The 54,061-nt window shown below is 73.8% G+C and carries 48 protein-coding genes and 2 pseudogenes (1 of these 50 only partly in view); 30 read left to right on the forward strand and 20 right to left on the reverse strand.

The features are described 5' to 3' along the window. The 4 genes in view from ACFWUY_RS23030 to ACFWUY_RS23045 are tightly spaced (at most 54 nt apart) and all read left to right on the forward strand, a layout consistent with a single transcriptional unit that may run on beyond the window. Positions 1 to 311, forward strand: the final stretch of a protein-coding gene (locus ACFWUY_RS23030; protein WP_384111833.1) for an ABC transporter permease. Its footprint begins 736 nt before the window's first position; 311 of the gene's 1,047 nt are visible here — the last part of the coding sequence; its start codon lies off the left edge, out of view; it ends in the stop codon at positions 309 to 311. Next, positions 308 to 1,276, forward strand: coding sequence for a carbohydrate ABC transporter permease (locus tag ACFWUY_RS23035; RefSeq protein WP_384111836.1), 969 nt, complete (start codon positions 308 to 310; stop codon positions 1,274 to 1,276). The genes ACFWUY_RS23030 and ACFWUY_RS23035 overlap by 4 nt, the downstream gene beginning before the upstream one ends. A gap of 54 nt (positions 1,277 to 1,330) precedes the next feature. After that, complete coding sequence (locus ACFWUY_RS23040) at positions 1,331 to 3,415, forward strand: beta-galactosidase (RefSeq protein ID WP_384111839.1); 2,085 nt, start codon at positions 1,331 to 1,333, stop codon at positions 3,413 to 3,415. Then, on the forward strand, positions 3,412 to 5,613 hold the full coding sequence (locus ACFWUY_RS23045) for a glycoside hydrolase N-terminal domain-containing protein (protein ID WP_384111842.1): 2,202 nt from the start codon (positions 3,412 to 3,414) through the stop codon (positions 5,611 to 5,613). Before ACFWUY_RS23040 ends, ACFWUY_RS23045 begins: the two co-directional genes overlap by 4 nt. A gap of 88 nt (positions 5,614 to 5,701) precedes the next feature. Here the strand turns inward: ACFWUY_RS23045 and ACFWUY_RS23050 are convergent, their stop codons facing one another. From ACFWUY_RS23050 to ACFWUY_RS23060, 3 genes and pseudogenes are all read right to left on the reverse strand, one after another. Next, positions 5,702 to 6,751 carry a LacI family DNA-binding transcriptional regulator gene (locus ACFWUY_RS23050; protein WP_384111848.1) on the reverse strand — a complete coding sequence of 350 codons (1,050 nt, stop codon included), beginning with the start codon at positions 6,749 to 6,751 and terminating at the stop codon, positions 5,702 to 5,704. Positions 6,752 to 6,964: 213 nt separating this feature from the next. Continuing rightward, positions 6,965 to 7,996 carry a zinc-binding dehydrogenase gene (locus tag ACFWUY_RS23055; RefSeq protein WP_384111853.1) on the reverse strand — a complete coding sequence of 344 codons (1,032 nt, stop codon included), beginning with the start codon at positions 7,994 to 7,996 and terminating at the stop codon, positions 6,965 to 6,967. A gap of 38 nt (positions 7,997 to 8,034) precedes the next feature. After that, positions 8,035 to 8,157, reverse strand: a pseudogene (locus tag ACFWUY_RS23060) (mandelate racemase/muconate lactonizing enzyme family protein); the annotation flags it as partial. Between the two features lie 241 nt (positions 8,158 to 8,398). Here ACFWUY_RS23060 and ACFWUY_RS23065 point away from each other — a divergent pair. Continuing rightward, on the forward strand, positions 8,399 to 9,169 hold the full coding sequence (locus ACFWUY_RS23065) for an IclR family transcriptional regulator (protein WP_384111858.1): 771 nt from the start codon (positions 8,399 to 8,401) through the stop codon (positions 9,167 to 9,169). 343 nt (positions 9,170 to 9,512) lie between these two features. Here ACFWUY_RS23065 and ACFWUY_RS23070 read toward each other — a convergent pair whose 3' ends face one another. Further along, complete coding sequence (locus ACFWUY_RS23070; RefSeq protein ID WP_384111861.1) at positions 9,513 to 10,790, reverse strand: ROK family protein; 1,278 nt, start codon at positions 10,788 to 10,790, stop codon at positions 9,513 to 9,515. A 177-nt stretch (positions 10,791 to 10,967) separates the two neighbouring features. Between ACFWUY_RS23070 and ACFWUY_RS23075 the strand changes: the two genes are divergently transcribed. The 5 genes from ACFWUY_RS23075 to dgoD all read left to right on the forward strand — a co-directional run bounded on the left by ACFWUY_RS23075 (position 10,968) and on the right by dgoD (position 15,630). Next, the gene (locus ACFWUY_RS23075) at positions 10,968 to 11,873 is read left to right on the forward strand and encodes an SMP-30/gluconolactonase/LRE family protein (protein ID WP_384111865.1); all 906 of its coding nucleotides are present in this window, start codon (positions 10,968 to 10,970) and stop codon (positions 11,871 to 11,873) included. A gap of 70 nt (positions 11,874 to 11,943) precedes the next feature. Continuing rightward, positions 11,944 to 12,633, forward strand: a complete 690-nt coding sequence (locus ACFWUY_RS23080) for a bifunctional 4-hydroxy-2-oxoglutarate aldolase/2-dehydro-3-deoxy-phosphogluconate aldolase (protein WP_384111869.1) — start codon at positions 11,944 to 11,946, stop codon at positions 12,631 to 12,633. Beyond that, entirely contained in the window at positions 12,630 to 13,685 is a 1,056-nt protein-coding gene (locus ACFWUY_RS23085) for a sugar kinase (protein WP_384111872.1), read from the forward strand. The genes ACFWUY_RS23080 and ACFWUY_RS23085 overlap by 4 nt, the downstream gene beginning before the upstream one ends. 50 nt (positions 13,686 to 13,735) lie before the next feature. Continuing rightward, positions 13,736 to 14,488: an SDR family NAD(P)-dependent oxidoreductase gene (locus ACFWUY_RS23090; RefSeq protein WP_384111875.1), complete on the forward strand. Its 753-nt coding sequence runs from the start codon at positions 13,736 to 13,738 to the stop codon at positions 14,486 to 14,488. Continuing rightward, positions 14,485 to 15,630, forward strand: a complete 1,146-nt coding sequence (dgoD, locus tag ACFWUY_RS23095; protein ID WP_384111878.1) for a galactonate dehydratase — start codon at positions 14,485 to 14,487, stop codon at positions 15,628 to 15,630. The genes ACFWUY_RS23090 and dgoD overlap by 4 nt, the downstream gene beginning before the upstream one ends. A gap of 61 nt (positions 15,631 to 15,691) precedes the next feature. Here the strand turns inward: dgoD and ACFWUY_RS23100 are convergent, their stop codons facing one another. Next, a complete protein-coding gene (locus tag ACFWUY_RS23100; RefSeq protein ID WP_384111881.1) occupies positions 15,692 to 17,281 on the reverse strand; it encodes an arabinogalactan endo-beta-1,4-galactanase in 1,590 nt (529 codons plus the stop codon). Positions 17,282 to 17,499: 218 nt separating this feature from the next. Then, positions 17,500 to 19,527, reverse strand: a complete 2,028-nt coding sequence (locus ACFWUY_RS23105) for a beta-galactosidase (RefSeq protein ID WP_384111884.1) — start codon at positions 19,525 to 19,527, stop codon at positions 17,500 to 17,502. Between the two features lie 207 nt (positions 19,528 to 19,734). On the opposite strand from ACFWUY_RS23105, the gene ACFWUY_RS23110 reads away from it, so the two are divergent. Genes ACFWUY_RS23110 through ACFWUY_RS23125 form a run of 4 tightly spaced genes read left to right on the forward strand, consistent with a single transcriptional unit; the run spans position 19,735 to position 23,940 of the window. Beyond that, complete coding sequence (locus ACFWUY_RS23110; RefSeq protein WP_384111887.1) at positions 19,735 to 21,045, forward strand: ABC transporter substrate-binding protein; 1,311 nt, start codon at positions 19,735 to 19,737, stop codon at positions 21,043 to 21,045. Continuing rightward, positions 21,042 to 21,974 (forward strand): carbohydrate ABC transporter permease, encoded by a 933-nt coding sequence (locus ACFWUY_RS23115; protein ID WP_384111890.1) that lies wholly within the window; start codon positions 21,042 to 21,044, stop codon positions 21,972 to 21,974. Before ACFWUY_RS23110 ends, ACFWUY_RS23115 begins: the two co-directional genes overlap by 4 nt. Continuing rightward, positions 21,971 to 22,885: a carbohydrate ABC transporter permease gene (locus tag ACFWUY_RS23120; protein WP_384111897.1), complete on the forward strand. Its 915-nt coding sequence runs from the start codon at positions 21,971 to 21,973 to the stop codon at positions 22,883 to 22,885. Before ACFWUY_RS23115 ends, ACFWUY_RS23120 begins: the two co-directional genes overlap by 4 nt. Positions 22,886 to 22,914: 29 nt before the next feature. Next, a complete protein-coding gene (locus ACFWUY_RS23125; RefSeq protein ID WP_384111900.1) occupies positions 22,915 to 23,940 on the forward strand; it encodes a LacI family DNA-binding transcriptional regulator in 1,026 nt (341 codons plus the stop codon). Between the two features lie 562 nt (positions 23,941 to 24,502). Here the strand turns inward: ACFWUY_RS23125 and ACFWUY_RS23130 are convergent. The 3 genes from ACFWUY_RS23130 to rhaI form a co-directional block, all read right to left on the reverse strand. Beyond that, the gene (locus tag ACFWUY_RS23130; protein ID WP_384111975.1) at positions 24,503 to 25,933 is read right to left on the reverse strand and encodes a rhamnulokinase family protein; all 1,431 of its coding nucleotides are present in this window, start codon (positions 25,931 to 25,933) and stop codon (positions 24,503 to 24,505) included. Positions 25,934 to 26,055: 122 nt separating this feature from the next. Further along, on the reverse strand, positions 26,056 to 28,101 hold the full coding sequence (locus tag ACFWUY_RS23135; RefSeq protein WP_384111903.1) for a bifunctional aldolase/short-chain dehydrogenase: 2,046 nt from the start codon (positions 28,099 to 28,101) through the stop codon (positions 26,056 to 26,058). 70 nt (positions 28,102 to 28,171) lie between these two features. Beyond that, positions 28,172 to 29,338 carry an L-rhamnose isomerase gene (gene rhaI / locus ACFWUY_RS23140; RefSeq protein ID WP_384111907.1) on the reverse strand — a complete coding sequence of 389 codons (1,167 nt, stop codon included), beginning with the start codon at positions 29,336 to 29,338 and terminating at the stop codon, positions 28,172 to 28,174. 174 nt (positions 29,339 to 29,512) lie between these two features. On the opposite strand from rhaI, the gene ACFWUY_RS23145 reads away from it, so the two are divergent. Continuing rightward, a complete protein-coding gene (locus ACFWUY_RS23145) occupies positions 29,513 to 29,833 on the forward strand; it encodes an L-rhamnose mutarotase (protein WP_384111911.1) in 321 nt (106 codons plus the stop codon). Positions 29,834 to 29,939: 106 nt separating this feature from the next. Continuing rightward, complete coding sequence (locus ACFWUY_RS23150; protein WP_384111915.1) at positions 29,940 to 31,148, forward strand: LacI family DNA-binding transcriptional regulator; 1,209 nt, start codon at positions 29,940 to 29,942, stop codon at positions 31,146 to 31,148. A gap of 45 nt (positions 31,149 to 31,193) precedes the next feature. On the opposite strand, the gene xylA is transcribed toward ACFWUY_RS23150, so the two are convergent. Continuing rightward, the gene (gene xylA, locus ACFWUY_RS23155) at positions 31,194 to 32,363 is read right to left on the reverse strand and encodes a xylose isomerase (protein ID WP_384111919.1); all 1,170 of its coding nucleotides are present in this window, start codon (positions 32,361 to 32,363) and stop codon (positions 31,194 to 31,196) included. 164 nt (positions 32,364 to 32,527) lie between these two features. Between xylA and xylB the strand changes: the two genes are divergently transcribed. Together xylB and ACFWUY_RS23165 are read left to right on the forward strand one after the other, a co-directional pair. Next, positions 32,528 to 34,021, forward strand: coding sequence for a xylulokinase (xylB, locus tag ACFWUY_RS23160; RefSeq protein WP_384111922.1), 1,494 nt, complete (start codon positions 32,528 to 32,530; stop codon positions 34,019 to 34,021). A gap of 71 nt (positions 34,022 to 34,092) precedes the next feature. Continuing rightward, positions 34,093 to 34,323: a hypothetical protein gene (locus tag ACFWUY_RS23165; RefSeq protein ID WP_384111925.1), complete on the forward strand. Its 231-nt coding sequence runs from the start codon at positions 34,093 to 34,095 to the stop codon at positions 34,321 to 34,323. 54 nt (positions 34,324 to 34,377) lie between these two features. Here the strand turns inward: ACFWUY_RS23165 and ACFWUY_RS23170 are convergent, their stop codons facing one another. The 5 genes and pseudogenes from ACFWUY_RS23170 to ACFWUY_RS23190 form a co-directional block, all read right to left on the reverse strand. Next, positions 34,378 to 34,974 (reverse strand): DUF1349 domain-containing protein, encoded by a 597-nt coding sequence (locus ACFWUY_RS23170; RefSeq protein ID WP_384111928.1) that lies wholly within the window; start codon positions 34,972 to 34,974, stop codon positions 34,378 to 34,380. Between the two features lie 285 nt (positions 34,975 to 35,259). Continuing rightward, on the reverse strand, positions 35,260 to 35,679 hold the full coding sequence (locus tag ACFWUY_RS23175) for a ketopantoate reductase C-terminal domain-containing protein (protein WP_384111978.1): 420 nt from the start codon (positions 35,677 to 35,679) through the stop codon (positions 35,260 to 35,262). Continuing rightward, the gene (locus tag ACFWUY_RS23180) at positions 35,646 to 36,137 is read right to left on the reverse strand and encodes a ketopantoate reductase family protein (RefSeq protein WP_384111981.1); all 492 of its coding nucleotides are present in this window, start codon (positions 36,135 to 36,137) and stop codon (positions 35,646 to 35,648) included. Before ACFWUY_RS23180 ends, ACFWUY_RS23175 begins: the two co-directional genes overlap by 34 nt. Further along, positions 36,085 to 36,198: pseudogene (locus ACFWUY_RS23185) on the reverse strand (ketopantoate reductase family protein); the annotation flags it as partial. The pseudogene ACFWUY_RS23185 and the gene ACFWUY_RS23180, both read right to left, overlap by 53 nt. Positions 36,199 to 36,283: 85 nt before the next feature. After that, positions 36,284 to 36,763, reverse strand: a complete 480-nt coding sequence (locus ACFWUY_RS23190; protein ID WP_384111930.1) for a winged helix-turn-helix transcriptional regulator — start codon at positions 36,761 to 36,763, stop codon at positions 36,284 to 36,286. A gap of 240 nt (positions 36,764 to 37,003) precedes the next feature. Here ACFWUY_RS23190 and ACFWUY_RS23195 point away from each other — a divergent pair, with 240 nt between their 5' ends. Next, positions 37,004 to 38,209, forward strand: coding sequence for an ROK family protein (locus tag ACFWUY_RS23195; protein ID WP_384111932.1), 1,206 nt, complete (start codon positions 37,004 to 37,006; stop codon positions 38,207 to 38,209). Positions 38,210 to 38,453: 244 nt separating this feature from the next. Here ACFWUY_RS23195 and ACFWUY_RS23200 read toward each other — a convergent pair whose 3' ends face one another. After that, the gene (locus ACFWUY_RS23200; protein WP_384111985.1) at positions 38,454 to 39,284 is read right to left on the reverse strand and encodes an MBL fold metallo-hydrolase; all 831 of its coding nucleotides are present in this window, start codon (positions 39,282 to 39,284) and stop codon (positions 38,454 to 38,456) included. A gap of 221 nt (positions 39,285 to 39,505) precedes the next feature. Between ACFWUY_RS23200 and ACFWUY_RS23205 the strand changes: the two genes are divergently transcribed. The 4 genes from ACFWUY_RS23205 to ACFWUY_RS23220 all read left to right on the forward strand — a co-directional run bounded on the left by ACFWUY_RS23205 (position 39,506) and on the right by ACFWUY_RS23220 (position 43,825). Next, positions 39,506 to 40,990, forward strand: coding sequence for an ABC transporter permease (locus ACFWUY_RS23205; protein WP_384111934.1), 1,485 nt, complete (start codon positions 39,506 to 39,508; stop codon positions 40,988 to 40,990). Between the two features lie 37 nt (positions 40,991 to 41,027). Continuing rightward, the gene (locus ACFWUY_RS23210) at positions 41,028 to 41,735 is read left to right on the forward strand and encodes an ABC transporter ATP-binding protein (protein WP_384111937.1); all 708 of its coding nucleotides are present in this window, start codon (positions 41,028 to 41,030) and stop codon (positions 41,733 to 41,735) included. A 147-nt stretch (positions 41,736 to 41,882) separates the two neighbouring features. Then, entirely contained in the window at positions 41,883 to 43,319 is a 1,437-nt protein-coding gene (locus ACFWUY_RS23215; RefSeq protein ID WP_384111940.1) for a WGR domain-containing protein, read from the forward strand. Further along, positions 43,316 to 43,825, forward strand: coding sequence for a hypothetical protein (locus ACFWUY_RS23220; protein ID WP_384111942.1), 510 nt, complete (start codon positions 43,316 to 43,318; stop codon positions 43,823 to 43,825). Before ACFWUY_RS23215 ends, ACFWUY_RS23220 begins: the two co-directional genes overlap by 4 nt. Before the next feature lie 43 nt (positions 43,826 to 43,868). Here ACFWUY_RS23220 and ACFWUY_RS23225 read toward each other — a convergent pair whose 3' ends face one another. After that, positions 43,869 to 44,291 carry a DUF350 domain-containing protein gene (locus ACFWUY_RS23225; RefSeq protein ID WP_384111945.1) on the reverse strand — a complete coding sequence of 141 codons (423 nt, stop codon included), beginning with the start codon at positions 44,289 to 44,291 and terminating at the stop codon, positions 43,869 to 43,871. A 145-nt stretch (positions 44,292 to 44,436) separates the two neighbouring features. Beyond that, complete coding sequence (locus tag ACFWUY_RS23230) at positions 44,437 to 45,039, reverse strand: HdeD family acid-resistance protein (protein WP_384111947.1); 603 nt, start codon at positions 45,037 to 45,039, stop codon at positions 44,437 to 44,439. A 255-nt stretch (positions 45,040 to 45,294) separates the two neighbouring features. On the opposite strand from ACFWUY_RS23230, the gene ACFWUY_RS23235 reads away from it, so the two are divergent. Both ACFWUY_RS23235 and opcA read left to right on the forward strand, forming a co-directional pair. Then, positions 45,295 to 45,837, forward strand: coding sequence for a DoxX family protein (locus ACFWUY_RS23235; RefSeq protein WP_384111950.1), 543 nt, complete (start codon positions 45,295 to 45,297; stop codon positions 45,835 to 45,837). Between the two features lie 334 nt (positions 45,838 to 46,171). Then, a complete protein-coding gene (gene opcA / locus ACFWUY_RS23240; RefSeq protein ID WP_384111952.1) occupies positions 46,172 to 47,083 on the forward strand; it encodes a glucose-6-phosphate dehydrogenase assembly protein OpcA in 912 nt (303 codons plus the stop codon). 137 nt (positions 47,084 to 47,220) lie between these two features. Here the strand turns inward: opcA and ACFWUY_RS23245 are convergent, their stop codons facing one another. Further along, positions 47,221 to 48,192 (reverse strand): acetylxylan esterase, encoded by a 972-nt coding sequence (locus tag ACFWUY_RS23245; protein ID WP_384111955.1) that lies wholly within the window; start codon positions 48,190 to 48,192, stop codon positions 47,221 to 47,223. A gap of 342 nt (positions 48,193 to 48,534) precedes the next feature. On the opposite strand from ACFWUY_RS23245, the gene ACFWUY_RS23250 reads away from it, so the two are divergent. The 3 genes from ACFWUY_RS23250 to ACFWUY_RS23260 all read left to right on the forward strand — a co-directional run bounded on the left by ACFWUY_RS23250 (position 48,535) and on the right by ACFWUY_RS23260 (position 50,100). After that, positions 48,535 to 48,816: a hypothetical protein gene (locus ACFWUY_RS23250; RefSeq protein ID WP_384111958.1), complete on the forward strand. Its 282-nt coding sequence runs from the start codon at positions 48,535 to 48,537 to the stop codon at positions 48,814 to 48,816. A 158-nt stretch (positions 48,817 to 48,974) separates the two neighbouring features. Beyond that, positions 48,975 to 49,436, forward strand: coding sequence for a CBS domain-containing protein (locus ACFWUY_RS23255; protein WP_384111961.1), 462 nt, complete (start codon positions 48,975 to 48,977; stop codon positions 49,434 to 49,436). 214 nt (positions 49,437 to 49,650) lie between these two features. Continuing rightward, a complete protein-coding gene (locus tag ACFWUY_RS23260; RefSeq protein ID WP_384111964.1) occupies positions 49,651 to 50,100 on the forward strand; it encodes an STAS domain-containing protein in 450 nt (149 codons plus the stop codon). A gap of 65 nt (positions 50,101 to 50,165) precedes the next feature. Here the strand turns inward: ACFWUY_RS23260 and ACFWUY_RS23265 are convergent, their stop codons facing one another. Further along, the gene (locus tag ACFWUY_RS23265) at positions 50,166 to 50,627 is read right to left on the reverse strand and encodes a DUF3237 domain-containing protein (protein WP_384111967.1); all 462 of its coding nucleotides are present in this window, start codon (positions 50,625 to 50,627) and stop codon (positions 50,166 to 50,168) included. 225 nt (positions 50,628 to 50,852) lie between these two features. Here ACFWUY_RS23265 and ACFWUY_RS23270 point away from each other — a divergent pair, with 225 nt between their 5' ends. Together ACFWUY_RS23270 and ACFWUY_RS23275 are read left to right on the forward strand one after the other, a co-directional pair. Further along, on the forward strand, positions 50,853 to 52,499 hold the full coding sequence (locus ACFWUY_RS23270) for an ABC transporter substrate-binding protein (protein WP_384111970.1): 1,647 nt from the start codon (positions 50,853 to 50,855) through the stop codon (positions 52,497 to 52,499). 29 nt (positions 52,500 to 52,528) lie between these two features. Beyond that, positions 52,529 to 53,977, forward strand: coding sequence for an amidase (locus ACFWUY_RS23275; RefSeq protein WP_384111972.1), 1,449 nt, complete (start codon positions 52,529 to 52,531; stop codon positions 53,975 to 53,977). Positions 53,978 to 54,061: the final 84 nt, after the last annotated feature.

Here is a 54,061-nt window from a genome sequence, read left to right on the forward strand (position 1 = left end):
CGAACCGGTGGCGCCGCATGTGGCACGTCACCCTGCCCGCCCTGCGGCCCGTCATCGCGCTGCTGCTCGTCCTGCGCGTCGGCGACGCCCTGACCGTCGGCTTCGAACAACTGCTGCTCCAGCGCGACGCCGTCGGACCGGGGGCCGCCGAGGTCCTCGACACCTTCGTGTGGTGGACCGGTCTGCGCAGCCAGGACTTCAGCTACGCGGCCGCCGCGGGGCTCGTGAAGGGAGTCGTCGGCCTCGTGCTGGTGCTCTCGGCGAACAAGGCCGCCCATCTCATGGGCGAGCAGGGGGTGTACCGGAAATGACACGGCACCCGGAAGTGACACGGCACCCGGAAACGCGGCACCCGGAAGCGGCACGGCACCGCACCTCGTGGTGGGCGGCACCCGCCCGCCCCGTCTGGGAGGAACCGCCCGGCAGAGCCGGCCTCGCGGCCAAGGGCGCGGTCCTCGCCCTCGCCTGCCTCGCCGTCCTCTTCCCGCTGTGGATCGTGGTGGTGACCAGCCTCTCCTCCAAGAAGACGATCACCGAGACCGGCGGTCTCGTGGTCGTCCCCAGGGACATCACCTTCATCGCCTACCAGGAACTCCTCAGCGGCGGCCAGGTCACCCGCGCCGCCGTCGTCAGCGTCCTCGTCACCCTGACCGGCACCCTCTTCTCCATGGCCGTGTCGGTTCTCTGCGCGTACGGGCTGTCCCGGCCCGGCTCGTTCGGCCACCGCTTCATCCTGCTCACCCTGATGGCCACCATGTTCTTCGGCGCCGGCCTGATCCCCACGTACCTCCTCGTGCAGACCCTCGGCCTCACCGACACCTATCTCGCGCTGATCCTCCCCAGCGCCGTCAGCGTCTTCAACATCCTCGTCCTGCGCGGCTTCTTCATGGGCGTCTCACCCGAACTCATCGACAGCGCCCGCATCGACGGCGCCGGCGACCTGCGGATCCTCTGGCAGATCGTGATGCCGCTCTCCCGGGCGGTCATCGCCGTCATCACCCTCTTCTACGCGGTCGGCTACTGGAGCGCCTGGTTCAACGCCTCCATCTACCTCAGCGACCAGAACATGATGCCGCTGCAGAACGTCCTCATCCAGCTCGCCCAGAAGCAGGAGATCCCCGTCGGCCTCGGCCAGGCCGTCAAGGCGGGCAACCTCTCCGGGCTCGCCGTCCAGATGGCCGTCATGGTCCTCGCCCTGCTGCCCGTCGCCGTCCTCTCGCCCTTCGTCCAGAAGCACTTCAGGAAGGGCATGCTCACCGGCGCCGTCAAGGGCTGATCCCCGCCGTCAAGGGCTGACCCCCGCCCCCTCCCATCCTCTACGGAGAGTCCGATGCCGAGCCTCGACGACGTGACCCGGCCGCCCGGCCACCCGCCCCGCATCCTGTACGGCGGCGACTGGAACCCCGAGCAGTGGCCCGAGGAGACCTGGGCGGAGGACGTCCGGCTCATGCGGCGCTCCGGCGTCGGCTCCGTCACCCTCGGCGTCTTCTCCTGGTCACGCCTCGAACCGACGCCGGGAGCCCGCGAGTTCGGCTGGCTCGACCGGCTCATGGACCTCACTCACGAGAACGGCATCGGTGTCGTCCTCGCCACCCCCACCTCCTCGCCGCCGCCCTGGATGGGACGCCTCCACCCCGAGACGCTCCCCCGCGACGAGGACGGCAGGACCGAGTGGTGGGGTTCGCGCCAGCACTTCTCCCATTCCAGCGAGGTCTACCGGAGGTACGCGGCCGCGATCACCGAGGACCTCGCCGCCCGCTACGCCCACCACCCGGCCCTCACCATGTGGCACATCAACAACGAGTACTGCACCCACGACTGGGGCGACGAGGCCGCCCGCACCTTCCGCCGCTGGCTCCAGGACCGCCACGGCACCCTCGACGCCCTCAACACCGCCTGGGGCACCGACTTCTGGAGCCAGCGGTACGGCGACTGGGCCGAGGTCCTGCCACCCCGCCGCGCCCACTACCTGAGGAACCCGGCGCACGTCCTCGACTTCCGCCGCTACACCTCCGACCAGCTCCTGGAGTGTTACCGCGCCGAGCGCGACATCGTCCGCCGCCACACCCCGCACCTCCCGGTGACCACCAACTTCATGCCGTTCTGGTCCGGCCAGGACGGCTGGGCGTGGGCGGCGGAGGAGGACCTCGTCTCCGTCGACGTCTACCCCGACCCGCGGGACCCGGCCGCCGGCCAGTACAACGCGATGATCGGCGACCTGACCCGCTCCCAGGCGGGCGGCCGGCCGTGGATGGTCATGGAGCAGGCCGCCGGAGCGGTCAACTGGCGGGGCGTCAACCACCCCAAGCCGTACGGGCTCAACCGCCTCTGGGCCCTCCAGGCCGTCGCCCGCGGCGCCGACGCCGTCTGCTACTTCCAGTGGCGCCAGTCCCGGCAGGGAGCGGAGAAGTTCCACTCCGGGATGCTCGGCCACGCGGGGGAGCGGGGCCGCGTCTTCCAGGAGACCGTCCGCGTCGGCGAGGACCTCGCCCGGATCGGCCCCCGGGTCGCGGGCACCCGCGTCACCACCGACGTCGCCGTCCTGCACGACTGGAACTCCTGGTGGGCCGGCGCGCAGGAAGGGGCGCTCTCCACCCGGGTCGACCACGCCGAGATCGTCCGCGCCTGGCACCGCGCCCTCTGGGACGCCCACCTCCCCGTCTCCTTCGCCCACCCCCACCACGACCTCACCGCCCACCGGCTCGTGGTCGTCCCGCACCTCTACCTCCTCGACGACACCGCGATCGACAACCTCCTCGCGTACGTGCGCGGCGGCGGCACCCTCGTCTGCGGCTTCCTCACCGGCATCGCCGACCAGGACGACCGGGTCCGCCCCGGCGGCATGGACGCCCGGCTCAGGGAACTCCTCGGCATCGACCTCCTCCAGGAGTGGTGGCCCCTCGACGAGGGCGAACACGTGGAGTGCGGCCCCCTCGCGGACGGAGCCGGAGGCGAGCGCCACGGCGCCTTCCGGGGCACCCTCTGGTCCGAGGAGCTCACCCCCGCTCCCGGGGCCGAGACCGTCGCCGTCTACCGGGGCGGCGAACTCGACGGACTGCCCGCCGTCCTCCGCAACGGCCGTGCCTGGTACGTCTCCACCCTCCCCGAAGCCGAGGGCCTCCGCGCGCTCCTCGCCGCCGCGGCCCACGGCGCCGGCGCCCGCCCCGTCCTCGACGGTCTGCCCGGGGGCGTCGAGGCCGTCCGCCGCGGCGACCTCCTCTTCCTCCTCCACCACGGACACGACCCGGTCACGGTGCCGCTGCCCGGCCGCCACCACGAACTGCTCACCGGAACCACCGTGGAGGGGGCGGTGAAGCTGGAGCGGTACGGAGTGGCGGTCCTCGCGGAGCACGGTCCCGTGCCGGACCCGGTGCCGGACGCCGGGCCGGACTCCGTGGCGGGGGAGCTTCCGTGATCCACGGCACCTGGGAACCCGCGCCCGCGACCCGCTGGGAGGACGCCTTCCTCGTCGGCAACGGCCGGCACGGCGCCCTCGTCCACGGCGACCCCGTGGACGACCGGGTGATCGTCACCCACCACACCCTCGTACGGCCGAACAACCCGCCCGCCGACACCGAGCCGCCCCGGCTCGCCGCCGCGCTCCCCGCGCTCCAGGACGCCCTGCTCGCGGGGGACCCGACAGCCGCCGAACGGTTCACGGACGGGCGTCCGCTGCGCTGGGTGCGGCCCTTCCACCCCGGGTTCCTGACCCGCGTGCGGAGCGCGCCCGGCACCCCGGCCCTCCCCGTGCGGCGGTCCGTGGACTTCACCACCGGGGTGGCCGGCTCCGTGTGCGGGGAGCGGCGCGGCGAGGTCTTCGTCTCCCGTGCCGACGACGTCCTCGTCCAGTACGTCACCTCGCCGGGGCCCGTCGTCGAGATCGACCTCGACCACCGGCTGCCCGGCGTCCCCGCCGGCCTCGGCGCGGGACGCGGCGTCACCACCGCCCGCGGCGAGACCGTCCTCACCCTGCGGGCCCGCTATCCGGACAGCCCGCTCGGCTACACCGGCCTCACCCTGCTGCTCACCGACGGCGGACGCACCACGGTCACGGCCACCGGCGTGCGGGTCGAAGGGGCGGGACGGCTCCTGCTCCTCACCCGGGTGCGGAGCCACGCCGGAGACATCGACACGACCCGGGAGACGGCGGCCCTGCGGGCCCTCACCGGCGGCCCGGCCTCCGGCGACCTCGCCGCCCTCCACGCCCGGCTGCTCGCCCGCCACACCGCCCGGCACGCCGCCGCCTACCGGCGCGTCACCCTCGACCTCGGCGCCGACGAGGCGGAGCGGGCCCTCCCCGGCTCGGCCCTCCTGCGCCGGCCGGAAAGCCCCGCCCTCCTCGAACGCCTCTTCGCGGCGGGCCGCTACCACCTGCTGTCCGCCTCCGGGACGCATCCGCCCCGCCTCACCGGACTCTGGACGGGGGAGTGGGACACGGCCTGGTCGGGGGCGTTCACCACCAACGCCAACCTCAACCTCCAGACCGCGTCCGCCGTCGCCGCCGACCTCCCGGAGGTGACGGCGGCCCACGCCTCCCTCGTCCACGGACAGGTCGACGACTGGCGGGAGAACGCCGAGGCCGTCTTCGGCACCCGGGGCGTCGTCGCCCCCTCCCACACGGACGGCGTCTCGGGACACACGTACCACTTCAGCCGCGAGTACCCCCTCCACCTGTGGACCGCGGGCGCCGACTGGCTCCTCAAGCCGCTCCTCGACGACGAGGAGGCGAACGGACGGCGGGACCCGAGGACCTCGGCGGTCCTCGCCGAACTCGCCCTCTTCTACGAGGACTTCCTCACCCGCACCGGACCCGACGGGCGGATCGCCGTCGTCCCCTCCTACTCCCCGGAGAACCGGCCGCGCGGAGGGAGCTGGGGAGCCGTCAACGCCACCATGGACATCGCCGCCGCCCGGCACGCCCTGCGTGCCGCCGCCGACCGCGCGCCGGCCGGGGACGCCGACCGCCTGCGGGCGCTCGCCGACCGGCTCCCGGAGTACCGGGTCAACGACGAGGGGGCACTCGCCGAATGGGCCTGGCCCGGACTCGGCGACCGTTACGACCACCGGCACCTCAGCCACCTCTACCCGGTCTGGCCGCTGGACGAGATCAACCCGTACGACACCCCCGCCCTGGCCAGGGCCGCCCGGCGCGCCCTCGAACTCCGCGGCAGCGAGAACGACTCGGCCCACGGCCACCTCCACCACGGTCTCGTCGCCGCCCGGCTGCGGGACGCGGCCCGCACCGGCGCCGCCCTCGACCGGGTCCTCACCGGCGACTACTTCCACGACTCCCTGATGAGCGCGCACTACCCGGGGCGTGACGTCTACAACGCCGACGCCGCCCATGCCCTGCCCGCGCTCCTCGTCGAGGCCCTCGTCCAGTCCACCCCCGGACGGCTCGTGCTGCTGCCCGCGCCGCCCGCCCGCTGCCCGCGCGGCCGCCTCACGGGCGTACGGACCCGCTTCGGCGCCCGGCTCGACCTCAGCTGGTCACCGGGGGCGTACCGCGCCGTCCTCCGCCCCGGAAGGGACGCGGAGATCGACCTCAGGACCCCGGCGGGGGCGACCCGTCTCGCCCTGCGCGCGGGCGAGGCGCGAACCGTCAGCTCCTGAACGGGAGCGGCGCGAACCGTCAGCTCCTGAGCGGGGGGCGGCGCGGGCCGTCGGCTTCTCGGGGCGTGCGGGGCGTGCGGCGCGGCCGTCAGTCCCTCGGTGCGTGCGGCGCGGGCGGTGGGCCCGAGCTGTCGCGGACGGTCAGCTCGGGGGTGAGGAGTTCGGGCGTGAGGAGTTCGGTCCCCACGGCGTCCGCCCCCTCCGGCCCGGTCAGGCGCGCGACGAGCCGCTCCACCGCCCTCCGGCCCAGCTCCTGCGCCGGGATCGCCACCGAGGTCAGCGCCACCGAGGCCTGGGCGGCGATCTGATCGGCGCAGACCGCGACCACCGACACGTCCTCGGGCACGGCCCTGCCCGTCCGCCGCAGCAGCGCGAGCAGCGGCTCGACCGCCGTCTCGTTCTGTACGACGAAGGCACTGGTCCCCGGACGTTCGTCGAAGATCCGGGCGAGCACGCCCGCCACGGCGTCGTGGCCGCCCTCGCACGGCCGGTGCAGCAGCCGGACGCCCAGTTCGGCCGCCCGCTCACGGAGCCCGCGCAGGGTCCGCTCGGCGAAGCCCGTATGCCGCGCGTAGACCCCCGGGGACTCGCCGATCACCGCGATCTCGCGGTGCCCGAGGCGCGCCAGGTGCTCCACGCACAAGGCTCCGGCCGCCGCGAAGTCCAGGTCGACGCAGTTCAGGCCGGTGGGGTCGGCGGGCATGCCGACCAGGACGGCCGGCGGCCCCGCGGCGCGCAGCACCGGCAGCCGCTCGTCGTCGAGCTGGACGTCCATCAGGATGACCGCCTCGGCGAGACCGCTGCCGGTGACCCGGCGGAGCGCCGACGGCCCCTCCTCGCCGGTGAGGAGCAGCACGTCGTAGCCGTGGGCGCGGGCGGCGGTGGCGACGGCGACCGCGATCTCCAGCATCACCGGCACGTACATGTCGGTGCGCAGCGGCACCATCAGCGCGATGATCCGCGAGCGGCTGCTCGCGAGCGCGCGGGCGCCCGCGTGGGGCTGGTAGCCGAGCTGGTCGATGCTGGCCCGCACCCGCCGCCGGGTGGGATCCGAGATGGGCCGCTTGCCGCTGAGGACATAGCTCACCGTGCTGGCCGACACTCCGGCGTGCCGGGCGACCTCGGCAAGCGTGACCATCCGTTCTCCCCGCGGGCCGTGAACTGAGGTGAATCGCTTCGACGCCACCTGTCGAAAGCCGTCGAACAATTGCTTCGGCAGCTCAGCGAGACCGTAACGCGGCCGTGTTGACGTGTCCAGAGAGACGGCTCAAGAAGATCGAAGCGCTTCGACATCGGGGGCGTCCGCCGACAAGTCGACGGGGAAGCGGCGGAGTTCGCCCGGCCGCCCGGCTCAGGGGCGCAGGAGGACCTTGCCCGTGTCCGGGTCGCCGCCGCCCACCAGGGCGAGCGCCTCGCCGAACCGTTCGAGCGGGAACTCGTGGGTGATCAGCGGGGCCGGGTCGAGCAGTCCCAGGGAGAGGGCGCGCACGGCGTCGACCCAGGCGGCGGACGAGGCGCCGAAGACGCTGCGGATCTCCAGCTGGCTGACGGACAGGTGGACCGGGTCGATCCCGGTGGCCCCCGCCGGGAACATGCCGGTGAGCACCACCCGCCCGCCCCGGCGGGCGAGCAGACAGGAGGAGGCGGCCGTGGTGGGCGCCCCCGCGGTCTCCACGACGAGGTCGAAGCGCCCGCTCCCGCCCTCCGCCCCGCGCGGGGAGAGGGCCAGGCTCGCGCCGAAGTCCAGTGCCCTGCGCGCCCGTTCGGCGCGCGGGTCGACGACGGCGAGCTCGGCGGGGGAGGAGGCGGCGAGCCACTGGACGGCGAGCAGACCGAGCGTCCCCGCGCCGACCACGGCGATCCGCTCCCCGGGGCGGGGCCGCCCGGCCCGTACCGCCGCGGCCACGACGGCGGCTGGTTCGAGCAGGGCCGCGGCCCGGAGGTCCACCCCGTCCGGCAGCGGGTGGAGCAGCCGGGCGGGTACGAGAAGGTGGTCGGCGAACGCGCCGGGTTCGGTGAACCCGGTCTCGGCGTACCCGGCCGTGCACAGACTGGTCTCCCCGTACCGGCACCGCTCGCACCGGCCGCAGGTCCGGAAGCCCTCGGCGACGCACGGCCGGCCGAGGAGCGCGGGGTCGGTCCCGGGGCCGACCGCCTCCACGGTGCCGGACCACTCGTGGCCGGGGACCACCGGGTAGCGGACGTACCCCGGGGCCCGGTGGCCCTCGTACAGCTCGCGGTCGCTCATGCAGATCCCGGCGGCGGCGACCCGGACCCGGACCTCTCCGGGGCCGGGCCCGGGGATCTCGCGCCGCACCAGCCGGTGGGTGCCCGGCCGTTCGACGAGGATCGCGCGGCCCGGGGCGGCGGTTCCGGTACTCACTCCGGATGCCTCTTCTCCCGGCTCTTCTCCCGGCCGCCGGTGCGGCCGGGCATCCGGGCCCCGCCGGCCCCGGTCGGCCCCTCGTCGGTGTGGACCGGGACGTAGACGGGATCGCGCCAGGGCGTACCGACGGCATGAGTGGTGATTCCCGTGATGCGCACGGTGGTTGCTCTCCCGGGGCGGACGCGGATGGGTTGCTCGAGCTCCCGAATGGCGTTCGGTGGACCGGCGTGACCGTAGGCAGCGGCCCGCCGGGGTGTCAATGGGAGCGCGTCCACCCGGCCCACCCCGGGCGGAGCCCCGGCCAAGTCGTTGCCGGGTCAGGGGCGCGCCGCTAGTCTCTGTTCGCGATTTCGATCGTGGAACGATATTTCGAACACTCAGAAGCGAGGTGGGGGACTCATGGGACGACTCGTTCCGGCGGTGACCAGGGCATTCGACGTACTGGAACTCTTCCTCGAGGGCGACGGGACGCTCTCCGCCCCGGAGATCACCCGCAGGCTCCAGCTGCCGCGCACCACCACCCACGAGCTGGTCACCACCCTGACCGCACGCCACTACCTCGTGCCGGTCACGGAACAGCCCGGCCGCTACCGGCTCGGCGTCCGCACGTACCAGCTCGGCAGCCGGTACGCCGAGCAGCTCGACCTCGCGGCCGAGGGCCACCAGGTCGCCCGCGAGGTGGCCGACACCTGCGGCGAGACCGTCCACGTGGCCGTCCTCGAGGACACGGACGTCATCTACATAGCCAAGGTCGACTCCACCCACGCGGTACGGATGGTCTCCGCGACCGGCCGCCGGCTGCCCGCCCACTGCACCGCCGTCGGCAAGATGCTGCTCGCCACCCTCCCCGAGGCCGAGCTCGACGAGCGGTTCGAAGGGCGCGAGCTCACCGGTATGACACCCCGCAGCCTCACCGACCCGGACGCGCTGCGGGCCGCGCTCGCGGAGATCCGGATCCTCGGCGTCGCCGTCGAGCAGCAGGAGTCCAACCCCGACGTCAGCTGTGTCGCCGCGCCGGTCCGCGACCGCTCCGGCCGGGTGGTCGCCGCGCTCTCGGTCTCCGTACCGGTGCACCGCTGGACCGAGGACCGGGAGAACGAACTCACCGCCCTCACCGTGCAGGGCGCGAACCGGCTGTCGGAGCGCCTCGGCCACCGGGCTGTCCGCTGAGGCGGGGAGGGGGAGGGGGAGGGGCGGGGGTCGGTGACCGGTGTCCCGGTGGCCCGCCGACTGCCGGCCCGGTGACCGGCTGACCGGTGCCCCGGTGACCGGCCTTCCGGTGGGTGGCCTCCGACCCGATGGCCTGTGGCCCCGCGCGCGACCCGCCTGGGCGGCGGGTGGCGGGTGGCGAACGGCCGGGCGGTTCGGAGGTCCGCCCGGCTGCCGTGCGGGCCTGGCGGCCGCCGGAGCCGCGCCGCCTGTCACGCCGCCCGTCGCGCCACCGGAGCGGCGGCTGCCGGGGGGCGGCCCCTCGGGTCGGGTCCTCGGGCCGGCCCTCCGCCTCGGCCGGCCCTCACGGTCGGCCCTCCGCGCCCGCCGCGCGCCCGCCGTCCTTCCGCTCCCGTGGCTGGCGCATCCGGCTGACCGGCCCGAAGACCTCCCGGTCGTCGAGGAAGCCCTCCAGGGCGAAGGCGGCCGCGCCCCGGGTGACCGCGTTGTGCGGGACCGCGCTGCGCCGCAGGGTCGCCGCCCCGTGCGGCAGCGGCAGCGCGTGCCGGGTGACCGCCTCGTACGTGGCGCTCAGCAGGCGCTCGCCGAGCAGGTCGACGACCTGGTTGCCGAGGACGAGGACCCGGGGGTTGAGCAGATTGACCAGATTGGCCACGGCCGCGCCCAGGTGACGGCCGGTCCGCTCGACGACCTCGTCGGCCGTCGGGTCCCCGTCGGCCACCGCGCGCGCCAGGGCGGCGACCGTGGCCGCGTCGTCGGGACCGGCCGCCCGCTCGTCGTCGGGCGCCAGCTCGCGCCAGGTCCGAGCGATCCCCCGGGTGCTGACGTACGCCTCCACGCAGCCCCGGTTGCCGCAGGTGCAGAGCCGGCCGTCGATCGCGAGACAGGTGTGGCCCCATTCGCCCGCGCTGTTGGTGAACCCCCGGTAGAGCTGGCCGTCGATCGCGATCCCCGCGCCGACACCGGCCCGCAGGGTGAGCACCACCAGGTCGTCCGCCTCCCGCCCGGCGCCGAACCACAGCTCGGCGACGGTACTGGCCCGCAGCGGGTTGTCGAGCCGGAGCGGCAGCCCGAGGCGCTCGTCGAGCAGGGCGCGCAGCGGCACCTCGTGCCAGGACCAGTACGGCGAGAAGGAGGAGACCCCGCCCTCGTGCTCCACCATGCCCGGCACGCTGACGCCCACGCCGAGCACGCGCGCGCGGGGCACTCCGGAGACGCGCAGCAGTTCCTCGACGCACTCGGCGAGCCGCTCGACGACGTCGGCGGGCCGGACGTCGCCCGGGGGGAGCGGGCGTTCGACGGAGTGCCTGACCTCCAGGGCCAGGTCGAAGAGTTCGGCGTGGACGGCGGTCTCGGCGATGTCGACGCCGACCAGCGCGCCCCGGTCGGCGTTGACCGCGAGCCGCGCGCGGGGCCGGCCGCCGCTGGAGTCCTCGTGGCCCGCCTCGACGAGCACTCCGGCCTCCAGGAGTTCGGAGGTCAGGTTGGCGACGGTGGCGAAGGAGAGGCCGGTCGCGGCCGCGAGGTCCTGACGGCTGACGGCGTCGGATCCCGCGTAGAAGCGCCGCAGGACCTCGAAGCGGTTGAGACGGCGAATGTCCTGCGACGTCCGCTTGATCATGGATGCTGTCCTCCGCTGGTACGGCCCGGGTGGGGCCCCGTGGGTACGACCCGGGATGGGGCCCCGTCCCGCGATCTTATTCAAAGGGTTGGAAGAAGCGGCGGGCGGAATATTTACAACCGTTAGACGAACCCGTAGTTTTTCGAGTGCGCACCACCCGCCGACCGAGGAGGCCAGATGCAGCACCTCAGGGCCGTACCCTGCTCCCCCCTGCCCGGACGCCTGACCGAAGGACCCGTCTGGGACACCCGGCGCCAGGAACTGCTCTGGGTGGACATCCCCGAGGGCCTCGTCCACCGGGCCGTGCTCACCGAGGAGCAGGGACACCCCGACCTCGTCCCCGTCGTCACGCTCCGGTTCGACCGCCCCGTCGGCGCCGCCCTGCCCTGTGTCTCCGGAGCCCTGCTCGCCGCCGCGGGCACCTCCTTCCTGCGCCTGGAGCAGGACCGGCCGGTCACCGAGGCCGTCGAGATCGCCGCCCCCGTCCTCCCCGAGGACGGCCTGCCGCGCCGGATGAACGACGCCGCCGTCGACCCCGCCGGCCGGCTCCTCGCCGGGACCATGGCGTACGACGAGAGCCCCGGCGCGGGCGCCCTCTACCGCCTCGACGGCGAGGGCCTCGTCACCCTCGTCGACTCCGTCACCATCTCCAACGGCCTCGGCTGGAGCCCGGACGGCACCCGCCTCTACTACGCCGACAGCCCCACCGGCCGCGTCGACGCCTTCGCCTACGACACGCAGAAGGGCACCTTGAGCGACCGCCGCCCCTTCGCGGTCCTCGACCGCGGTGTGCCGGACGGCCTCACCGTCGACAGCGAGGGGCGCGTCTGGGTCGCCTCGTGGGGAGGCGGCGAGGTTCTCGCCTTCACCCCCGACGGCACCCTCCACGCGCGCGTGGAGGTCCCCGCCTCGCACGTCACCAGTTGTGCCTTCGCCGGACCAGGCCTCGACGTCCTGGTGATCACGACGGCGACGGAGGGCCTCGACGAGGAGCGGCGGCGCGCCGAGCCCGACGCGGGACGGCTGTTCGTCTGCCGCCCCGGCGCCACCGGACTGCCCCAGCCCCCGTACGCGGACCGCTGACCCGTGGGCCTGTCTTCCGGATCAGGCCCACCGCCGCACCCTCCCCGCACCAAGGAAGAAGCAGCGCACCATGACCGCCCCTCAGCAGACGGCCGGCCGGCCGGACGGATCCGCCCCGTCCGACGGACTCCGCGCCGCCCTCGCCGCCGCACCCGTCATCGCGATCCTCCGCTCCACCTCCGCGACCCGCTTCGCCGAAGTCACCGACACCCTCCTGGCCTCCGGGGTCCGCGCCGCCGAGTTCACCCTCACCACCCCCGGCGTGCTCGACGCCCTGCGCGAGTACGCCGCCGACGCCCCGCCCGGGCTCGCCCTCGGCGCCGGTACGGTCACCACGCCCGCCGAGGCCCGGGCGGCCGTCGAGGCCGGGGCCACCTACCTCATCACCCCCACCACCTCCACCGAGGTCATCGCGGAGGCCGTCCGCCTGGGCGTCCCCGTGCTGCCCGGCGCGTACACCCCCACCGAGATCCTCACCGCCTGGCGGGCGGGCGCCACCATGGTGAAGCTCTTCCCCGCCGCCACCGGCGGACCCGAGTACCTCCGCGCCGTCCGCGCCCCGCTCCCCGACGTCCCCCTCGTACCGACGGGGGGCATCGGTGCCGCGGACGCCCCCGCCTACCTCGCCGCCGGCGCCACCGCGCTCGGCATCGGCGGCCCCCTCGTCGGGGACGCCTGCGAGGGCGGCTCCCTCGCCGCGCTGACCGAGCGCGCCGCCGCCTTCCTCGACGGGATACGCCGGGACGTGACAGCCCGATGACGGCCGGAAGCACGGCCGGAAGAACGGCCGGAAGCACCGCCGAAAGTACGGCCGGAAGCACCGCCGGGAGCGCGCTCAGGAGCGCGCCCGGAAGCGCGCCCGCCCTCGTCACCCTCGGCGAGGCCATGGCGGTCGTCGCCGCCACCGGACCCGGACCGCTCGCCACGGGCGCCCCCCTCCGCCTCGGCTGGGCCGGTGCCGAGGCGACCGTCGCCATCGGCGTCAGCCGCCTCGGCCACCGGGCCGCCTGGACCGGCCGGGTCGGCGAGGACGCCGCCGGTGCCATGGTCCTCGCGGGACTGCGCGCCGAGGACGTCGACGTGTCCGCCGCCCGTACGGACCCGGCGGCGCCCACCGGCCTGATGCTCCGTGAGCGCCGCACCGCCGACCGGCTCCGCGTCAGCTACTACCGGGCCGGGCTCGCCGGATCCCGGCTCGCGCCCGGAGACCTCGACGAGGCACAGATCACCGGGGCGCGGGTGCTGCACGTCACCGGCATCACCCCGGCGTTGAGCGACACCGCCCGCGCCGCCGTCGCCCGCGCCGTCGCGCTCGCCCGCGCCGCCGGGGTCACCGTCTCCTTCGACGTCAACCACCGCGAGCGCCTCTGGAGCCGCGCCGCCGCCGCCGAGGCGCTGGCAGGGCTCCTCCCGCAGGCCGACATCGTCTTCGCCGGACCCGAGGAGGCCTCCCTCTTCGTGTCCGACGACGTGCCCGAGGACGAGCCCGAGCGGATGGCCCGCGCCCTGACCCGGCTCGGGCCGGGGCAGGCCGTGCTCAAACTCGGCGCGCGAGGGGCCCTCGTGGCCACCGGAGACGGTGCCCTCCACGTCCGGCCCGCCGTCCCCGTCACCGCCGTCGACCCCGTCGGCGCGGGTGACGCCTTCGTCTCCGGCTATCTCGCCGCCGTCCTCGACGGCTCGCCGGTGGAGGAACGGCTGCGCCTCGCCGCGCTCTGCGGGGCCTTCGCGGTCTCGGTCCCCGGCGACTGGGAAGGCCTCCCGTGCCGTGCCGAACTCGGCCTGCTCACGGCCCAGGACATCACCCGCTGACGCGCCGCTCCCTCTCGTACCCGCACTCGGAAACACCAGGAACCCACGCCATGAACCGTTTCTCCGGACAGACCGCCGTCGTCACCGGCGCGGCCTCGGGCATCGGAGCGGCCAGTGCCGCCCGGCTCGCCGCCGAGGGCGCCGCCGTGGTCGTCTCCGACATCGCGGACGAGGCCGGCGAGGCCGTCGCCGCCGCCATCCGCGCCGACGGCGGCCGAGCCGCCTACGTCCGCTGCGACGTCTCCTCCGAGGCGGACTGGACCGCCCTGCGCGCCCAGGCGCACGCCCGCTTCGGCCCGGTGGGCATCCTCCACAGCAACGCCTTCACCCACACCCCCGCCGCCGCCCACGAACTCCCCGTCGCCACCTGGGACCGGGAGATGGCCGTCAACCTCCGCGCCCTCTACCTCGCGGCCCGCACCTTCCTCGACGACCTGCGCGCCGAGCGCGGCAGCGTCGTCGCCACCTCCAGCGTCCACGCCGACTTCGGCCTGCCCGGCTACCCCGCCTACGCCGCCGCCAAGGGCGGCATGTGCGCCCTGGTCCGCCAGTTCGCCGTCGAGTACGGGCCCGACGTGCGCTTCAACTCCGTCCTGCCGGGACCGATCCTCACCGACGTCTGGAACGACGTCGACGAGGAGGGCCGCCGGCTCTCCGCCGACGCCACCGCCCTCGCCCGCCTCGGCCGCCCCGAGGAGGTCGCGTCCGCCGTCGCGTTCCTCGCCTCCGCCGACGCCGCCTACATCACCGGAACCAACCTGGTCGTCGACGGCGGCTGGACCGTGAAGAAGGAGTCCAAGTGAAGATCACCTCCCTGCGCACCTACCTCGTCGCCCCGCGCTGGTGCTTCCTGCGCGTCGACACCGACGAGGGCGTCACCGGCTGGGGCGAGCCCGTCGTCGAGGGCCGCGCCCACACCGTGGCCGCCGCCGTCGAGGAGCTCTCCGACCACCTGATCGGCCAGGACCCGATGAAGATCGAGGACCACTGGCAGGTCCTCACCAAGGGCGGCTTCTACCGGGGCGGCCCGGTCCTCTCCAGCGCCGTCGCCGGCATCGACCAGGCCCTCTGGGACATCACGGGCAAGGCCCTCGGCGTGCCCGTGTGGCAGCTGCTCGGCGGCAACGTCCGCGACCGCGCCCGCGTCTACAGCTGGATCGGCGGCGACCGCCCCGACGAGGTCGCCTCCGAGGCCCTGGCCCGTAAGAACGAGGGCTTCACCGCGATCAAGATGAACGCCTCGGCGCAGCTGCGGCTCATCGACACCCCTGCCGCCACCCAGGCCATCGTGGACCGGGTCGCGTCCATCCGGGAGGCCGTCGGCGACGAGTTCGACATCGCCATCGACTTCCACGGGCGGCTCACCGCCCCGATGGCCCGCCGGGTCCTGCCGCTCCTGGAGCCGTACCTGCCCTTCTTCGTGGAGGAGCCGGTCGTCCCGGAGATGAGCGACCACATCGGCGACGTCGTCCGCTCCACCTCCGTCCCGATAGCCACCGGCGAACGCCTCTACTCCCGCTGGGACTTCAAGAAGGTCCTCGACCAGGGCATCGCGGTCGCGCAGCCGGACCTCTCGCACGCCGGCGGCATCTCGGAGGTGCGCAGGATCGCCGCGATGGCGGAGGCGTACGACGTCTCCCTCGCCCCGCACTGCCCGCTGGGCCCGATCGCGCTCGCCTCCTGCCTCCAGGTCGGCTTCGCCGCGCCGAACCTGCTGATCCAGGAGCAGAGTCTCGGCATCCACTACAACACCGGCTCCGACCTGCTCGACTACCTGGTCGACCCGTCGGTCTTCCGGTACGAGGACGGGCACGTGGGCCTGCCGACCGGGCCGGGCCTCGGGATCGAGGTCGACGCGAAGGCGGTCGAGCGGGCGGCCGAGGTGGGTCACCGCTGGCGCAACCCGGCCTGGCGCAGGGACGACGGCTCGCTCGCCGAGTGGTAGGCACGACAGGCGGAAGGGGCGGGCCCGTTCGCGGGCCCGCCCCTTCCTCATGGTGTGCCGGTCAGCGGTGGGCGAGCCAGCCCGCCGCGGGGAGCAGCCTGCTGTCGTAGTCGAACAGGGCCTGGTTCTCCCAGGCGTTGCCCGACGAGGGGTCGGTCGGGTCCCAGCCGTTGCCCGCGACGGCGGTCCAGGCCGGCTCCCAGTAGACGACGCCGAGGCCGCGGCCGTTCGGCACGGCCTCGACGACGTTCATGATGTCGCGCAGCCAGGCCGACTGCCCGGCCGGGCTCGCCGGGTAGCCGGGGATCAGCTCGGACGACAGGTCGATGATGTTCTCGTGGGAGTCCTCGCTGTCGAGACGGAACGGGTACGCGGTCTCGACGACCATGACCTTCTTGCCGTAACGGGCCGAGATGTCGTCCAGGTTGGTCTGGAGCGCGGAGAGCGCGCCGTGCCAGTAGCCGTAGAAGGAGAGGGCGATGACGTCGTAACTCACGCCCTGCGCCTTCGCGTTGTCGAACCACGTGCGGTAGAGGGTGTTGTCGCCGCCGTTGGCGAGGTGCAGGGCGATCTGCGTGGTCGACGAGACCGCCTTGGCCGCCGAGATGCCGGACTTGAGCAGCCCGCCGAGCTGGGACCAGTTGGACGTGGAACCCTCGGGCCAGAGCATGCCGGTGTTGATCTCGTTGCCGATCTGCACCATGTCGGCCGTGGTGCCCTGTGCCTTCAGGGCGTTCAGGACGTCGTACGTGTGGTTGTAGACGTCCGTGGTCAGCTGGGAGTACGAGTGTCCCGTCCAGGCGGCGGGCTTGCTCTGGGCGCCCGGATCGGCCCAGACGTCCGAGTAGTGGAAGTCGACGAGGAGCTTCATGCCCTGCGCCTTGATGCGCTTGGCGGTGGCGAGGACGCGCGCCTTGTCGTTGTAGCCGTCGGCCGGGTTCACCCACACCTTGAGGCGGCCGTAGGTCGCGCCCGCGTTCTTCAGGATGGCGACCGGGTCACCGTTGACGCCCGCGGCGGTGCGGTAGGTGCCGCCGAGGTCCTCGTTCTTCTTGAGGGCCGAGAGGTCGACGCCCTTGACCGCGAGCCCGGTCGTGCCGGAGGTGAAGGTGAGGTCGTCGACGTTCAGCCAGTTCCCGGCCCTGGCATCGGAGTTGACGCTGACGGTGCAGCCGCCGCCGACCACCTTGACGGAGGTGACGAGCCGTATCCAGGCGCCGTTCGAGGTCACCGGGAGGTCGGTGCGCTGTTCCGCCGAGCCGCAGTTGCGCAGGGCGAGGTAGGCCGCGTTCTGGCCGCCGCCCGAGCGCACCCAGGCGCTCAGCGTGTACGTGCCGTCGGTGAGCCCGGAGAGGTACTGGTACGTCTCCACCTTGTACGCGGAGGCCGACCAGTGGCTGAGGCGGTAGCCGCCGCTGTGGCCCCCGGCCTCGGTGAACGAGGCCGCGTTCTGGCCGGCGGCCGAGTAGGTGGACCAGCCGGCCGGGGTGGCGGTCCCGGCGGCGTCGCTCTCGAACCCGGCGTTGGTGAGGGTGGCGGCGGCCTCGGCCTCCTGTGCGGCGGGCAGCGGGGCCAGGAGCAGGGCGCCCAGCGCGGCGGCGACGGCCGCGGCGCGCAGACGGAAGCGGCTTCTGGGAGTGGTGCGGTGCATCGTCGAGTCCCTTTCGACGGTGGCGGATGTGAGGTGTGGTGCGGTGGTTCCTCGCGGTGGTACGGCTCACCCGGGGGCGGCGCAGCGGGTGCGGGCCGCCCCCGGGGAGATCGGGGGCCCCGGCGGCAGGGCCGGGGGAGGAGTGGTGCGGCCGGGCGTCGCGGATGGTGCGGTCGGGCGTCGCGGGTGATGCGGTCGGGCGTCGAGGCGTGGTGCGGTCAGCCGTCGAGGCGTACGACCCTGACGGCGCCGGCCGGGACGGTGAGCTCGCCGGCCACGGGGGCGCCGTCGGCGAGGAGTTCCGTCCCGGTGCCGTCGAGCGGCACCACGGCGTCCTCGGTGGAGTGGTTGAGCGCGAAGAGGTACTGCTGCCCGCCCTCCCCGGCGCGGCGCACCACCTCCACGTCCCGGGGGAGCGCGGCGCGGGGGGCGACCCCGGCGTCCTCGCAGGCGGCGGCGACGATCGCGTCGAGCGAGGCCGCGTCGAGGCGGGTGGAGACGTACCAGGCGGTGCCCCGGCCGAGCCGGTTCCGGGTGACCGCGGGCCCGCCGGCGGCCGGCCCGTCCGCGTACGTCCACACGGTCTCGGCGCCCCCCGGCCGGACGAACTCCGTCCACACGTCGCCGGTGAGCGAGGCGCCGTCCGGCCCCTCGATCCGTACCCGCCGGTCGTCGAGGAGCGGCGACCACTCCTCCACGGTCAGGCCGAGGACGTCCCGCAGGGCGCCGGGGTAGGCCCCGGGGTGCACGGCGTCGTGCTCGTCGACGATGCCGGAGAAGTACGAGACGACGAGGGTGCCGCCGTTCTCGACGTACTCGCGGAGGTTCTGTCCGGCGGCCTCGGTCATGAGGTAGAGCGCGGGCACGACGACCAGCGGGTAGGCCGAGAGGTCGGCCTCGGGGTGGGCGAAGTCGACGGTGAGGTGCCGGTCGTAGAGGGTCTCGTAGAAGCTGTCGGCGCGCTCGCGGGCGTCGTGGGCCTCGTTCGGCCGCCACTCCAGGCCCTGCGCCCACCAGGAGTGCCAGTCCCAGAGCACGGCGACGTCGGGGACGGTCCGGGTGCCGCGCACCTCGGCGAGCGCGTCCAGGCCGGTGCCGAGCGCGACGACCTCGCGCCAGATCCGGGTGTCGGTGCCGCCGTGCGGGACCATCGCGGAGTGGAACTTCTCGGCGCCGCGCCGGGACTGGCGCCACTGGAAGAACATGGCGCCCTCGGAGCCGCGGGCGACGTGGGCGAGGGAGTTGCGGGCCATCTCGCCGGGGCGCTTGGCCGGGTTGCGCGGCTGCCAGTTGACGCCGCTCGTGGAGTGTTCGAGCAGCAGCCAGGGCGCGCCGCCGGCGACGGAGCGGGTGAGGTCGGCGGCCATGGCGAGGTTGACGTGGGTGCGGCGGCCGTCGGTGATCAGGTAGTGGTCGTTGGTGACGAGGTCGACCTCGCGGCCCCAGGCCCAGTAGTCGAGGGAGTCGCACTGGCTGAGGGCGGTCATGAAGTTGGTGGTGACGGGGATGCCGGGCGCGAGCTCGTGGAGGATGTCCCGTTCCGCCCGGAAGTTCTCGCGGAGGGTGGTGTCGGCGAAGCGGCGGTAGTCGAGCTGCTGGGCCGGGTTGCCGACGGTGGGGGTGACCCGGGGCGGGTCGATCTCCTCGTACGAGCCGTAGCGCTGTCCCCAGAAGGCGGTGCCCCAGGCCTCGTTCACGGCCTCCACCGAGCCGTACGTCCGGTCCAGCCAGCGGCGGAAGTGGGCGGCGCAGTTGTCGCAGTAGCAGGCGCTGACGGGGACGCCGTACTCGTTGTGGACGTGCCAGAGGGCGAGCGCGGGGTGGCTGCCGTAGCGGCGGGCCAGCTCGGTGGTGATCCGGGCGGCGGCCTCGCGGTAGGCGGGGGAGCTGTGGCAGATCGCCCCGCGGGAGCCGTACGAGTAGCGGATTCCCTCGGCGGTGACGGGCAGGGCCTCCGGGTGGGCGCGGTAGAACCAGGCGGGCGGCGCCACGGTCGGCGTGCCCAGGTCGACCCGGACGCCGTGCTCGTGGAGCAGGTCGAGGAGCCGGTCGAGCCAGTCGAAGTCGTAGCGGCCCGGCTCCGGTTCCAGGAGGGCCCAGGAGAAGATCCCGACGCTCACCATGGTGACGCCGGCCTCCCGCATGAGCCGGACGTCCTCCTGCCAGACGCTTTCCGGCCACTGTTCGGGGTTGTAGTCCCCGCCGAACGCGAGCCGGTGCAGGCCCTTGGGAGTGGTCTGCGACATGAGTATCTCCTGAGACGTCGAACGAGGAAAGCTTCGTTCCACTGGGAACGTGCACACACCGGGTCTCGATGCGGCAACGCAACATAACCGCACATGAACAACCATTGACAAGTGTCCGGAACATTTCTCTACTGTGAACGCTCACAGATGCATGGCCGGCCCTCCGTCCGCGGAAGAGGCCCCTTTCGGTCAGGGAGAAACAACCCCATGCCCCACATCACGCGCCGCGGCCTCGCCGCCGCCACCGCCGTCCTCGTCGGCGCCACCGCGCTCACCGCCTGTGGATCCGACTCCGGCGACGGGGCGGGCGCGGGTTCCGGCCCCGTCAAGCTCACCTACTGGGCCTGGGCGCCCGGCATGGACAAGGTCGCCGCCCTCTGGAACGCCGAGCACCCCGACATCCAGGTCACGGTGCAGAAGCAGGCCTCGGGCGACGACCTCGTCACCAAGATCATCACCGCCACGAAGGCCCACAAGGGTCCCGACCTGGTGCAGGCCGAGTACCAGGCGCTGCCGACCCTGGTCTCCAACGACGCCCTCGCGGACATCGCTCCCGAGGTCCAGGGCGTCAAGGACGAGTTCGCCCCGGGCATCTGGCAGCAGACCACCTTCGGCGGCGAGGCCGTCTACGCGCTGCCGCAGGACTCCGGCCCGTTGATGTTCTTCTACCGCGAGGACCTCTTCAAGCAGTACGGCCTGACCGTCCCCACCACGTGGGACGAGTTCGCCGAGACCGCCCGCGCCCTCAAGAAGAAGGCGCCGAAGAAGGCCCTGACCACCTTCTCCGCCAACGACGCCGGCCTCTTCGCCGGCCTCTCCCAGCAGGCCGGCGCCAAGTGGTGGACCTTCGAGGGCGACACCTGGAAGGTCGGCATCGACGACCCCGCCACCCGGAAGGTCACCGACTTCTGGGGCGGCCTGGTCGCCGAGGGCGCCGTCGACAACCAGCCGATGTACACGCCCGCCTGGAACAAGGCCCTCAACACCGGCGAGCAGCTCGCCTGGGTCAGCGCCGTGTGGGCCCCCGGCACCCTGACCACCGCCGCTCCCGACACCAAGGGCAAGTGGGCCATGGCCCCGCTCCCGCAGTGGAACAAGGGCGAGAACGCCACCGGCAGCTGGGGCGGCTCCTCCACGGCCGTCACCACCGACTCCAAGCACAAGGAGGCCGCCGCGAAGTTCGCCACCTGGCTGAACACCGACCCCAAGGCCCTGGAGGCCCTGGTCAGGGAAAGCGGCATCTACCCGGCCGCCACCGCCGCCCAGACCAGCGGCGCCCTCGCGCAGGCCCCCGCCTTCTTCCCGAACCAGGCCGACTTCTACACTCGCGCCGCCGAGATAGCGAAGACCACCGCACCGGCCGCCTGGGGCCCCAACGTGAACGTCGCCTACACGTCCTTCAAGGACGAGTTCGGCAAGGCCGCCAAGGCGAAGTCCGGCTTCGACGCCGCCCTCGCCAAGGTCCGGACGGCCACCGTCGCCGACCTGTCGAAGCAGGGCTTCGAGGTCGCCAAGTGACACAGCCCCCCAAGGGCGCACGCAGGTCGTACGGGGTCAAGGCGGCCCCGTACGGCTTCCTCCTCCCCGCAGGCGTCCTCTTCGTCCTCTTCTTCGCCCTGCCCATCGGCTACGCCCTCTGGCTCAGCTTCCACAAGGTCCGGATCAAGGGACTCGGCCTCGGCAAGGGTGCCAAGACCGAGGTCTGGGCCGGCCTGGAGAACTACACCTCCGCCCTCACCGACTCCGAACTCCTCGGCAGCGCCCTGCGCGTCCTCGGCTACGGTGCGATCGTCGTCCCCGTGATGCTCGGCCTGGCACTGTTCTTCGCGCTCCTGCTCGACTCCGAGCGCGTCCGGGGCCGCTCCTTCGCCCGGCTCGCGATCTTCCTGCCGTACGCCGTCCCCGGCGTCATCGCGGCCGTCCTCTGGGGCTTCCTCTACCTCCCGGACGTCAGCCCGTTCCTCTTCCTCCTGGAGAAGGCCGGACTGCCGCAGCCCGACCTCATGGACGGCGGACCGCTCTACCTCGCGATGTCGAACATCGCCGTCTGGGGCGGTACCGGCTTCAACATGATCGTCATCTACACCGCGCTGCGCTCCCTGCCCGCCGAGGTGTACGAGGCCGCCAAGCTCGACGGCTGCTCCGAGCTCCAGATCGCGCTCCGCATCAAGATCCCGATGGTGGTCCCCTCGCTGGTGCTCACCTTCTTCTTCTCGATCATCGCGACCCTCCAGGTCTTCAACGAGCCCATGACGCTCAAGCCGCTCACCAACGGCATCCCGAGCACCTGGAGCCCCCTCATGAAGGTCTACAGCGACGCGTTCACCGGCGGGAACATCTACGCCGCCTCGGCCACCGCCGTCGTGCTCGCCCTCGCCACCTTCGCGCTCTCCTTCGCGCTCCTCAGGATCTCCAACCGCCGCACCACACAAGGAGCAACCCGATGACCGGGCTCGCCTCCCCGACCGTCCGCAAGGACGCCCCGGCCGCCGGCACCACCCCCGGCGTCCCGCAGGGCCCTCCCGCCCCGCGGCGCACCGCCCTCCTGCCCACGGCAGCCCTCGTCCTGGGCGCGCTGTACTGCCTGCTGCCCGTCGCCTGGGTCCTGGTCGCCGCCACCAAGCCGGCCTCCGACCTCTTCTCCACCTTCACCTTCCTCCCCGGCAACGGCCTCGGCGACAACGTCTCCGACCTCACCGCCTACCGGGAGGGCATCTACTGGCGCTGGATGGGCAACTCCGTCCTCTACGCGGGACTCGGCGCCGTCCTGTCCACCGTCGTCTCCGCGTTCGCCGGATACGCCCTCGCCGTCTACCGCTTCCGCGGCCGCGAGGCCTTCTTCAACATCATGCTCACCGGCGTCCTCATGCCCCCGGTCATCCTCGCCATCCCGCAGTACCTGCTCATGGCCGGGGCCGACCTGACGGACACGTACGCCTCCGTGCTGCTGCCGCTGGTCCTCTCCCCGTACGGCGTCTACCTCGGCCGCATCTACGCCGAGGCCGCCATCCCCATGGAGCTCGTCGAGGCGGGCCGCGTGGACGGTGCGGGGGAGTGGCGGATCTTCCTGCGCGTCGCCGTCCCGATGATGTCCCCGGGCCTGGTGACGATCTTCCTCTTCCAGTTCGTCGCCATCTGGAACAACTTCCTGCTGCCGTTCATCATGCTCGGCGACGACGAGAAGTTCCCCATGACCGTCGGCCTGTTCACCCTGCTCAAGCAGGGCGCGAGCCAGCCCTCCCTCTACAACCTCGTGATCACCGGCGCGCTCCTCGCCGTCGTCCCGCTCATCGCCCTGTTCCTCGTCATCCAGCGCTTCTGGAGCCTCGACCTGCTCTCCGGCGCCGTAAAGTCCTGAGCACAGGGGATCGAGGGGAAACACACAGCATGAGCACAGCAGCGAGCAGGCGCCGCCCGGCGACCATCCACGACGTGGCCCGCGAGGCGGGCGTCTCGCGCGGCACCGTCTCCCGCGTCCTCAACGGCGGCCACTACGTCAGCCCGACGGCGAAGGCGGCCGTCGACGCCGCGATCCGAAGAACGGGCTACGTCGTCAACCGGCACGCCCGCTCGCTGATCACCGGCAAGTCCGACTCCGTCGCCTTCCTCCTCACCGAACCGCAGGAGCGCTTCTTCGAGGACCCCAACTTCAACGTGCTGCTCCGCGCCTGCACCCAGGCGCTCGCCGCCCAGGACATCCCGCTGCTCCTGATGATCGCGGGCACCGAGGACGAGCGCCGCCGCAACCTCCGCTACATCGAGGCCGGGCACGTCGACGGCGTCCTCCTCGTCTCCAGCCACTCCGGTGACCCCGTGGTGGCCCGGCTGCACGAGGCCGGCGTCCCCGTCGTCGCCTGCGGCAAGCCGCTCGGTCAGACCGCCAAGATCGGCTACGTCGCGGCCGACGACCGCGACGGCGCCCGCGACATGGTCCGCCACCTGTACGCCTCCGGGCGGCGCCGGATCGCCACCGTCACCGGACCGCTCGACACCCCCGGCGGGGTGGAGCGCCTCGCCGGCTACCGCGAGACGCTCGCCGAGTGCGGACTGCCCGCCGACGAGACGCTGATCGCCTCCGGCGACTACAGCCGGGCCAGCGGCGAGGACGCGGCCCGCGCGCTCCTGGAGCGCGCCCCGGACATCGACGCCGTCTTCGTCGCCTCCGACCTGATGGCACAGGGCGCCCTCGACGCATTCGCCCGCGCGGGCGTCCGGGTCCCCGGGGACATCGCCGTGGGCGGCTTCGACGACTCCCCCGCGGCCCTGTCCTCCCGGCCCTCGCTCACCACCATCCGGCAGCCGTGGGACCGGATCAGCTCCGAGATGGTGCGCATGCTCCTGGCCCGGATAGCGGGTGACGACCCGTCGGCGGTGATCCTGCCGACGGAACTCGTCCACCGCGAATCGGCGTAGAGCCGCCCGGCGGCCTGGCGCGGCGCGGCCCGGCCCGGTCCGAGCCGGCGCGGCCCGGCTCGGCGCGGCCCGTCCGGCCTGGTCTGGCGCGGCGCGGTCCGACACGGCTTGGCGCGGCCGACACGGCCCGGCCGGTCTGGCTCGGCCCGACGCGGCTCTACCCGGCGCGGCCTGGTCCCGTCCGGCCCGGCGCGGCCCGTCCGGCCCGGCGCGGCCCGTCCGGCTTGGCTCGGTCCGGATCGACAAACGGCTCCCGGTCGCGTCGTACGGGCCGTGCGTGTGTACGTGTCGCACGCGTAAGCGGCCGGACTCCTCGGGGGCCGGCCGCTTGGGCACTGTCCGGCGGGTCATGGACGGGGTCGCGGCATCTGGTGCATGGGCCTCCCCGGGCCCGCAGAGCCCAGGGACGCGGCGAGGTGCCGTGCCAGATGTCGCGGCCTGTCCGACCCTGATCCGCCGGACAGGGCCTACGCGCCTCACGCGCCGGTCATCAGGGCGACGGCGTCGACGGGTACGGGCCCGGGGACGTCCTCGACGGCGCTCGTCTCCGGGACGACACGCGTCACGGGTTCCTCGAAGACGGTTCGAGCCGGGCGGCGGCCGCCTCCCAGGCGGCGCCGTCGCGGTGGTCCTCGCGCGGCACGTAGTGCCGCAGGGCCTGGGTGCCCGCGACGAGGTCCCGCATCGAGGCGAGGTCGCCGACGAGCCCGGCGGCGCGGGCCTGGACGAGGACGTTCCCGAGAGCCGTGGCCTCGACGGGACCCGCGACGACGGGAAGCCCGGTGGCGTCCGCCGTCAGCTGGCACAGCAGCGCGTTCCGGGCTCCGCCGCCCACCAGATGCACCCGGGTGATCTCCCGGCCCGCCAGCTCGGCCGCCTGCCGCAGGGTGCGCCGGTGGGCGAGGGCCAGGCTCTCCAGGACGCAGCGGACCACCGCCCCCGGACTCCCGGGCGGGGGCTGCCCGGTCCGGCGGCAGTACGCCCGTATCCGCTCCGGCACGTCGCCGGGGGCCAGGAACTCCGGCGCGTCCGGGTCGACGACGGCCGCGAACGGCTCCGCGCGCGCCGCCGCCGCGAGCAGCTCGTCGAGCCCGGCGGTCCGCCCCTGCCCCTCCCAGGTGCGGCGGCACTCCTCCAGGAGCCACAGGCCCATGATGTTGCGCAGGAAGCGGACGGTTCCGTCGACCCCGCGCTCGTTGGTGAAGTCGGCCGCCCTGGCCTCCTCCGTCAGCACCGGGGACTCCAGCTCGAGACCGGCCAGCGACCAGGTGCCGCAGGAGAGGTAGGCGAAGTTCCGGCCCTCGGCGGGGACCGCGACGACGGCCGACGCGGTGTCGTGCGAGGCGACCGTCGTCACCGGCGTCCCGGCGTCCAGACCGGTGTACTCGGAGACGTACGGCAGCAGCACGCCCGCCGGATCGCCGGGCGCCCGCAGCGGCGGCAGCAGACCGGGGTCGATCGCGAGCCGGTCGAGCAGCCCGGCGGACCAGCCGCCCGCACGCGCGTCGAAGAGGCCCGTGGTGGAGGCGTTGGTCTCCTCGGCGCCGACCGTCCCCGTCAGCCAGTGGACGAACAGGTCAGGCATCAGCAACAGCGTCCTCGCCGAACCCAGTTGGACGCTTCCGGCGGCCGACGCGAGCTGGAAGACCGTGTTGAACGGCAGGCGCTGGAGACCGGTGACCCGGTACAGCTCCGCCGCGCCCACCCGTTCCCCGACCTTCTCGGCCGCGCCGTCGGTACGCCCGTCACGGTAGTGGTACGGCGCGCCGAGCAGAGCGCCGTCCGCGTCGAGGAGGCCGTAGTCCACCGCCCAGGTGTCGACGCCCACGGAGGCCACGCCACCGGAACGGGCGGCGACGCGCAGCCCGTCCAGGACGCCCTGGAAGAGCGCGAGGACGTCCCAGCGCAGCCCGTCGGGCAGCCGGACCGGGGTGTTGGGGAAGCGGTGGGCCTCGGTGAGTTCCAGCCGGCCGGGGCCGACCCGGCCGAGCATCACCCGGCCGCTCGTCGCACCGAGGTCCGCCGCCGCGAAGACGTCCCGGGGCCGGTGCCCGCGCGCCGGGACGCCCGGGGAGGAACGCCCGCGCGCCGGGACGCTCCGGGAGGAACGCCCGCTCACCGGAGGAAGGCCGCGGCCACGCCCGCGTCCACCGGCACGTGGAGGCCGGTGGTGTGGCTCAGGTCGCCGCCGGTCAGCGCGAAGACCGCGTTGGCCACGTGCTCCGGCAGCACCTCCCGCTTGAGCAGCGTGCGCCCCGCGTAGAACGCGCCGAGCTCCTCCTCCGCGATGCCGTACGTCGCCGCCCGCTGCGCCCCCCAGCCGCCTGCGAAGATCCCGGAGCCGCGTACCACCCCGTCCGGGTTGACACCGTTGACCCGGATGCCGTGCTCCCCCAACTCTGCTGCAAGGAGGCGTACTTGATGGGCCTGATCGGCCTTGGTGGCCGAGTAGGCGATGTTGTTCGGACCGGCGAAGACCGCGTTCTTGGAGGCGATGTAGACGATGTCCCCGCCGAGCCCCTGCCCGATCATGAGCCGCGCCGCCTCCCGGGAGACCAGGAAGGAGCCCCGGGCCATGATGTCGTGCTGGAGGTCCCAGTCCCGCGCGGTGGTCTCCAGGAGCGGCTTCGAGACGGAGATCCCCGCGTTGTTGACGACCAGGTCGACCCCGCCGAAGGCGAGCAGCGCCGCCCGGAACGCCGCGCCGATCTGCTCCTCCGACGTGACGTCCACGGTGACCGCCACCGCCCGGTCGGGCCCGCCCAGCTCGTCGGCGACGGCGGCCGCGTTGTCACCGTTCAGGTCGGCGACCACCACGCAGGCGCCCTCCGCGACGAGCCGGTGCGCGATGGCCCGCCCGATGCCGCTGCCCGCCCCCGTCACGAGCGCCACCCTCGTCGCGAGGGGCCGGGGCTTCGGCATCCGCCGCAGCTTGGCCTCCTCGAGGTCCCAGTACTCGATCCGGAACTTCTCCGACTCCTCGATCGGCGCGTACGAGGAGACCGCCTCGGCGCCCCGCATGACGTTGATCGCGTTGACGTAGAACTCGCCGGCCACGCGCGCGGTCTGCTTGTCCCGGCCGAAGGAGAACATGCCCACCCCGGGCACGAGCACGATCGCCGGGTCGGCGCCCCGCATCGCCGGTGAGTCCTCGGTGGCGTGCCGCGCGTAGTAGGCGGCGTACTCCTCGCGGTACGCGGTGTGCAGTTCGCGCAGCCGGTCCACCGCCCGGTCGAGCGGCACGTCGGCGGGCAGGTCGAGGACGAGCGGCCGGACCTTGGTCCGCAGGAAGTGGTCGGGGCAGGACGTCCCCAGGGCGGCGAGCCGCGGGTGCTCGGCGCGGGCCAGGAAGTCGAGCACCGCGTCGGAGTCGGTGAAGTGCCCGACCTGCGGGTGGTCCTGGGAGGCGAGCCCCCGTACGTACGGGGCGAGGGCGGCGGCCCGCTCCCGGCGCGCGTCCTCGGCGAGCGGCTCGTACCCCTCGACCACCGGCCCGAAGGGCTCGGGGCGGCCCCGCTCGACGAGGAAGGCCTCGGCGGTCCGGATGATGTGCAGCGCGTTGCGCTCGCACTCCTCCGAGGTGTCGCCCCAGGCGGTGATGCCGTGCCCGCCGAGGACGCAGCCGATCGCCCGGGGGTTGGCCGCCCTGACCGCGGCGATGTCCAGACCCAGCTGGAAGCCGGGCCGGCGCCACGGCACCCAGACCACCGTGTCGCCGAAGCAGTCGGCGGTCAGCTTCTCCCCGTCGGCGGCGCACGCGAGCGCGATCCCCGCGTCCGGGTGCAGATGGTCGACGTGGGCGGCCTCCACGAGACCGTGCATGGCGGTGTCGATGGACGGGGCCGCGCCCCCCTTCCCGTACAGGCAGTGGTCGAAGGCGGCGACCATCTCGTCCTCGCGCTCCACCCCCGGGTAGACGTCGACGAGTGCGCGGAGCCGGTCGAGGCGGAGCACCGCGAGTCCGTCCTCGGTGAGCGTGCCCAGGTCGCCGCCGGAGCCCTTGACCCACATGAGGTCGGCCGGACGGCCGGTCACGGGGTCGGCGACGGAGCCCTTGGCGGAGGCGTTGCCGCCCGCGTAGTTGGTGGTGCGGGGATCGGCGCCGAGCCGGTGGGCGCGTTCCAGGAGGGCGGCGACTTCGGGCGGGGTGGCGGAGGCCATGGTGGATCTTCCTTCGGGGCGGGTGGGAGGGACCGGGGCGGATGGGTGAGAGGGGAGGGGAGGGGAAGGGCTACGCGCCCCAGCCGGCCTGCCGGCCGCCGACGCGTTCGGTGGCGATCCGCTCCTGCCGTCCGGAGCGGAGGTAGGCGGCGACCGGGTCCGGGTCGAGGCCCCGCTCCTCGCGCAGCGCGCGCAGCAGGGGCCGTACGTCGGTGTCGTAGGCGTCCATCAGGACGGCGTTGGCGCCGAGCACGTCACCGTTCCGCTGCGCGGCGGCGAGGGCCTCGCCGTCGACGAGCAGAGCCTTGGCGGTGGCCTCCTGGACGTTGGCCACCGAGCGGATCACCGCGGGGACCTTCTCCTCGATGTTGTGGCACTGGTCGAGCATGAAGGCGATGCCCGCCGCGGGATCGAGGCCGCCGTTGCGGACGACCTCGTGCATGATCCGGAAGAGCTGGAAGGGGTCGGCGGCGCCGGCCATCAGGTCGTCGTCCGCGTAGAACCGCGAGTTGAAGTCGAAGCCGCCGAGCCGCCCCTCCCGGAGCAGCAGGGCGACGATGAACTCGATGTTGGTGCCCGGCGCGTGGTGGCCGGTGTCCACGACCACCCGGGCCTTCGGGCCCAGCTTGAGGCAGTGCGCGTACGCGGTGCCCCAGTCGGGCACGTCGGTGGTGTAGAAGGCGGGCTCGAAGAACTTGTACTCCAGGAGCATCCGCTGGTCGTCCCCCAGCCGGCCGTAGACCTCGGCGAGTGCCTCGGCCAGCCGCTCCTGGCGGGCCGTGACGTCGTCCTGGCCGGGGTAGTTGGTGCCGTCGGCGAACCACAGCTTCAGATCCGTCGAACCGGTGGCGTCCATGATGTCGACGCACTCGAGGAGGTGGTCGACGGCCTTGCGGCGCACCTTCGCGTCCGGGTGGCAGACGCTGCCGAGCCGGTAGGCGTCGTCCTGGAAGGTGTTGGAGTTGATCGCGCCCAGCTCCAGGCCGCGCTCCTTCGCGTACGCGGCGAGGGCGGCCCAGTCGTCGACCCGGTCCCAGGGGATGTGGAGGGACACCTTGGGGGCGATGCCGGTGTAGGCGTGCACCTGTGCCGCGTCGTCGAGCTTCTCGTACGGGTCACGGGGCACGCCCGGCCGCGCGAACACCTTGAACCGGGTCCCGGAGTTTCCGTAGCCCCAGGAGGGCGTCTCGATCCGCTGCGCGGCGAGTGCGGCCTTCACGGCGGCGATGTCGGGCATGTTCACCTCGGGACTTGTCGGGGCATGAAATGAATCGATTCAGTCTTCGGTGGAAGCTAGCCATCGTCCGTGATGTCGTCAAGACTCTTGACCGTGATCTCCCTCAGGACCTAGCGTCCTGCTCCACAGAAATGAAACATTTCATTAGGACGAACCGGAGACCGGAGGACGTACATGCGGCGGGTCTGCTTCCTGCTCAAGGTCCGGGCCGAGCGCGTGGCGGAGTACCGGGCGCGCCACACGGAGGTCTGGGACGGCATGCTCACGGCGCTCTCCGCCGCCGGCTGGCACAACTACTCCCTGTTCCTCCGCGAGGACGGGCTCCTCGTCGGCTATCTGGAGACGCCCGACTTCGACCGGGCGCGGGCCGCGATGGAGGCCACCGAGGTCAACGCCCGCTGGCAGGCGGAGATGGCGGAGTTCTTCGAGGAACTCGACGGGCAGGCGCCCGACGCCGCCATGCGCCCGCTGACCGAGGTCTTCCACCTCGCGTGAGCCGTCCGGGGCGACGGGCCGGCGCGGAACGGCCGCATAGGATGAAACGCGGGGCGGGACCCCGCCCGGGCGGGGCGGCAGGGGCAGGACGGACCAGGTGGGACGGATGACGGACACCGCGCGGACAACCGGGAACGGCGGACACGCCGACAGCGGCGGGAGCGCGAGGGGCGCCGGGCGGGCCGGAGGAGCCGGGGGAGCCGGGCGGGAATCCAAGGCCGGGCAGACCGGAGGCGCCGGACGGGCCGCGAACACCGGGCAGGCCGGGGGCGCCGGGCAGGCCGCGCCCGCCGGGGGCGTCGGCAGCGTCGGCATCAAGGACGTGGCGCGCGAGGCGGGAGTCTCCGTCGGCACCGTCTCCAACGTGATCAACCAGCCGGACCGGGTCTCGCCCGCGACGCTCCAGCACGTGCGACGGGTCATCGCCCGCCTCGGCTACGTGCGCAGCGAGTCCGCCCGCCAGCTCAGGGCCGGCCGCAGCCGGATCATGGCGCTGCTCGTCCTCGACATGGGCAACCCCTTCTTCGTCGACATCGCCCGTGGGGCCGAGCGCACCGCCCGTGCGGCCGGCCTGCGCGTCATGGTCTGCAACAGCGACCAGAGCCCCCGTGACGAGGCCGACTACCTCGCCCTCTTCGCCGAGCAGCGCGTCCGGGGCGTCCTCGTCACCCCGGCCGACCCCAGCGGGGCGAACCTGCGGGAGTTCCGGCGCCACGGCATCCCGTCCGTGCTCGTCGACCGGGTGGCGGCCGACGGGGCCGGCTGCTCCGTCTCCGTCGACGACGTCGTCGGCGGCTCCCTGGCGATCCGGCACCTCGTCGCCACGGGACACCGGTCCTTCGCGTACGTCAGCGGACCGTCCCACCTCCAGCAGGTCCGCGACCGGCGCGAGGGGGCCCTGCTCGCGCTCGCCGAGGCCGGGCTGCCCGCCTCGGCGCTCCGGGACATCCCGGCCGAGCGCCTCGACGTGACCTCGGGCCGGGACGCCGGCTCGCGGCTGCTCGGTCTCCCCGACCGTCCGACCGCCGTCTTCTGCGCCAACGACCTGCTGGCCCTCGGCGTGCTCCAGGCGCTGTACGCGGCGGGGGTCCGGGTCCCGGAGGACATGGCCATCGTCGGCTACGACGACATCGAGTTCGCCGCGGCCGCGACCGTACCGCTGACGTCCGTACGACAGCCGGCCCTCACGCTCGGGGCGAAGGCGGCCGAACTCCTCCTGGAGGAGACCGGCGAACAGGCGGCCGACCACCGGCACGAGCACGTCGTGCTCCAGCCGGAACTGGTCGTCCGCCGCTCGACGCTCGCCGGTCACTGACCCCCGTACGGAGCCGTCCCCGGAGGCCCCCGTACGGAGACGTCCTCAGCGGACGCCGAGCAGGTGCTCCAGAGCCAGCTGGTCCAGGTGCTCGAAGGCCATCGAGCGGGCCGCCGCCGCGTCCGGGTCGAAGGCCTCGTACGCCGTGGGGTCGGCGAGCAGGGCGGCGAGGCCGTCCGAGGCGGTGGGCTGGGCCAGTTCGTCCAGGCGGGAGGCGGCGAGCGCCGCGACGACGTCCGGGTCGGCGCGGAAGGCCGCCGCGCGCTCCTTGAGGATCAGGTAGTTGCGCATGCAGTTCTTCGCGGACTCCCACACCCCGTCGAAGCCGTCCGTGCGCACCGGCTTGAAGTCGAAGTGACGCGGCCCTTCGTACCCGGCCGTCTCCAGGAGGTCCACCAGCCAGAAGGCCTGGCGCAGGTCGCCCGCGCCGAAGCGGAAGTCCTGGTCGTACTTGATGCCGGACTGGCCGTTGAGGTCGATGTGGAAGAGCTTGCCCGCCCACAGGGCCTGGGCGATGCCGTGCGGGAAGTTGAGGCCGGCCATCTGCTCGTGGCCGGTCTCCGGGTTCACGCCGACGAGCTCGGGGCGCTCCAGGCGCTCGATGAAGGCCAGGGCGTGGCCGATGGTGGGCAGCAGGATGTCGCCGCGCGGCTCGTTGGGCTTGGGCTCGATGGCGAAGCGCAGGTCGTAGCCCTGCTCGGTGACGTACTGGCCGAGCAGGTCGAAGGCCTCCTTCATCCGGTCGAGCGCGACCCGGACGTCCTTCGCCGCGCCGGACTCGGCGCCCTCCCGGCCGCCCCAGGCGACGTAGACGCCGGCGCCGAGCTCGACGGCCAGGTCGATGTTGCGCAGGGTCTTGCGCAGGGCGAAGCGGCGCACGTCCCGGTCGTTGGCGGTGAAGCCGCCGTCCTTGAAGACCGGGTGGGTGAAGAGGTTGGTGGTGGCCATCGGCACCTTGAGGCCGGTGCGGTCCAGGGCCGCCCGGAAGCGCTTGACGACGGCCTCGCGCTCGGTCTCCGGGGCGCCGAAGGGGATGAGGTCGTCGTCGTGGAACGTCACGCCGTACGCGCCGAGCTCGGCGAGCCGCTCGACGGACTCGACGGGGTCGAGGGCGGGGCGGGTGGCCTCGCCGAAGGGGTCGCGGCCCTGCCAGCCGACGGTCCACAGGCCGAAGGTGAACCGGTCCTCGGGGACGGGGGAGAAGAGATCCGGCATGGTGTGTCCTTCTCTTGGGATTTGTTTTCTGAGATAACTAATACGGGACGGACGCACCCGGGCGCCAGCCCCGGACGCGAATCGACCCCTTCCGGCCCCTTCGGACCCCAGCCGACGGTCCCGTCTCCCGACCCCGTCGACACATCGAGAAATGAGGTGAGGGCGTGCCCACCAGCCGCTCCGTCGTGATCGGCGTGGACAGCTCCACGCAGTCCACCAAGGCCGCGGCCGTCGACGCCGACACCGGCGAGCTCCTCGGGCTCGGCCGCGCCCCGCACACCGTCACCGGCTCCGACGGCGCCCGCGAGAGCGACCCGGAGGAGTGGTGGACCGCGCTCGTCACGGCCGTCCGCGCGGCCGTACGGGACGCGGGCGTCCCCGCCGCCTCCGTCACGGGCATCGCGGTCGCGGGACAGCAGCACGGCCTCGTCGCCCTCGGCGCCGACGGGCGCCCCCTGCGCCCCGCGCTGCTCTGGAACGACACCCGCTCCGCACCCCAGGCGGCCGCCCTCGCCACCCGCCTCGGCGGCCCCGGGGCCTGGCCGGAGCGCACCGGCTCGGTCCCCGTCGCCTCCATGACCGCCGCCAAGTGGCAGTGGCTCCGCGAGCACGAACCCGAGCGCGCCGCCGCCACCACCGGGGTCCGCCTGCCGCACGACTTCCTCACCGAGCGCCTCACCGGACTCGCCGTGACCGACCCCGGCGACGCCTCGGGCACCTGCTGGTACCGGCCAGGGGACGGTACGTACGACCCCGACGTCCTGGAGCTCATCTCGCTGGACAGCGCCCTGCTGCCCGCCGTCGCCCCCGGCGGCGCCACCCGCGCCGGCACCCTCACCCCGGCCGCCGCCGAGGCCCTCGGACTGCCCCGTACGGTCGCCGTCGCCGCCGGGACGGGCGACAACATGGCCGCCGCCGTCGGCCTCGGCCTCGGCGGCGCGGGACTCCTCGACCACCCGGTCGTCAGCCTCGGCACCTCCGGCACCGTCTTCGCCGCGACCCGCGCCCGGCCGGCCGATCCCGGCCTCGCCGGCTTCGCCGCCGCCGACGGCACCCGCCTCCCGCTGGGCTGCACCCTCAACTGCACCCTCGCCGTGGACCGGTTCGCCACCCTCCTCGGCCTCGACCGCGAGGACGCCCGACCCGGCGACGGGGTCGTCGTCCTGCCGTACCTGGACGGCGAGCGCACCCCCGACCTGCCGCACGCCGCCGGACTCGTCACCGGCCTCCGGCACGGCACCGACCCCCGGGCGATCCTCGGCGCCGCCTACGAGGGCGCGGCCTTCACCGTGCTGCGCGCCCTCGACGGACTCCTCGGCGCCTGCGGCCTCGACCCGGCCGAGCCCGCCGTACGGGACCGTCCGCTGCGCCTGATCGGGGGCGGCGCGCGCGGCAGGGCCTGGACCGAGACCGTCCGCCGGCTCTCCGGCCGGCCCCTGGTCGTCCCCGCCGCCGAGGAACTCGTCGCCCTCGGCGCGGCGGCCCTCGCGGCCGGCGCGGTGACGGGCGCCGACCCGGTGGCCCTGGCCACCGCCTGGGGCACGGGAGCCGGCGAGGTCCTGCCCCCGCTCACCCGCGACGACGCGACCTGGGACCGCGTCGCGGGAGTCCTGTCGGCCGCCACGCCCACCCTGCTGAGCGGCCCCGGCCCGTCGTGAGCTCGACCGCCGACTCCTGTACCGGGCAAGGAGGTTGGCCTAAGCTGACGTGAACGACGGGGGAGGTCCGGATGGTCGCACTACTGGTTCTGTTCGGTGTGCTCGGCGGTGCCGGGGCGCTGATGGCCGTGACGCTGGTGCGCCGCGGCCGGAGTCGTACGGACACGGCCGAGGGGCTGCTCCTGGAGCAGCAGGCCCTGCTCCAGGCCCGCAACGACCGGGTGTCCTTCTCCACCATCGCCGTCCACAACAACCCGCTGACCGCGAGCGACGCGTACCCCCGCCGCGACGGCCGACGCTGAGACGCGGCTCACGGCCGCCGGCGGCGCCGCGTCACCGCCCGGACGGGCGGCCGCTCACCGGCCGTCGAAGAGGTGGGCCAGGCTCGTGGGGGTGAGGCGGATGTCGTCGAAGTCGACCCGGCACCCCTCCCCGACGGGCGACTGGGCCACGATGCCGACCCGTGGGGCACGGGAGCCGTCCAGGGCGAACTGCCGTACCAGGCGCCAGGATCCGCCGTCGTCCGAGACGTGGAAGACGAAGCCCTCCCCGGTCCTGCTGACGCGCAGCCACAGGGCGTCCCCCTCGACGGGACTCCCGAGCGCGTCGTCGGACCGGCCCCGGGTCACGACCGAGTAGACGCTCGGAACCCCGTCGTGCGACTGCTCGAAGGTGAGCTTGGCCCAGTGGTCGTCGTCGGACCAGACGACGAGGGCCCCCGCGTCCCAGGCGGACCGGAAGCCGACGCGGAGCCGGGCCGAGAACTGCCAGTCGCCTTCCGGCGGTTCGGTCAGGGCCACGGCGGCGTCGCGCCGCGCGGCCCCGCCGACCGGGTCCGTGAAGACGTCCGTGTGCGGGGCGGCCGTGACGGTCAGGACGCCTTCGGAGAGGGACCACTCCCGCGGGGCGGTCACCCAGTCCATGGCGAGGGGGAGCGAGTTGTCGACGTTCATGCCGTCATGATCGCGAGCCGGCCGGGAGCGCGCCATGGGATCGGGCAAGGATCCACGAACCGGCACGAAAGTCCAAGCCGCCGACGCCCGCTCCCCGCCACCGGACGGCCCTGCCCTCCGAAGGCCCCGGACCGGCCCCTGACGGGTTCTCGAACCGTCCTCCGGAGGATCGTGAACCGCCTCCGGCAGGCTCTCGAGCCGTCCTCCGGCAGAGGCCCCGAACCGCCGCGCCCGGACCCGTGACCGGTGCCGGGTCCCGCGGCCGCACCGGTCGCGGAACCCGCGTCAGGCCCCGTCCGTGGCGCCCGTCGTGACGCGCCGCTGGTGGACGCGGAGGTGCAGCGTCGCCAGGTCCAGCAGCGGGGTCGCCACGCCCAGGGCGCGGGCCCGGCCGACGAGGTCGCCGAAGAGGTGCTCGACCTCGGTGGGACGGCCCGCCGTCAGGTCGCGGTAGAGGGACGGCACCATCGGCGAACCGGACGCGGACACCACGGCCAGCGTCGCCGCCCGCTCCGCCTCCGGTACGGGGTGCCCTGCCGCGGCGGCGACCGCCGCCGCCTCGTCGAGCTCCGCCGGGCCCAGGGCCGGGCCGCCCGGCACGTCGTACACGTCGCCGATCGTCCCGCTCATCAGGCTCGTCACCGCGCCGAGCGTGGTGACGAACACCCACTTCAGCCACATCGCCGTGATGACGTCCGCCGGCACCGGCGCGTCGATCCCCGCCCCTTCGAGGACCTTCCGGATCCGCTCACGCGCGCGGAGACCGTGCCGTCCTGCTCGCCGAAGGCCAGATGGGCCGGCGGGGCGAGCCGACGGATGTCTCCCGAGTCGTCGAGGGCCGTGACCACCTTGGCCACGCCCCCGAGGACCGCCCGCGCCCCGAAGCGGGCGTTGAGGGCGTCGATGTGGGCGAGACCGTTGAGCAGCGGCACGACCGCCGTGTCCGGTCCGACGACCGGCGCGACGTCCTCGATCGCCGCGGCCAGGCCGGTGGACTTCACCGAGAGCAGGACGAGGTCGTACGGGGTGGCGAGCGCCCCGGCCGTGACGAGCCGGGGGGGCGAGGGTCCACTCCTCGTCCCGGCCCACGATCCGCGGCCCGCGCTCGCGCGGCGCGGCCGCCCGGGCGGGACGGACCAGGAAGGTGACGTCCTGCCCGGCACGGGCGAGCAGGGCGCCGAAGTAGCCACCGGTGGCACCGGCGCCGACGACCAGGATCTTCATCGGTGTGAACCTCTCGTGGGGCGCCCCGCGGGCACGGTGGTGAGGAGCGGGGTGAGCAGCCGGTGCGGTCGGGCGAGGGCCGCCGTCACCGGGTCGTCGTCGGGAGCCGGGGGCCGAGCCCGGGGCCGGGGGCGACCAGGACGTCCGCGACGGGTACGGCCGCGCCGCACCCCGTGCGGCGTCCGTCCGCGTCGAGCGGCGCCTCGTCCCCGGCGTGCAGGAAGACGCGGCGCGGGCCGCCGGCCGCCGCGTGGAACTCCTCGCCCCAGGCGGTGAGGGCGCGCACGGCCGGCCACAGGGCCACGCCCTTGGGCGTGAGCCCGTACACCTCGCGGCGGCCCGTGCCGGTCCCGGGGCCGCGCTCCAGGACCCCCGCCCCGGTGAGGCCGGCGAGCCGATCGGTGAGGACGGCCCGGGGGACGCCCAGGTGCGCGGCGAACTCGCCGAACCGGCGGACGCCGTAGAAGGCGTCGCGCAGGATCAGCAGCGTCCAGCGCTCGCCGACGATCTCCATCGAGCGGGCGAGGGCGCAGGTCTGACCGCGGTAGTCACGCGGAAGGGGCACGGGCGGAGCCCAGCGCGAAAGAGTTCGGTGATTGAACCGTTTTCGCGGCAGGAGTCCGACGGCTGAACCTCCGTCACGGCAGGAGTCCGGTGAGCGAACCTTCGTCACGGTGGAGGTCCGGCGGCTGGACCTCCGTCACGGCCGGAGGTCCGACGACCGGTCGAACCGTTACGGCGCCCGGGACTCCGGGGACCGGCCGTTTCCGGGTGGGGGAAGCGGACGACTAGGCTCTCGCTCACGATGAACCAGCCCACGGAACCCAAGGCCGACAGATCGGGAGTGCGCCGGCACAACCTGAGCCTCGTCCTGCGGACCGTCCACGACGCGGGGGAGACCACGCGGGCCGCGGTCGCCGCCCGCGTCGGCCTCACCAGGCCCGCCGTCTCCTCGCTCGTCGAGCAGCTCCTCGACCTCGGCTTCCTCGTCGAGTCGGGCAAGACGTTCAGCGGGCAGGCGGGACGGCCGGGCACCGTCCTGAAGCCCGCCGACACGGGACCGGCCGGACTCGGCGTCGAGATCAACGTCGACTACGTGACGGTCTGCGTCGTCGACCTGACCGGCACCGACCGGGTGCGGCGCACCGAGCGCCTCGACAACCGCGCGGGCGGCGCGCCCGAGGCCCTGGCCCGGGCCGCCCGTATCACCGCCGAGGCCCTGGACAGGGCCGCCGAACACGGTCTCGCCCCGGCGGGCGCCGGACTCGCCCTGCCCGGACTCGTGTCCGGCGGAACGGTTCGGCAGGCACCCAACCTCGGCTGGCACGAGGCCGACGCCGAGCGGCTCTTCGGCGAAGCCCTCACGGCGCTGCGACCCGGCACCGCGGGCCTCGCCCTGACCTCCGACAACGAGGCCAACATGGCGGCGCTCGCCGAGCTGTGGTCCGGCGGGCTCGGCGACCTCCGCACCTTCCTCCACCTGACGGGGGAGATCGGGGTCGGCGGCGCGATCGTCGTCCACGGCGAACTCCTGCGCGGCGCCCACGGCTTCGCCGGGGAGATCGGCCACCTGGTCGTCGACGCCGGAGGACCGCGCTGCCGCTGCGGCTCACGCGGCTGCCTGGAGCAGTACGCGGGCCAGTCCGCCCTCCTCGCCGCGGCGGACGCCGACGGTGTCCCGGACCTCGTGCGCCGCGCCGAGGCGGCGGAACCGCGCGCCCTCGCCGCGCTCACCGAAGCCGGCCGGATGCTCGGGCGTGCCCTGTCGGGCGCCGTGAACCTCCTCGACCCCGAGGCCGTCGTCCTCGGCGGCATCTACCCGCGTCTGATGCCGTGGCTCGTCCCGGCCCTCACGGAGGAGCTCGCCGCCCGCGTCGTCTCCGGCCTCTGGACCCCGGAGGCGGGCCGCCTGCGCCCGGCCTCCGCCGCCACCGACGCGTCCCGCGGCGCGGCGGCCCTCGTCCTCCACGACGTCCTGGCCGATCCGCTGGCGTACGCGCCGGGGGCCTGACGGGCCCTTCGGCCCGCCGGCGTACGCGCCGGCGGCTGGGCCTGACGGAGCCGTCGACCCGCTGGCGTACGCGCCGACGGCGGGTCCGACGAGACGGCGAGGCCGGCCGGGCAGGACCTCACCGCCGGGCGTCCGCCCGGTGGCGTGACCGCGGGGGACCCCGTTCAGTGGCGTGACCGCCCGGCGCCCGCTCGGCAGCTGACCGCCCGGCGCCCGCTCGGAAGCATGACCGCCGGGCGCCCGTTCAGTGGCGTGACCGACCGGCGGGGGCCGTCCGCGGTTCGACGAACGGTCGGGTCAGGTGGGCCGTCGCGAGCACCGCCCCGCTGTCGGCGGCGCGCGCGAGCAGCTCCTCGCGCGAGGCACGGGCGGTGCCCGGATCGCGTTCGTGGGCGTAGGCCACGGCGGGGGCGACGAGCTGGACGGCGTGCACGAGGAGGTCGCCGGTGACCAGGACGTCCCGGCCGTCCGACCGTTCGACCAGGACGGACTGATGCCCGGGGGTGTGTCCGGGGGTCGGCAGCAGCGTGACACCGGGGCGCAACCGGTGCCTCCCGTCGACCTCGTACAGTTGTCCCGCCGTACGGAGCGGCTCCACCACCCAGTCCCACACGGGGTCCCGCCGGTCGAGGGCGGCGGTCTCGGCGCGCTGGACGACGTACCGGGCGCGCGGGAAGAAGGGCTGCCCTGCGGCGTCGGCGGCCCAGCCGGTGTGGTCCTCGTGCAGGTGCGTCAGGACCACGGTGTGGACGTCGGCCCGGTCGATCCCGGACGCCGTGAGCAGCTCGGGCAGGCCACCGGGCACGGGGCACCAGGGCGCTCCCGGGCCCTCGGCGGGGCCGACGCCCGCGTCGACCAGCGTCCACCCCGTACCGCCGGGGTCGGCGACGGCGAAGCAGCGGAAGGCCAGCCGCCAGGTGTCCTCGGGGCCGAACGCCTCCGGGTCGAGCGCGGCGGCCGCCGCCCACTCCGCCGCGCCGGCCCCGGGAAAGGCGTCCCGCGCCGTCTTGAAGAACACCCCCGTGGCGTCGAGGAGCGCCGTCACCGGGCCCCTCCGTGCCGTCACCGGGCCCATGTGCGCCGTCACCGGATCCACCGTGCCGTCACCGGGCCCGTCCATGCCGTCGTCGGGCCCCTCCGTGCCGCCACCGGGCCCCTCCGTGCCGTACCGCCGCTCTGAGACATGACGCCGACTCTGCCACCACGACTCCCCCGGCATCCAGCAGACCGGCGCTCTCATCCGGCTCTCACGCGGGACTTATCCCGTCATCACGCGCCGCCCCTAGCTTCACGCCCATGTTCTTCACCTACCTCCGGCGCGAACTGCGCCGCCGCAGAAAGGCGGCGCTCGTCGTCGCCTCCGGGCTCGCGCTCGGGATCGCGCTGGTCATCGTCGTCAACTCCGTCTCCTCCGGCATGAACCGGGCCCAGGGCAAGGTCCTGGAGTCGCTCTACGGGCTCGGCACCGACCTGACGGTGACCAAGGCGCGGGACCTGCCCGAGGACGGCGCGCCGGCGCAGCGGCCCCGGTTCGAGTTCCAGGGCAAGGAGGAGGGCGAGGAGCAGAGCAGCGACCGGCTGATGGTCCAGGGCTTCCAGACCCTGGCGGACTCCACCGTGGCCACGGTGGGCCGGCAGCCCGGCGTCGACCGGGCGGTGGGCGGGCTCAGCCTCGTCAACCTGAAGATCAACGGCGAGTTCGAGCGGGGCCGGATCCAGCGGGGTCAGGCCCAGCCGGGCGCCGGAACCGGCGGAACGAGCGGGCCCGGTGGGGCAGGCGGCACTGTCGGCGGCCCCGGCGACACCGTCACCGGCGGCGGCGCGGCCTTCGACGTCGACTCCTTCACGCTCTACGGCACCGACGTCACCGCGCCCGACCTCGGTCCCCTCACCACCTCCACGGTCTCCCAGGGCCGTACGTTCAAGGCCACCGAGACCGACGCGAAGGTCGCCGTCGTCGACAGCGCCTACGCCAAGGAGAAGGGACTCGCCGTCGGTGACGAACTGACCGTCAAGGCGGTGAAGTTCGAGATCGTCGGCATCGCGACCGCCGACCGGGGACAGGCCGCCGCCCAGGTCTACCTGCCGCTGAAGCAGGCACAGACCCTCTCCGCCTCCGCCGCCGAGGTCACCACGATCTACGTGAGGGCGACCGACTCGACGCGGATCGACGCGGTCAAGACCGCGATCCAGAGGAACGTCTCCGGCACCACCGTCACCACCTCGGCCGACCTCGCCCGGACGGTCTCCGGCTCGCTCGACACCGCGGCCGACCTCGCCTCGAACGTCGGCAGGTGGCTCTCGTACGCCGTGCTGCTCGCCGCCGTCCTCGTCGCCGGACTCCTCACCTCCTCCGCCGTCACCCGCCGGGTCCGCGAGTTCGGCACGCTCAAGGCGCTCGGCTGGAAGAGCGGCCGGGTCACCCGCCAGGTGGTCGGCGAGGCCCTCGTCAACGGTGTCATCGGCGGCGCCCTCGGCATCGCGATCGGCCTCGCGGGGGCGTACGCCGTGACCGTCGCGAGCCCCACCCTGTCCGCCGAACTCGGCCCTGCGGGCGGCGGTTTCGGCGGTGGCGGACGCGGCGGCACCGTCTTCGGCGGCGGGCCGGGCGACACGGCCGCCGGCAGGACCGTCGACATCGCCCTCACCGCCCCGGTCTCCCTCACCACCGTGGGGCTCGCCGTCCTCCTCGCCCTCGGCGGCGGCCTCGTCGCGGGTGCCTTCGGCGCGTGGCGTGCCTCGCGGCTGCGCCCCGCCGACGCCCTGCGCCGCGTCGCGTAGCCGCCCCGACCCACCCACGTATCCCAGGAGTCGCACCGTGTACGAACTCATCGGCGTCACCAAGCAGTACAGGCGGGGGCAGGAGAGGATCGACGCCCTCGCCGGGATCGACCTCACCCTCGACCAGGGGGACCGGCTGGTCATCCAGGGCCCCACGGGCGGCGGCAAGTCCACCCTCCTCCAGATGCTCGGCGGCCTCGACCGTCCCACCTCCGGGCAGGTCCTGCTCGACGGCACCGACCTCGCCGCGCTCTCCGAGCGGAGGCTGACGGCCGTACGCGGCCAGAACATCGGCTTCGTCTTCCAGAGCTTCAACCTCATCCCCACCCTCACCGCGCAGGAGAACGTGGAGACCGCGCTCGTCCCGCTCGGCGTCCGGCCCGCCGAGCGCCGGAGCCGGGCCGCCGAGGCACTGGAATCGGTCGGGCTCGGCGAACGCGCCGGCCACCTGCCGTCCGAGCTCTCCGGCGGCCAGCAGCAGCGGGTCGCGATCGCCCGCGCGCTGGTGAAGCGGCCGAAGGTGCTGCTCGCCGACGAGCCCACCGGAAACCTCGACGAGTCGATGCGCGACGAGATCGTCGACCTGCTCGAAGGGCTCTGGAAGGAGCACGGGCTGACCTTCGTCATGGTCACCCACGACAGCGCCATCGCCCGCCGGGCGCCCCGCCTCGCCACGATCCGCAAGGGCCGGATCACGATCAAGGAGAACCGCCCGGCGGCCTCGCGGGCCCCGGCCGAGGCCTGACCGGCGGCGCCGTCCGGGGGCCGTCCCGGCGCCGGGACCGACCGGGCGGACCGCCCCGCCCGCCGGGGCCGCGAAGTCCTGGCCCGCGGGGCGGCCCTCCGGCCGGGAGCGGACTGGTTGTCAGTGGCTGCGCCTACCGTTCTCACCATGACGACGACGACCTATCTGGAGCTGTCGCAGGACGGCGGCGGTGCCCACAAGTTCTACGAAGTGACCGTGGACGACCTCGCGGTGTCGGTCCGCTACGGCCGGATCGGCACGGCGGGGCAGACCCAGCGCTCCACGTTCCCGACGCAGGCGAAGGCACAGGCCGCCGCGGCGAAGAAGCTGGGCGAGAAGGTCCGCAAGGGGTATGCCCCCGCCGTGCGCGGGCAGCGGGCCGCCCGCGCCGTGACACGCCGCGAGGTGACCTCGGCGCCGTCCACCGCGCGCGCCGTGGCCCCCGTGCTCTGGCGCTTCAGGACCGGCTCGGCCGCCTTCGGCATCCACGTCGACGAGGAGCGCTGCTGGGTGGGCAACCAGGCGGGGGACGTGTTCACCCTCGACCGCACCGGCGAGGTGCAGGCCCGGTTCAGCCTGCCGGACGGCGTCAAGTGCCTGGTCGCCGACGACTTCTGGATCTACGCGGGCTGTGACGACGGCAAGGTGTACGACCTGTCGTCCAAGCTGCCCTTCGCCGCGTACGACATCGCCACCGACGTCGACATCTTCTGGCTCGACATCCACGAGGGCGTCCTGCACGTCGCCGACCGGTCGGGCCGGCTCACCGTCATCGACCACGAGGACGAGCACCAGTGGGCGCGCGGCGGCCAGGGCGAGCACGCCTGGATGGTCCGGGCCGACGGGGACGCCGTCTACTACGGGGACACCCGGGGCGTCGCCGCCCACGCGCCGGACGGCGGCGGCGAGCTGTGGCACACGGCCACCGAGGGCGCGGTCCTCTTCGGTTGGCAGGAGGACACCGCGGTCTACGCGGGCACGGGGCGCAGGAAGGTCCAGCGGCTCGCGAAGAAGGACGGCCGCGTCGAGGCGGTGTACGCCTGCGACAGCCCGGTGTACTCCTGCGCCACCTCGCCCGGCGGCCGGTTCGTCTTCGCCGCCGACTCGGCCTCCTCCGTCTACTGCTTCGCGGAGGACGGCACCCGGCTGTGGAAGCTCGGCACGGGAGGGGGTTCGGCGCTCTCCATGCAGTACCGCGACGAGCGGCTCTACCTGGTGACCACGGACGGTTCGCTGGTGTGCGTGGACGCGAGCGAGACGGCGATCGAGGCCGCCCAGGGGGGCACGGTGCCGGTCGCCCGGGACATCAAGCTCGCCGCGGCCCTGCCGGTGTACGAGCCGGCGACGACCGTGACCGCCGTGAGCACCGTCAGCGACGCCCCGGCCGGTTCGATCGTCGTGGAGTGTGTGAACGAGTCGGGCAGGACCCGGGTGAGAGTCGTCTCCCAGGGCTACGACTCCGGGTGGAACGTGCAGTTCCCGAGGGCGATCAGGGAGCCCGGAGCGCGGTACGTGGTCGACGCCCTGCACGCCGCCGCGGGCGGCTTCTACCGGGTCCGCGGCGACATCCGGCGGCTGCTGTGACGACGGGGACCGGGGGAGGAGGGGCAGGGGGCGCGGGAACCGGCGGCGGCGGGACCTTCGAGGCGGCCACCGGCGACGGCCCGCCGGTGCCTCCGGCCGAGGCCGAGCAGCGGTCCCGGGAGATCAGGGCCGCCCTCGACGGACTGCTCCAGATCAGACGGCTGACCCTGCGCCAGGGCGGCGATCCGGCGGCCGTGCCCGCCGACTGGGAACGCCGGCGGCCGGTCCGCGCGGTGGCCCTCGCCCTGGAGTCCGGCGGGATCGCGCCCTCGTCGGTGGACGCCTCGGGCGCGCGGACCGGCACCGGGTACCGGGTCAGGGCGGGGGACCGGCCCGAGACGGCCGTGGTGGAGTGGCTGGGCCCACCGGGCTCGGGCGCCGCACAGGAGGAGGCCGCGGCCCTCGGCGCCTGCGTCACGGCCCTGGCGCGGCTCGGCTGGGAGGCCCTGCTCTACCGGGGCCCGCGCGGACGCCGCTTCCTGGAGGTGGAGCCCATGGGGAGCTGAGCCCCGGGGGCCGGGGCCCGAAGGCCCCTGGACCGGGCGGGGTTCAGGCGATCGAGGCGGAGACGATCGCCGAGACCGCGATGTTGCAGGAGGCGGTCACCCAGACCGCCGGGTGCGGCTCGGGGTCGACCAGGGTGGCGCCCAGCTTCCCCGGCGTGACCAGGTCCACGACCAGGAAGGCCACGGCCATCATCACCAGGCCGAGGAGCCCGAAGGCGGCCGTCGAGACGAGGCCCTTGCCGAAGTCGTCGTACGTCGTCCAGATCGAGGTGAAGACGATGCCGCCGATGCCGAGGAGCGCCGAACTCAGCAGGACCGCGGCGTTGCGGTTGCGGTCCTCCCAGATCTGGCGCCCGAGCTTCCCGGGGGTCAGCAGGTCCACGAGCACGATGCCGAGGATCAGCAGGACCACGCCGAGGGCGCCGTAGGCGCCGGCCCGGCCGAGGCCGTTGACGATGTCGCTCATGGTGTGCCGGCTCCGCAAGGTCACGATCACGGGGGATCGGTGGTCAAGGACCGGCAAAATGTAGCGCACGCGTCAACAGCGCCCGCCGCCCGCCCGGGAATCGGGCGGACGGCGGGCGCGACACGGGCCCGGCGGAACCGCGGCGTCAGGCTCCCGGCGGAAGGTTCCTGGCACGTGAGCGGACCATGAAGGCCGTGACGATCTCGGCCGCGCCGACGGCGACGAGCCAGATGCCGCCGAGAAGCATCAGCACCGCCGCCGACTCCAGCGGGGCCACGATGAGGACGACACCGGCGAGCGCGTTGACGACGCCGAGGAAGATCTGCCAGCCGCGCGCCGGGATCGCGGGGTCGGAGACCGCCGCGACGGTCTCGGTGATGCCCCGGAAGAGCCAGCCGATGCCGATCCATATCGCGAGCAGCAGGATCGACTGCATCGCGCCCCGGAAGCAGAGCAGACCGAGCAGGATCGAGAGGGCGCCGCTGATGAAGGCCATGACGCGCAGCGCGGTGCTCGTATGCGTACCGAAGGCGGCGATCAGCTGCGTCACCCCGCTGAACAGCAGGTAGAGACCGAAGAGCACGCCGGCCACGAGCAGTGAGGCGCCCGGCCAGACCAGCACGAGGACGCCGAGGACCAGCGCCGCGAGCCCGGCGACGAGCAGCGCCTGCCAGGCGGCTCCCGCGAGCGCGCCCAGCGGGCCGGGCGTTATGTCCCGCTGTCGCGGGCGGTCATGAGTCTGTGTCATGGACGGTCTCCGTCCTTTCGCGAGGGTGGGGCACGGGCCGGAGCGCGGGGGCACGGGTGCGGCGGAAGAGCGCCATCTGCTCGACCCCGGAGGAGCCCGCACGGACGGCGACGGCCCACCCACTAAAGCAAGGGCGAACAGATGGCGCAAAAGGTACTCAAGCGGAGTATTCGGCCGAGCTCCGGCAGGCGGGGACCGGCAGGGGCGACGACAGTGGACGACATACGTGTCCGCCCTCCCGCACTGGAGAAACACATGGGCCACCTCAACCGACGCGACCTCGGACTCCTCGTCCTGCGGGTCGGCACCGGTGCCGTACTCGCCGCGCACGGGACCCAGAAGCTCTTCGGATGGTTCGGCGGGGGCGGCGTCGAGGGCACCAGCAAGGCGATGGAGGCCATGGGCTTCCGGCCCGGCCGGCAGAGCGCCGTCGCCGCCGGTCTCGGCGAGGCGGGCGGCGGAGCGCTGCTCGCCCTCGGCCTCGCCACCCCGGCGGCCGGCGCGGCGGCCGCCGGAGCGATGGCGGGAGCCGTCGCCGTCCACGCCCCGGCCGGTTTCTTCGCCCAGGGCGGCGGCTACGAGTACCCGGCGTTCCTCGGCTTCGTCGCCGCCGCGATCGGCGTCACCGGCGCCGGCCGGTACTCCCTCGACCATGCCACGGGACATGTCGTCGACCGTCCCTGGGTGGTGGCCACCGCCTTCATCGGCACCGCGCTCGCCGCCGCGGCCGTGGTCGGCCGCCGAGCCGAGGAGCAGTCCGCCGCCACGCCCCCCGAGCCGGAGCCGGAACCCGCGTGACGGACCGGCCGAACGGACCCCGCTCGGACTGGCCGAACGGACCCCGCTCGGGCCGGGCGCCGGGCCCTGCCCGGCGCGGTGACGGACCCGTCCGGCCGTGAAGACGGGCCCCGTTCGCCGCCTGAGCCGACGGACCCCGTCCCTCAGGCCCCGGCGGTGCCGGAACCGGCAGGACCCGGTCGGCCCCGGCGACGGACCACGTCCGTCGAGGCCTCCGACGGGGAATCCCACCCCTCCATCGACGGGGAATCCCACCCCTCCATCGACGGGGCCCGCACGCGACCGTCGCCGGGGAGGGTTAGGCTCGCCGCAGAGGAAGGGACGGCCGCCGCGCATGAAGATCGATCTGACGGACACCGACTCCAGCAGCATCAACAAGGCGATCCTGCGAGGCCGCAGGGCCGTCGGCACCCCCGCCGTCGGGGCCGTGCTCACCCTCCTCGTCGTCACCGACGAGGAGAACGCCTACGACGCGGTCAGAGCGGCCAACGAAGCCTCCAGGGAGCATCCCTCCCGCACCCTCGTGGTCATCAAGCGCCACGCCCGCTCACCCCGCGAGCGCCACGAGAGCCGGCTCGACGCCGAGGTACGGCTCGGTACCGACGCCGGTTCGGGCGAGACGGTACTGCTCCGGTTCCACGGCGAACTCGGCGCCCGCGCCGACTCCGTGGTCCTGCCGCTGCTCCTTCCGGACGCGCCCGTGGTCATCTGGTGGCCCGTCGACGCCCCCGAGGTGCCCTCCCGCGATCCGCTGGGCTCGCTCGCCCAGCGGCGTATCACCGACATGTACGCGGTCGAGGACCCCCTCTCCGCGCTGGAGAGCAGGGCCGTCTCCTACGCCCCCGGTGACACGGACCTCGCCTGGACCAGGCTCACCCCGTGGCGTTCGATGCTGGCCGCCGCGCTCGACCAGGCCCCGGGCACCGTGACCTCGGCCGCCGTCGAGAGCGAGGCGGAGAACCCCAGCGCCGAACTCCTCGCCCGCTGGTTCGAGGTCAGGCTCGGCGTCCCCGTCGACCGGATCGTCAGCGGCGGACCCGTCGTCACGGCCGTGCGCATGGGCACCGCCGACGGCGAGATCCGCATCGACCGGCCCGAAGGCCCGGTGGCCAGGCTCACGATCCCCGGCCAGCCCAGCCGGGTCCTCGCCCTGAAGGTGCGGACCACCGCCGAGCTGATCGCCGAGGAACTCCGCCGCCTCGACCCCGACGAGGCCTACGCGGCCGCCCTGCGCGGCCGCGCCTGACACCTGGCCCCGGGCGGTCGGCCCTCGGGCGTGGAGGCCGCGGGAAAGTGACGCCATGCCGCGCGGAATACCCGCGCGCCGGCACGGATCCGCGTCCGGCACGGATCCGCGTCCGGACGGCGGGCCGGCCCGTCGGATCAGCCGCGCAGCTTCCCCGGCAGCCAACGGAGCTGGGCCGCCTGCTGGAAGGCACCGCCGCCCTCGTGGTCGTTGAAGTCGTACACCTCGATCGCCTTCTCGTCCTCGGCATACGCGTTGAAGGCCGCGAACACCGTCGACGGCGGGCAGGTCAGATCCTCGAGAGCCGTCGAGAACAGGGCCGGGGCCGTGGCCCGGGCCGCGAAGTGGACCCCGTCGAAGTAGGCGAGCGTCTCCCGCACCTGCCGGACCCGGCCGCGGTGCGCCTTGAGGTAGGTGCCGATCTCGCGGTACGGCGTGCGGTCCGTGACCGTCGTCGCACGCGGGAAGTCGCACAGGAACGGCACGTCCGGCACCACCGCGACCAGGTTCCGCACCAGCCCCGCCACGGCCAGCGTGATCCCGCCGCCCTGGCTGACACCGGTCACCGCCGTGCGGCTCGCGTCCACCAGAGGGTGCGAGCGGGCGGCCTCCACGGCACGGACCGCGTCGGTGAAGAGCCGCCGGTAGTAGTAGGTGTACGGATCCTCGACGCCGCGCGTCATGAAGCCGGGGGACGACGGCGCGCTGCCCACGGGGTCCGGGGTGTCACCGGTGGCCCAGCCGCTGCCCTGCCCGCGCGTGTCCATCACGAAGTGCGCGAACCCGGCCGAGGCCCAGAGCAGATGGGTGTGCGGAAGGCCGCGCCCACCGCCGTACCCGAGGAACTCCACGACGACCGGCAGCGGTTCGGTCGTGCCGGCCGGCAGGACGAACCAGCCCTTGACCGGCTGCCCGTCGAAGCCGGCGAAGGTCACGTCGAACACCTCCACCGCGGAGAGCCCCGTCGAAACGGCCTCGAAGCGCGCCCCGAGCTCGTGCGCGCGGGCCTCACCGAGGGTCTTCGCCCAGAAGGCGTCGAAGTCCTCGGGCTCCACCGACGCGCTGCGGTAGGTGCGGAGTTGATCGAGGGGCAGGTCGAACCGAGTCATGAGAACCGCCTGGTGAGTCACCCGTTGAGGGAGGGTCGCGTTCGATATCTCGACCGGTCCACCCCGGCCTTCCCCACCCTAGCCAGTGGATGCGGTGCCGATCACCCCCGACCCCCGACCCCTGGCCCCCGCCCCCCCGCGCCCGACACCGAGCCCGGCGTACGGACCGGACCCGGGATACGGGCCACGCGCCCGGCGCGACCCCGCGTCCCCGTCCGGTGGACACTCCGCGCGCCCGACGGCACGTGAGGGCCGTCGGGCCGGTCACCCGTGACATCCTCGGACGAACCGCCCACACCGCGTCCGGCCGTGGGTCTTCCTCGTCCTGCGCGGAGGGACACCATGCTCATCAGCCATGCCGTACGTCACCAGGTCCTGCACGTGACGCTCCACCGCGACCTGGACGTCACCAACCGGGCCGCCGGCGCCCTGCAGATCCAGGCCCTCGTCCAGGCACACCGTCCCACCCGGGTGGTCATCGCCGTCCCGAGCGCCGATCCCACCCCGGCCACCCTCAGCACTCTCGCCCGCGCCCACCGCATGTGCGAGAGCCTGGGCATCCCGCTCTCGCTCAGCGGGGCGAGCACCCGCACCCGCCGGCTCCTGGACGTCTCCGGAGAGTGAACCCGCGCCGGCGGATGAATCGCGCGCCGAAGGACGCACACGCGCCGACAAGGGTGCCGGAGGCGCCGCTCGCACCCGTTTGGAGCGGGCACCTGCGGGCACCGCTCGGGTGATCGGAAGTGCCGGCTCCGTACGCCGTGATCCGGGAGGAGAAGGCCATGCGTGCACGGGACCTCGCCGAGCCCTACCCCTTCGTGAGCACGGACGACGACGCCATGGACGGGGCCCGGCTGCTGGCGGAGCGGTCGCTGCCCGCTCTGCTGGTCCTCGACTCCGACGGTCAGCCGTTCGCCGTCGTGCCCGGCTCTCAGCTGATCCGGCAGCTCGTCCCCTCCTACATCGCCGAGCAGCCCGCGCTGGCCGCGGCCGCCCGGCACCAGCCCGACGGGGGACTCGGGGAACAGCTCGACGGGCTCACGGTGGCCGACTGGGCGCCGCGCCACCTGTATCCGCCGCCCCTGGTCGGACCCGACGCCCTGCCGATGGAGGTCGCGGCGCTCATGGCCAGGACCCACAGTCCGCTGGTCGCCGTCGTCGAACGGAACGGCGACCAGGTCACGCTGCTTGGCACGGTCACGGCCGCCCGCCTGATGGAGTACTTCATCGCGGCGGCTCCGTGACGGCGCTGCGTTCCCACGGGCGCGGAGCCCGGCGGCCGGCACGCCCCCCGCACGCCGCGCGACCCGTCACCGAGTGCTCCGGCGGCGACGGGTCGCTCCGCGGCCACACCGGGCAGGGTTGCCCGGGCGCGCCGGGCAGGCGGAGAATCATGTCGTCGGGAAACTGGGCACCCAGGACCACGGGACCGTCCCCGACGCGGCGAGGTGAGGCGTCATGGATGCGGCATTCCGTATCTCGGTGAAGCGTTACGGGCCCACCCTGCGTCTGGCTCCGGCAGGAGAGCTCGACGGTGAGGGCCGCGCCGCTTTCGAGCGGGCGGAGCGCGCGGTCGACGACGGCGTCGTGGTGGTGGCCTGCGGCATGGAGCACGTCCCGTTCATGGACGCCGCCGGACTGCACTGCCTGCTCGACTTCGCGGAGCGACTCGACGCCCGGGGCGTGGCGGTCTTCTTCTTCCACTGGCGCAGTCAGCCCCTGCACCTGCTCGATCTCGTCGACGTCTGCTCACCGGCGAGCGGGAGCGGCCGGCGCTCGTGGGCGTCCGCGACGGCCGCGCTGCGCCGCGACCTCGGCACGCGCGCGTACACGGGCCGGGCCCGCGGAGCCGTAGCGGCCGGTTTCGACCGGGTGACGGGCGGGGTGCGGGTGCGCAGCGGTCGCTGACGGCGGTCCGGCCACCGGAGGGCGTCCCCGCCGGGGGGGGGGGGGGGGGCCCCACGGCCGGACCGCTACTTGAGTGCGTACATGCGGATGACCACGGCATCGTCGCCGTCCGGGCGGGCGAGGCCGACGAAGACCGTCTCCGCGAGCCAGCGGTGGGTGGGGGCGTCCGTACGGAAGACCGGCGAGGTGCGGTAGTAGTGGCCGGCCTCGGAGACCTGCACCTCCCCGTCGAACTGGTCCGGGGTGTCGGCCTTGGGCCGGTAGTAGCCGCGGTTGACGATGTCGATCACGGCTCCGTCCTCCGCCTGGAGCAGGTAGCGGGCCTCCAGCTCGCACACCTCCCCGCGCGTGCTGCTCCAGTCGCCTCCGCCGGGAAGGACCTTCCCGCGCAGGCGGGGGCCGTCCACGGTGCCCCCGGTGATGGGGGTGAACTCGGTGGCCTCTCCGTCGCCGTTGCCGATGTGCAGCGTTTCGGACACCTCGGCGCGGATCTCGAACGCGAAGTCGAGGGCGGGAGTGAAGGGCATGGTGGTTCTCCGCTTCTGTGAGGGGACGGCGCACCCGAAGCCCCGGTGCGATCCGGCCACGTCTTGCTCTTGACGCGTTAGCTCACCAGATGCAAGCGTGACATGCAACAGTGTTATATGACGTTCGTTTATGACGGCTCGTCGGCGTGTCTCGTCTCTCCCCCCATGCCGAGCGTCCCCTCTCTCCTCACTCCTCTCGACTCCCCTCGGCAAGGAGCATCAGCTATGGCTGCGAAGAAATCGGTGCTGGCGTTGCTCACGAGCGCGGGACTGCTGGCCGCCACGGCCTGCACCAGCTCGTCGAACGGAAACGGCACTGCCCCCAGGCCCGGACGTCTGACCACCACCACGGCACCCGGAACCGCCGAAGTGGACCGGGTCACCTGGGCGCTGCCCTACGGTGAACCGACGACGCTCGACCCCGCGAAGATCGGCGACTACTCGCCCCAGACGGTCGAAGCCAACCTCTGCGACACCCTGACCCGGATGAACGCGGACTTCTCCCTGAGCCCCGGCCTCGCCCGGAAGATCACCTGGACCGACGGCCACACCCTGGTTCTCGACCTTCGCCCCGGTGTCACCTTCTGGGACGGCTCGGCCATGACCCCCGCTGACGTGATCCACAGCCTGGAACGACAGCGGGACCCCCGGACGCAAGCCCTGTACGGGAACTACCTGGCCGCCGTGACCTCGATCAAGGCCACCGGCCCCCACCAGGTGACACTGCGGACCAGGGGGTACGACCAGACGCTCCCCAAGGCGCTGTCCACGTCGTTCGGCGCGGTCAGCCAGAAGGCGTACACCGAGAAGGCGGGCCCCGCCTACGGAACCGCCAAGGGCGGCCTGATGTGTACGGGACCGTTCAAGCTGGGCTCCTGGAAGTCCGGCAACGGCATCACCCTGGAACGCAACGACGCCTACTGGGACACCAGGCTCAAGCCGAAGGCGAAGCAGGTCGAGTTCCAGTTCATCACCAACAGCAACACACTCACCGGCGCGCTGCTGTCCGGCGAGGTGGACGGCACCTACGAGCTGCCGCCCAGCAGCGCCACCGCGCTCGGCAAGGCCGGCAACGGCGCCGTGCACCTCGGCCCGTCGACCCAGAACGTGCTGCTGATCCCCGCCAACGCCGAGTCGCCCGCGGCCGACCGCAAGCTGCTGGACGCCCTGTCCCTGGTCATCGACCGCGACGCGCTGATCAGGAACGTCTTCGGCGGTGACGCCACCACCCTGAAGTCCCTCGTCCCGCCGCTGACCTGGCGCGGGGACAAGGCCGCCGATCGGTTCGACGCCGCCTACGCCGCGCTGCCCGACGTCCCGAAGCCGGACGCGGAGAAGGCGAAGAAGCTGGTCGCGCAGGCCCGCCCCGTCCCGCGTCCGCTGGTGGCCGCCATCCCCGCCGGCGACCAGCGCGGACTGCAAGCACTGACATTCATCCAGGCCGCGGCCAAGAAGATCGGCGTCGGCATCGAGATCAAGCAGCTCCAGCCCACGGAGATGTCCTCGCTCTTCTACGACCCCTCGGTCCGCAAGGGCCTCGACCTCATCCTCACCTTCGGCTACGTCACGATGCCCGACCCGACGTCCTACGTGGCCGAGAGCGTCACCCCCCGTGGCCTCTTCAACTGGACGGGCTACGACAACCCCGAGGTGACCCGGCTGCTCGACCGGGCCCGCACCTCCTCCGACCCCGCGGCCTCGGCCAAGGCGTACGCCGAGGCCCAGGCCCTGTTCACCCCCACCACCCCGGCGGTGTTCCTGGCCACCACGCACGAGCGGATGTTCATGAACAAGCGCGTCAGTGGCGCGCCTGCCTCCTTCGCCTACATGAGCATGCCGTGGGCCGCCCACCTCGGCGGCACCGCCAAGTGACCGCCAACCCTTCGAACCAGGAGACGACGATGACCGACACCACCGGCGGCACGCCGTTGTGGGACCACTCGGCCGCCGAACTGGCCGCCGGCATCCGCGCGAAGACGTTCTCGGCGACCGAGGTCGCCGAGGCGTTCCTCGCCCGCATCGACGAGACCAACCCGGCGCTCAACGCCCTCGTGGACATCAGGCCCGAGGAAGCGCTCGCCCAGGCCGCCGCCGCCGACGCGGCGGTCGCGGCCGGCGGGGACCTGCCCCCGCTGCTCGGCGTCCCGGTGTCCACCAAGATCAACACCTCGCAGCGCGGCCACGTCAGCTCGCACGGGGTCCCGGCCTGGGCCGGCGCCGTCGCCCAGGACGACGCCGTCTGTATCGCCGGTCTCCGCGACGCGGGGGCGACGCTGATGGGCCGCAGCAACAGCCCGGCCTTCGCCGTGCGCTGGTTCACCGGCAACGACCTGCACGGCAAGACGCTCAACCCGTGGCACCCCGGCCACACCCCGGGCGGCTCCTCGGGAGGCGCCGCCGCGTCGGTCGCCGCCGGCATGACCCCCATCGCGCAGGGCAACGACATCGGCGGTTCCGTCCGCTTCCCCGCGTACTGCTGCGGCGCCGTCGGTCTGCGTCCCACCATGGGGCTCGTCTCCGGGGTGGAGCCGCGCGGCGCGGAGGAGTTCGACAGCCCGCTGTCCTTCCAGACCATGGCGGTCCACGGGGCGCTGGGCTGGACCGTCGACGACGTCCGGCTCGGTCTCCACGCCATGGTGAGCCCGGACCTGACCGACCCCGTGGGCCTCCCGGTGCGCCCGCCGCTGGGCGTGCCCGGCCGGGTCAAGGTGGCGGTCGTCCGCGACGCCGGCGGCGCCAGGCCGCATCCCGGCGTCGACGCCGCCATCGACGACGCGGCCCGCTGGCTCGGCGAGGCCGGCCACGAGGTGGAGGAGGTCGAGCTTCCCCTCCTCGGTGAGGCCGCCCGGCTGTGGTCGCTCCTGCTCTACCAGGAGCTGAAGACGATGATGTCCGAGATCGAGCGGTTCGGTGACGACACCGTGTGCGTCTCGCTCGCCGCCTCGTTCACCGCCGCCGCGGAGACCTGGGGCGAGCAGCCCACCCTCACCGACTACATCCGGGGCTACGCCCGCCGCGGCACCCTCATCAGCCGCCTCCAGCAGTTCCTGGGCCAGGACCGGATCGTGCTGACGCCGGTGTGCGCCGAGCCGCCGTTCGAGCAGGACGCCGACCTCGCCGGCGACGCCCGGGTGAGCGAACTCCTGGCGGCGCAGTGGCCGATGCAGGCCGTGCCCGTCCTCGGGTTCCCCGCCATCTCCGTACCCACCGGACTGCGCGACGGGCTGCCCTCGGGCGTCCAGCTGATCGGCGGACGCTTCCAGGAGGACCTGCTGCTCCACGTCGCCACGGCGATCGAGGCCCGAGCCACGCGAACCCGGCCGACCCTCTCCTGGGCGCAGGCCGGCTGACCGCCCGCCCCGACCCTCCGACGGCGTGCCCCGGCGGTCTGACCCCACCGCCCGGGCACGCCGGTCCCATTACCAGGAAGAGCC

This window comes from Streptomyces sp. NPDC058664, assembly GCF_042716635.1.
Lineage (GTDB): Bacteria > Actinomycetota > Actinomycetes > Streptomycetales > Streptomycetaceae > Streptomyces.

Bases quoted from the DNA above. Each gene is read 5' to 3' on its own strand.
- ACFWUY_RS23035 (WP_384111836.1), top strand. From the start codon at position 308: ATGACACGGCACCCGGAAGTGACACGGCACCCGGAAACGCGGCACCCG.
- ACFWUY_RS23040 (WP_384111839.1), top strand. From the start codon at position 1,331: ATGCCGAGCCTCGACGACGTGACCCGGCCGCCCGGCCACCCGCCCCGC.
- ACFWUY_RS23050 (WP_384111848.1), bottom strand. From the start codon at position 6,751: ATGGTCACGCTTGCCGAGGTCGCCCGGCACGCCGGAGTGTCGGCCAGC.
- ACFWUY_RS23065 (WP_384111858.1), top strand. From the start codon at position 8,399: ATGGGACGACTCGTTCCGGCGGTGACCAGGGCATTCGACGTACTGGAA.
- ACFWUY_RS23070 (WP_384111861.1), bottom strand. From the start codon at position 10,790: ATGATCAAGCGGACGTCGCAGGACATTCGCCGTCTCAACCGCTTCGAG.
- ACFWUY_RS23075 (WP_384111865.1), top strand. From the start codon at position 10,968: ATGCAGCACCTCAGGGCCGTACCCTGCTCCCCCCTGCCCGGACGCCTG.
- ACFWUY_RS23080 (WP_384111869.1), top strand. From the start codon at position 11,944: ATGACCGCCCCTCAGCAGACGGCCGGCCGGCCGGACGGATCCGCCCCG.
- ACFWUY_RS23085 (WP_384111872.1), top strand. From the start codon at position 12,630: ATGACGGCCGGAAGCACGGCCGGAAGAACGGCCGGAAGCACCGCCGAA.
- ACFWUY_RS23090 (WP_384111875.1), top strand. From the start codon at position 13,736: ATGAACCGTTTCTCCGGACAGACCGCCGTCGTCACCGGCGCGGCCTCG.
- ACFWUY_RS23100 (WP_384111881.1), bottom strand. From the start codon at position 17,281: ATGCACCGCACCACTCCCAGAAGCCGCTTCCGTCTGCGCGCCGCGGCC.
- ACFWUY_RS23105 (WP_384111884.1), bottom strand. From the start codon at position 19,527: ATGTCGCAGACCACTCCCAAGGGCCTGCACCGGCTCGCGTTCGGCGGG.
- ACFWUY_RS23110 (WP_384111887.1), top strand. From the start codon at position 19,735: ATGCCCCACATCACGCGCCGCGGCCTCGCCGCCGCCACCGCCGTCCTC.
- ACFWUY_RS23120 (WP_384111897.1), top strand. From the start codon at position 21,971: ATGACCGGGCTCGCCTCCCCGACCGTCCGCAAGGACGCCCCGGCCGCC.
- ACFWUY_RS23125 (WP_384111900.1), top strand. From the start codon at position 22,915: ATGAGCACAGCAGCGAGCAGGCGCCGCCCGGCGACCATCCACGACGTG.
- ACFWUY_RS23130 (WP_384111975.1), bottom strand. From the start codon at position 25,933: ATGCTCGGCCGGGTCGGCCCCGGCCGGCTGGAACTCACCGAGGCCCAC.
- ACFWUY_RS23135 (WP_384111903.1), bottom strand. From the start codon at position 28,101: ATGGCCTCCGCCACCCCGCCCGAAGTCGCCGCCCTCCTGGAACGCGCC.
- rhaI (WP_384111907.1), bottom strand. From the start codon at position 29,338: ATGCCCGACATCGCCGCCGTGAAGGCCGCACTCGCCGCGCAGCGGATC.
- ACFWUY_RS23145 (WP_384111911.1), top strand. From the start codon at position 29,513: ATGCGGCGGGTCTGCTTCCTGCTCAAGGTCCGGGCCGAGCGCGTGGCG.
- ACFWUY_RS23150 (WP_384111915.1), top strand. From the start codon at position 29,940: ATGACGGACACCGCGCGGACAACCGGGAACGGCGGACACGCCGACAGC.
- xylA (WP_384111919.1), bottom strand. From the start codon at position 32,363: ATGCCGGATCTCTTCTCCCCCGTCCCCGAGGACCGGTTCACCTTCGGC.
- ACFWUY_RS23165 (WP_384111925.1), top strand. From the start codon at position 34,093: ATGGTCGCACTACTGGTTCTGTTCGGTGTGCTCGGCGGTGCCGGGGCG.
- ACFWUY_RS23170 (WP_384111928.1), bottom strand. From the start codon at position 34,974: ATGAACGTCGACAACTCGCTCCCCCTCGCCATGGACTGGGTGACCGCC.
- ACFWUY_RS23195 (WP_384111932.1), top strand. From the start codon at position 37,004: ATGAACCAGCCCACGGAACCCAAGGCCGACAGATCGGGAGTGCGCCGG.
- ACFWUY_RS23200 (WP_384111985.1), bottom strand. From the start codon at position 39,284: ATGGGCCCGGTGACGGCACGGAGGGGCCCGGTGACGGCGCTCCTCGAC.
- ACFWUY_RS23205 (WP_384111934.1), top strand. From the start codon at position 39,506: ATGTTCTTCACCTACCTCCGGCGCGAACTGCGCCGCCGCAGAAAGGCG.
- ACFWUY_RS23215 (WP_384111940.1), top strand. From the start codon at position 41,883: ATGACGACGACGACCTATCTGGAGCTGTCGCAGGACGGCGGCGGTGCC.
- ACFWUY_RS23225 (WP_384111945.1), bottom strand. From the start codon at position 44,291: ATGAGCGACATCGTCAACGGCCTCGGCCGGGCCGGCGCCTACGGCGCC.
- ACFWUY_RS23230 (WP_384111947.1), bottom strand. From the start codon at position 45,039: ATGACACAGACTCATGACCGCCCGCGACAGCGGGACATAACGCCCGGC.
- ACFWUY_RS23235 (WP_384111950.1), top strand. From the start codon at position 45,295: ATGGGCCACCTCAACCGACGCGACCTCGGACTCCTCGTCCTGCGGGTC.
- opcA (WP_384111952.1), top strand. From the start codon at position 46,172: ATGAAGATCGATCTGACGGACACCGACTCCAGCAGCATCAACAAGGCG.
- ACFWUY_RS23245 (WP_384111955.1), bottom strand. From the start codon at position 48,192: ATGACTCGGTTCGACCTGCCCCTCGATCAACTCCGCACCTACCGCAGC.
- ACFWUY_RS23250 (WP_384111958.1), top strand. From the start codon at position 48,535: ATGCTCATCAGCCATGCCGTACGTCACCAGGTCCTGCACGTGACGCTC.
- ACFWUY_RS23255 (WP_384111961.1), top strand. From the start codon at position 48,975: ATGCGTGCACGGGACCTCGCCGAGCCCTACCCCTTCGTGAGCACGGAC.
- ACFWUY_RS23260 (WP_384111964.1), top strand. From the start codon at position 49,651: ATGGATGCGGCATTCCGTATCTCGGTGAAGCGTTACGGGCCCACCCTG.
- ACFWUY_RS23265 (WP_384111967.1), bottom strand. From the start codon at position 50,627: ATGCCCTTCACTCCCGCCCTCGACTTCGCGTTCGAGATCCGCGCCGAG.
- ACFWUY_RS23270 (WP_384111970.1), top strand. From the start codon at position 50,853: ATGGCTGCGAAGAAATCGGTGCTGGCGTTGCTCACGAGCGCGGGACTG.
- ACFWUY_RS23275 (WP_384111972.1), top strand. From the start codon at position 52,529: ATGACCGACACCACCGGCGGCACGCCGTTGTGGGACCACTCGGCCGCC.